The 57,671-nt window shown below is 59.5% G+C and carries 48 protein-coding genes and 1 pseudogene (1 of these 49 running past the window's edge); 25 read left to right on the top strand and 24 right to left on the bottom strand.

Features of this window, described 5'->3' with window-relative positions; genetic code table 11:
- Both BLO49_RS17005 and BLO49_RS17010 read left to right on the top strand, forming a co-directional pair.
- The coding region (locus BLO49_RS17005) for an RHS repeat-associated core domain-containing protein (protein WP_170828386.1) at positions 1 to 1,117 on the top strand (1,117 nt) is incomplete at its 5' end.
- On the top strand, positions 1,114 to 1,491 hold the full coding sequence (locus tag BLO49_RS17010; RefSeq protein ID WP_139159727.1) for an Imm8 family immunity protein: 378 nt from the start codon (positions 1,114 to 1,116) through the stop codon (positions 1,489 to 1,491). The genes BLO49_RS17005 and BLO49_RS17010, both read left to right, overlap by 4 nt.
- 446 nt (positions 1,492 to 1,937) lie before the next feature.
- Here BLO49_RS17010 and BLO49_RS17015 read toward each other — a convergent pair.
- A pseudogene (locus BLO49_RS17015) lies at positions 1,938 to 2,237 on the bottom strand (HEPN domain-containing protein); the annotation flags it as partial.
- Between the two features lie 752 nt (positions 2,238 to 2,989).
- On the opposite strand from BLO49_RS17015, the gene BLO49_RS17020 reads away from it, so the two are divergent.
- From BLO49_RS17020 to BLO49_RS17045, 6 genes are all read left to right on the top strand, one after another.
- A complete protein-coding gene (locus tag BLO49_RS17020; RefSeq protein WP_245679083.1) occupies positions 2,990 to 5,845 on the top strand; it encodes a TonB-dependent receptor in 2,856 nt (951 codons plus the stop codon).
- Positions 5,846 to 5,911: 66 nt separating this feature from the next.
- Positions 5,912 to 6,550 carry a sulfotransferase family 2 domain-containing protein gene (locus BLO49_RS17025; RefSeq protein ID WP_090650703.1) on the top strand — a complete coding sequence of 213 codons (639 nt, stop codon included), beginning with the start codon at positions 5,912 to 5,914 and terminating at the stop codon, positions 6,548 to 6,550.
- Positions 6,547 to 7,179, top strand: coding sequence for an aspartyl/asparaginyl beta-hydroxylase domain-containing protein (locus tag BLO49_RS17030; RefSeq protein ID WP_090650704.1), 633 nt, complete (start codon positions 6,547 to 6,549; stop codon positions 7,177 to 7,179). Before BLO49_RS17025 ends, BLO49_RS17030 begins: the two co-directional genes overlap by 4 nt.
- A complete protein-coding gene (locus BLO49_RS17035; RefSeq protein ID WP_090650706.1) occupies positions 7,176 to 9,104 on the top strand; it encodes a tetratricopeptide repeat-containing sulfotransferase family protein in 1,929 nt (642 codons plus the stop codon). The genes BLO49_RS17030 and BLO49_RS17035 overlap by 4 nt, the downstream gene beginning before the upstream one ends.
- 1 nt (position 9,105) lies before the next feature.
- Positions 9,106 to 10,047: an aspartyl/asparaginyl beta-hydroxylase domain-containing protein gene (locus BLO49_RS17040; RefSeq protein ID WP_090650708.1), complete on the top strand. Its 942-nt coding sequence runs from the start codon at positions 9,106 to 9,108 to the stop codon at positions 10,045 to 10,047.
- Positions 10,048 to 10,173: 126 nt separating this feature from the next.
- On the top strand, positions 10,174 to 11,100 hold the full coding sequence (locus BLO49_RS17045) for a purple acid phosphatase family protein (protein WP_090650709.1): 927 nt from the start codon (positions 10,174 to 10,176) through the stop codon (positions 11,098 to 11,100).
- Between the two features lie 288 nt (positions 11,101 to 11,388).
- Here BLO49_RS17045 and BLO49_RS17050 read toward each other — a convergent pair whose 3' ends face one another.
- Positions 11,389 to 14,001 (bottom strand): glycoside hydrolase family 2 protein, encoded by a 2,613-nt coding sequence (locus BLO49_RS17050; RefSeq protein WP_090650711.1) that lies wholly within the window; start codon positions 13,999 to 14,001, stop codon positions 11,389 to 11,391.
- Between the two features lie 487 nt (positions 14,002 to 14,488).
- Between BLO49_RS17050 and BLO49_RS17055 the strand changes: the two genes are divergently transcribed.
- Positions 14,489 to 15,439, top strand: a complete 951-nt coding sequence (locus tag BLO49_RS17055) for a LysR family transcriptional regulator (RefSeq protein WP_090650713.1) — start codon at positions 14,489 to 14,491, stop codon at positions 15,437 to 15,439.
- Here the strand turns inward: BLO49_RS17055 and BLO49_RS17060 are convergent.
- The 7 genes from BLO49_RS17060 to BLO49_RS17090 form a co-directional block, all read right to left on the bottom strand.
- Entirely contained in the window at positions 15,436 to 16,932 is a 1,497-nt protein-coding gene (locus tag BLO49_RS17060) for a DUF6351 family protein (protein WP_090650714.1), read from the bottom strand. The two genes, BLO49_RS17055 and BLO49_RS17060, sit on opposite strands and share 4 nt — an antisense overlap.
- Positions 16,929 to 18,935: an alpha/beta hydrolase domain-containing protein gene (locus BLO49_RS17065; RefSeq protein WP_139159728.1), complete on the bottom strand. Its 2,007-nt coding sequence runs from the start codon at positions 18,933 to 18,935 to the stop codon at positions 16,929 to 16,931. Before BLO49_RS17065 ends, BLO49_RS17060 begins: the two co-directional genes overlap by 4 nt.
- A gap of 2 nt (positions 18,936 to 18,937) precedes the next feature.
- Positions 18,938 to 19,249, bottom strand: a complete 312-nt coding sequence (locus BLO49_RS17070; protein WP_090650717.1) for an AtuA-related protein — start codon at positions 19,247 to 19,249, stop codon at positions 18,938 to 18,940.
- A complete protein-coding gene (locus BLO49_RS17075; protein WP_090650719.1) occupies positions 19,250 to 20,578 on the bottom strand; it encodes an acyclic terpene utilization AtuA family protein in 1,329 nt (442 codons plus the stop codon).
- A complete protein-coding gene (locus BLO49_RS17080; protein ID WP_090650720.1) occupies positions 20,575 to 21,870 on the bottom strand; it encodes a CitMHS family transporter in 1,296 nt (431 codons plus the stop codon). Before BLO49_RS17080 ends, BLO49_RS17075 begins: the two co-directional genes overlap by 4 nt.
- Positions 21,871 to 22,032: 162 nt before the next feature.
- Complete coding sequence (locus tag BLO49_RS17085; protein ID WP_090650722.1) at positions 22,033 to 23,052, bottom strand: LacI family DNA-binding transcriptional regulator; 1,020 nt, start codon at positions 23,050 to 23,052, stop codon at positions 22,033 to 22,035.
- Between the two features lie 74 nt (positions 23,053 to 23,126).
- Complete coding sequence (locus BLO49_RS17090; RefSeq protein WP_090650723.1) at positions 23,127 to 25,346, bottom strand: beta-glucosidase; 2,220 nt, start codon at positions 25,344 to 25,346, stop codon at positions 23,127 to 23,129.
- Positions 25,347 to 26,105: 759 nt separating this feature from the next.
- Here BLO49_RS17090 and BLO49_RS17095 point away from each other — a divergent pair.
- The 3 genes from BLO49_RS17095 to BLO49_RS17105 all read left to right on the top strand — a co-directional run bounded on the left by BLO49_RS17095 (position 26,106) and on the right by BLO49_RS17105 (position 33,441).
- Positions 26,106 to 29,006 (top strand): TonB-dependent receptor domain-containing protein, encoded by a 2,901-nt coding sequence (locus BLO49_RS17095; RefSeq protein ID WP_170828387.1) that lies wholly within the window; start codon positions 26,106 to 26,108, stop codon positions 29,004 to 29,006.
- 96 nt (positions 29,007 to 29,102) lie between these two features.
- Positions 29,103 to 30,968, top strand: a complete 1,866-nt coding sequence (locus BLO49_RS17100) for a carboxylesterase/lipase family protein (protein WP_090650726.1) — start codon at positions 29,103 to 29,105, stop codon at positions 30,966 to 30,968.
- 172 nt (positions 30,969 to 31,140) lie between these two features.
- On the top strand, positions 31,141 to 33,441 hold the full coding sequence (locus tag BLO49_RS17105; protein ID WP_090650728.1) for a beta-glucosidase: 2,301 nt from the start codon (positions 31,141 to 31,143) through the stop codon (positions 33,439 to 33,441).
- Between the two features lie 99 nt (positions 33,442 to 33,540).
- Here BLO49_RS17105 and BLO49_RS17110 read toward each other — a convergent pair whose 3' ends face one another.
- Complete coding sequence (locus tag BLO49_RS17110; RefSeq protein WP_090650789.1) at positions 33,541 to 34,278, bottom strand: creatininase family protein; 738 nt, start codon at positions 34,276 to 34,278, stop codon at positions 33,541 to 33,543.
- 205 nt (positions 34,279 to 34,483) lie between these two features.
- Here BLO49_RS17110 and acs point away from each other — a divergent pair, with 205 nt between their 5' ends.
- From acs to BLO49_RS17125, 3 genes are all read left to right on the top strand, one after another.
- Positions 34,484 to 36,430, top strand: coding sequence for an acetate--CoA ligase (acs, locus tag BLO49_RS17115; RefSeq protein ID WP_090650729.1), 1,947 nt, complete (start codon positions 34,484 to 34,486; stop codon positions 36,428 to 36,430).
- 12 nt (positions 36,431 to 36,442) lie between these two features.
- Positions 36,443 to 38,023 (top strand): ArnT family glycosyltransferase, encoded by a 1,581-nt coding sequence (locus BLO49_RS17120; protein WP_139159730.1) that lies wholly within the window; start codon positions 36,443 to 36,445, stop codon positions 38,021 to 38,023.
- 218 nt (positions 38,024 to 38,241) lie between these two features.
- On the top strand, positions 38,242 to 38,460 hold the full coding sequence (locus BLO49_RS17125) for a hypothetical protein (RefSeq protein ID WP_090650731.1): 219 nt from the start codon (positions 38,242 to 38,244) through the stop codon (positions 38,458 to 38,460).
- Here BLO49_RS17125 and BLO49_RS17130 read toward each other — a convergent pair.
- The 5 genes from BLO49_RS17130 to rlmN form a co-directional block, all read right to left on the bottom strand.
- Complete coding sequence (locus tag BLO49_RS17130; RefSeq protein ID WP_090650732.1) at positions 38,457 to 38,855, bottom strand: YidB family protein; 399 nt, start codon at positions 38,853 to 38,855, stop codon at positions 38,457 to 38,459. The two genes, BLO49_RS17125 and BLO49_RS17130, sit on opposite strands and share 4 nt — an antisense overlap.
- Before the next feature lie 75 nt (positions 38,856 to 38,930).
- Entirely contained in the window at positions 38,931 to 39,566 is a 636-nt protein-coding gene (locus BLO49_RS17135; protein ID WP_090650734.1) for a DNA-3-methyladenine glycosylase family protein, read from the bottom strand.
- A 40-nt stretch (positions 39,567 to 39,606) separates the two neighbouring features.
- On the bottom strand, positions 39,607 to 40,428 hold the full coding sequence (locus BLO49_RS17140) for a peptidase (RefSeq protein WP_090650735.1): 822 nt from the start codon (positions 40,426 to 40,428) through the stop codon (positions 39,607 to 39,609).
- A gap of 12 nt (positions 40,429 to 40,440) precedes the next feature.
- Positions 40,441 to 40,899, bottom strand: a complete 459-nt coding sequence (locus BLO49_RS17145) for a DUF350 domain-containing protein (RefSeq protein ID WP_090650737.1) — start codon at positions 40,897 to 40,899, stop codon at positions 40,441 to 40,443.
- A gap of 164 nt (positions 40,900 to 41,063) precedes the next feature.
- Complete coding sequence (rlmN, locus tag BLO49_RS17150; RefSeq protein WP_090650738.1) at positions 41,064 to 42,287, bottom strand: dual-specificity RNA methyltransferase RlmN; 1,224 nt, start codon at positions 42,285 to 42,287, stop codon at positions 41,064 to 41,066.
- Positions 42,288 to 42,416: 129 nt separating this feature from the next.
- Between rlmN and BLO49_RS17155 the strand changes: the two genes are divergently transcribed.
- The gene (locus BLO49_RS17155; protein ID WP_090650739.1) at positions 42,417 to 42,887 is read left to right on the top strand and encodes a hypothetical protein; all 471 of its coding nucleotides are present in this window, start codon (positions 42,417 to 42,419) and stop codon (positions 42,885 to 42,887) included.
- 67 nt (positions 42,888 to 42,954) lie between these two features.
- Positions 42,955 to 43,416, top strand: a complete 462-nt coding sequence (locus BLO49_RS17160; RefSeq protein WP_139159731.1) for a hypothetical protein — start codon at positions 42,955 to 42,957, stop codon at positions 43,414 to 43,416.
- Between the two features lie 6 nt (positions 43,417 to 43,422).
- Here BLO49_RS17160 and BLO49_RS17165 read toward each other — a convergent pair whose 3' ends face one another.
- Positions 43,423 to 44,073, bottom strand: coding sequence for a YitT family protein (locus BLO49_RS17165; protein ID WP_090650742.1), 651 nt, complete (start codon positions 44,071 to 44,073; stop codon positions 43,423 to 43,425).
- Between the two features lie 39 nt (positions 44,074 to 44,112).
- A complete protein-coding gene (locus BLO49_RS17170; protein ID WP_090650743.1) occupies positions 44,113 to 44,859 on the bottom strand; it encodes a HesA/MoeB/ThiF family protein in 747 nt (248 codons plus the stop codon).
- An 84-nt stretch (positions 44,860 to 44,943) separates the two neighbouring features.
- Here BLO49_RS17170 and BLO49_RS17175 point away from each other — a divergent pair, with 84 nt between their 5' ends.
- The 5 genes from BLO49_RS17175 to hslU are packed head-to-tail and all read left to right on the top strand — an operon-like array spanning position 44,944 to position 48,191.
- Positions 44,944 to 45,663 (top strand): YoaK family protein, encoded by a 720-nt coding sequence (locus BLO49_RS17175; RefSeq protein ID WP_090650744.1) that lies wholly within the window; start codon positions 44,944 to 44,946, stop codon positions 45,661 to 45,663.
- Positions 45,664 to 45,695: 32 nt separating this feature from the next.
- On the top strand, positions 45,696 to 46,247 hold the full coding sequence (gene hslV, locus BLO49_RS17180; RefSeq protein WP_090650746.1) for an ATP-dependent protease subunit HslV: 552 nt from the start codon (positions 45,696 to 45,698) through the stop codon (positions 46,245 to 46,247).
- Positions 46,244 to 46,414: an Imm27 family immunity protein gene (locus BLO49_RS17185; RefSeq protein WP_090650748.1), complete on the top strand. Its 171-nt coding sequence runs from the start codon at positions 46,244 to 46,246 to the stop codon at positions 46,412 to 46,414. Before hslV ends, BLO49_RS17185 begins: the two co-directional genes overlap by 4 nt.
- Before the next feature lie 8 nt (positions 46,415 to 46,422).
- Positions 46,423 to 46,893 carry a GNAT family N-acetyltransferase gene (locus BLO49_RS17190; protein WP_090650750.1) on the top strand — a complete coding sequence of 157 codons (471 nt, stop codon included), beginning with the start codon at positions 46,423 to 46,425 and terminating at the stop codon, positions 46,891 to 46,893.
- A 2-nt stretch (positions 46,894 to 46,895) separates the two neighbouring features.
- Positions 46,896 to 48,191 carry an ATP-dependent protease ATPase subunit HslU gene (gene hslU, locus BLO49_RS17195; protein ID WP_090650752.1) on the top strand — a complete coding sequence of 432 codons (1,296 nt, stop codon included), beginning with the start codon at positions 46,896 to 46,898 and terminating at the stop codon, positions 48,189 to 48,191.
- On the opposite strand, the gene BLO49_RS17200 is transcribed toward hslU, so the two are convergent.
- Complete coding sequence (locus BLO49_RS17200; protein ID WP_090650753.1) at positions 48,192 to 48,485, bottom strand: DUF3144 domain-containing protein; 294 nt, start codon at positions 48,483 to 48,485, stop codon at positions 48,192 to 48,194.
- 30 nt (positions 48,486 to 48,515) lie between these two features.
- Positions 48,516 to 48,980 (bottom strand): low molecular weight protein-tyrosine-phosphatase, encoded by a 465-nt coding sequence (locus BLO49_RS17205; RefSeq protein WP_090650755.1) that lies wholly within the window; start codon positions 48,978 to 48,980, stop codon positions 48,516 to 48,518.
- A gap of 58 nt (positions 48,981 to 49,038) precedes the next feature.
- On the opposite strand from BLO49_RS17205, the gene nth reads away from it, so the two are divergent.
- Positions 49,039 to 49,728: an endonuclease III gene (gene nth, locus BLO49_RS17210; protein WP_090650756.1), complete on the top strand. Its 690-nt coding sequence runs from the start codon at positions 49,039 to 49,041 to the stop codon at positions 49,726 to 49,728.
- 165 nt (positions 49,729 to 49,893) lie between these two features.
- Here nth and BLO49_RS17215 read toward each other — a convergent pair whose 3' ends face one another.
- Together BLO49_RS17215 and BLO49_RS17220 are read right to left on the bottom strand one after the other, a co-directional pair.
- A complete protein-coding gene (locus BLO49_RS17215; protein WP_090650757.1) occupies positions 49,894 to 50,409 on the bottom strand; it encodes a GNAT family N-acetyltransferase in 516 nt (171 codons plus the stop codon).
- A complete protein-coding gene (locus BLO49_RS17220) occupies positions 50,399 to 51,331 on the bottom strand; it encodes an ATP-grasp domain-containing protein (RefSeq protein ID WP_245679084.1) in 933 nt (310 codons plus the stop codon). The genes BLO49_RS17215 and BLO49_RS17220 overlap by 11 nt, the downstream gene beginning before the upstream one ends.
- A gap of 58 nt (positions 51,332 to 51,389) precedes the next feature.
- Between BLO49_RS17220 and BLO49_RS17225 the strand changes: the two genes are divergently transcribed.
- Positions 51,390 to 52,385, top strand: a complete 996-nt coding sequence (locus BLO49_RS17225; protein ID WP_090650760.1) for an adenosine kinase — start codon at positions 51,390 to 51,392, stop codon at positions 52,383 to 52,385.
- Positions 52,386 to 52,440: 55 nt separating this feature from the next.
- Entirely contained in the window at positions 52,441 to 53,304 is an 864-nt protein-coding gene (locus tag BLO49_RS17230) for a hypothetical protein (protein WP_090650762.1), read from the top strand.
- Here the strand turns inward: BLO49_RS17230 and BLO49_RS17235 are convergent.
- The 3 genes from BLO49_RS17235 to BLO49_RS17245 all read right to left on the bottom strand — a co-directional run.
- Positions 53,301 to 53,873, bottom strand: coding sequence for a Smr/MutS family protein (locus BLO49_RS17235; protein WP_090650764.1), 573 nt, complete (start codon positions 53,871 to 53,873; stop codon positions 53,301 to 53,303). The two genes, BLO49_RS17230 and BLO49_RS17235, sit on opposite strands and share 4 nt — an antisense overlap.
- Before the next feature lie 201 nt (positions 53,874 to 54,074).
- Positions 54,075 to 56,699: a PAS domain-containing protein gene (locus BLO49_RS17240; protein ID WP_090650765.1), complete on the bottom strand. Its 2,625-nt coding sequence runs from the start codon at positions 56,697 to 56,699 to the stop codon at positions 54,075 to 54,077.
- 192 nt (positions 56,700 to 56,891) lie between these two features.
- On the bottom strand, positions 56,892 to 57,671 hold the 3' portion of the coding sequence (locus BLO49_RS17245; protein WP_090650791.1) for a calcium:cation antiporter. Its footprint extends 297 nt past the window's final position; only the last 780 of its 1,077 coding nucleotides appear in the window; its start codon lies beyond the right edge, outside the window; its stop codon occupies positions 56,892 to 56,894.

Below are 57,671 nucleotides of genomic sequence, written 5' to 3' on the forward strand. Positions count from 1 at the left end.
CCGCCTGCTGACGGGCTCAGGCACCTTGGCCGGTCTGAATATGGAATACGACCCTGAGGGCCGTCTCTACCGGTACACCTACAATGGCTCGCAAAGGACTTTCCTCTACGACGGCACCAATCTGATCGGAGAATATGATTCCGCCGGCAATATGCTAAGGCGTTATATGCACACCCTAGGCACGGATCAGCCGTGGGTGCAGTTCGCGGGTGCGTCGACAGATGCAAGCAATGCCCTCTATCTCTATGCCAACTACCAGGGCAGCATCATCGCACAGGCTGACAGCACCGGCACTGTGGCTCGGCTTTACAAGTACGGGCCTTATGGCGAGCCGCGAAACGATACGAATGTAGAAGACTGGAGCGGCAATCGTTTCCGTTACACGGGGCAGATGATTTTGCCCGATGCTAAACTCTATTACTACAAAGCGCGCGTCTATGACCCTAACTTCGGACGGTTCCTCCAAACGGATCCAGTGGGGAGCACGGCAGATCTGGATTTGTATGCTTATGTCGGCGGCGATCCAATCAATCGAAGTGATTCCACAGGTATGGTGCCTGGGTCCAATTTTTGTGGTGAAGGGGTTGGATGTACCAGTGATTTTGGTTGGGACAATGACCACCCCAAAATCGCCGCACCTGGCAATAGCACACAGGCCAATCCTGGCAGCTCACCTGGTATCGGCCACAATGGTGGTCCACCACTTGACGAAGAACCCGCGCGTCCTCTGCCTCCAACAACAATTTGGGGTGCAATCGGTGCAGCCTTAGTGTCGATTCCGGGCGATGCGCATGTGCCAACCCGAGAGGAAGTTGATACCCAAAATATGGGTATCATTCGCGAAGCACTTTCTGGCAAGCTTACAGGCAACACTGGTCTCCCGGGAGCTTATTCAATAGAGTACGCGAACCATCTCGGCATGAGTTTTGTAGGTCCCAATGCGACCGAAATTGCCGGAGGGAAAGGCTTCGTAAGCGCTGATGGTCTACGCGTCTATCGTTTGCCTGTGCAAAAAACTTACGCGGGTCCTCATGGTAGAGTAGGAAATTTAGAAGCGCGTCCAACTGCCAGCGGACCATACACCGTTAATGTTCATATTGATGTTTGGGTGCCATGATTAACCCGGTTATTAAAGATATCTCCTCCACCGACTGGAACGGCAGAAACTTCTCAAGGTCGCTACCAGAGTGTATCTGGTTCCATGTTGAGATAGGGGAACAAGGAAAGGATGGCGCAGATCTTTTCCAAATCGGGGTGTGCAATCTGCCTTGGGCGCAATCAAAATACCCCAACAGGGATTATGTTCTTACCGACCAATCAATAGTTTTTGCTGAAAAATATGTCTTAGTGTTAGATCAGTTAAATGCGGAAAATTTAACGAACACGCTGGCGCGTTTAATTGGAATGAGCGGCCCCTATTCTACGTGGCAAAACTTCGGAAAGGCCATGTCCGATTATATGATGTGGGAATACGAAGAAACCGGACAGTAGGCATCGTCACAGATCGCATATATCACGAGATCACGAGATCAAAGTGAGAACGCAGTGAAGGCAAGATAAACGTCAACTCTCGTTTGCCGTAAGTGTTTGTCTGCACATCGTTTTTTAGGAGTTAGCGCAAAAATCGGGAGTTAATAGGATGTAACTTGTTGATTTTGTTTGCCTAATTACCCGGATGGTGCGGCTCCGAAAATTGCCTGAAATACGTGCCAAAACCCTCTCAATCTTGCTGGGCAGGATGGGCTATTTTAGCCCAATGTCGGACATGCGGAGGGGCGGAATCCTGCCTTGGGAGCGAGGCAGGATAAAAGGGCGAGAGGTGCTGGGGTGTTTTTAGGTTCTGTAACCCTTACGGAATAAGGGTTTGCGCACTTGAAACGAGAGTTGCGCGGCGCAGATGTTGAGGTGCGAAACCGTTATCTCTTTGTATTTAAATGCTAATCCGAGAGGTGCGCCGAATTTAGGCGGTCCTGGCAGACGGCGGCGACGATCTCTTGCAGTAGCTTTACCCGTTCGGTGAGCCAGGCCAGTTCCTCGTCGCTGACGGTGTACTCGGCGGAGTATCTGGCCTCGACATAGGCGCGGCGTAGGCGGTCGAAGGCTTGGCGGTGCAGTTTGCTGTCGCTGGGCCAGATCGGCTTAAGGCGGTCGTCCAGGGCCTCGGCCTGTGAGCGCAGCATGGTGATACGGTGGCTCTTGGGGCTGTACAGGGCCAGCACCAGCAGGAAGCAGTGGTATCATCCCACGCCATACTGATGCGCTCGCAGATGTGGGTCAAAAAATACCGCAATTTTGAAATTAGTAGGGCATTAGTAGGGCGTTTAGTTCAAACGCGGTCTAACGACCTCCAATGCCTTCAAATTGTAACTCATTGATTGCAATTGTTTATTCTATCATTTTCAAAGACAATGAAACTCATTAAAAGTCATACTTTTAAAATTCGTAATGAGGGGGTCAGGTGTTCGAGTCACCTAAGCGGCACCAGAAACTTTTCCTTTTAAAATAAAAGACTTGACGATGCTGAACTGGCGTTGTCACACGGTTTTCGCCGTGTGCGACCGTCACGCCATCAGTGACTTGGACAACTTGTGGTCATAACCGAGGCGTCCTGAAAATTATTCTAAATATTCAATGGGAAATATTGCGTCAATCAAAATTATGAAGAGCGCAGATTTATCTTTATACATATATTTTGTGACATATTTATGTATTTATTTCAATATTTAAATAAAATTATTACAGTCTTATAAAACTGGTTTACTCCAGATTTATTTTGAGACATCTAGTTATGGCTTCGCATTAACAATTATGGTCTGGGCGAGACTTGCTTCCGAAACTTCCGACCTGTGTCGGAGGACGCGATCTTTTGCGTCTTCATGGCATGGGCAAGAGCTGGCAAGCTGCGTCCGCGTGACGGGGGCGACCTGTCATGAAACTGCGAAAGGAAGCATCGCATTTCAGGCCTATTGGACACGATTGGAGATATCGCATGCTTTCCCAACTGTCGTTGCCCTCCCGGCGCGCCACTGATTTCCGTAACCGCATTCTCATGAGCGTTGGTCTCAGCGCGCTCTGCGCCCTGGTTCCCGCGCTGGCCTGCGCCCAAGACGTCGTTGCGACCGAGGCGTCCGCGGTGGACGCACCGACCGAAGTCGTCGTCACGGGCTTCCGCAAGTCGCTGGGGGCGGCGCGTGATCTGAAGAAAAAGTCGGATATCCAGAAGGACGTGATTGTCGCCGAAGACATGGCGAAATTTCCGGAACTGAACCTGGCCGAATCCCTGCAGCGCCTGCCGGGCGTGCAGATTACCCGTGAAGCCGGCGAAGGCCGCCGCATATCTTTGCGCGGCCTCGGTCCCGATTTCAGCCGCGTGCAGCTCAACGGCATGGAAGTGCTGGGCAATGTCGACTCCGCCCAGGACAGCCGTGGCCAGCGCACCCGCGACCGGGCGTTCGATTTCAACATTTTTGCCTCGGAACTCTTCTCCAAGGTCGAGGTGGAAAAGACCTTCCAGGCGTCCCAGAACGAAGGCGGCATGGCCGGCACGGTCGGCCTGTTCACGGGTAAGCCTTTCGACTATGGCCCCGGCCCCAAGGCCGCGATCGTGGCGAAGTTGGGGACAAATCAATATACCAAGGATGCGCAGCCGCGCGTCGCCGGCCTGTTCAGCTATAACTGGGACAACAAGTTCGGCGCTTTGATCTCGGTTGCCTATACCAAGCGTGAGACCACCGAACAGGGCCACAATACCTATAATTACAGCCATCTGGGTGCAACAACCCTGGATGGGAATGGCAATCCTCAAGGCGATGCCTACAATCTGATTGCCAAAGGTCTGGACATCTCCCATCTGAGCGCCGCGCAGCAGACCCGCTTTCTGGCGGGCGACCTCTATTTCGCCGATGGTAACCGCATTTCCTCTTGGGATGCCAAGCTGGAGCGTCTGGGCGTGACGGCGGCCTTCCAGTGGAAGCCGACCGACAATATGGAGCTGACGCTTGACATGCTGCATGGCGAGGTCACGACCCACCGTGATGAACTGCACCTCGCCACGCGACCGCTGAACGGCTTCGGCTCCACCACCCTCGATGGCGCCAAGGGGGCGCCCTGGCCGGCGCAATTCCAGAATGGTTCGGTGCTGAACGATTTCAGGGTCGACAACAGCGGTTATGTCACTATGACCGATGTCAGCAATGTCACCTTCGGCAGCGAACATCGCCGCGAACTGAACGAAAACCGCTTCAATCAGGCAGCCCTGACCCTGAAGTGGGATGTCTCCGATCGCCTGCTGATTGACGGTCACGTCGGTTACGAGAAGTCGACCTACGAAACGCCCTATGATGATAAGCTGTATATGCGCGCCAAGGGCAATCTGATCGCCGATTATGGCATCGACGGCAAATCGGCCTCGTTCTCTTATCCGAACTTTGATGCGACCGATCCCGCCAACTACGCGATGGATAACTTCTACTACCGCGCTTTCCACAATCAGTCGGAGTTGAAAGACGGCGTACTGAACGCGCGTTACACGCTGAATGACGTCTGGACCCTGCGGGGGGGCGTGGCTTACCACAAGTTCACGCAAGGCGGCGCCGACTATTTCTATGACGGTGGCGTTAACGGTACTACCGGGGAGATGCGTGGCGATTCCGTTGCCGACATCACCTCGGTATTCACCAATGAATTCGGTTCGTGGCTGATCGGCGACTATGATAAGGCGTTCAAGAAGTACGACGAATACCATCGCCTGGAAGCGAAGCCCGACGGTACGGGTGGGGTCATTCAGGACATTGAGAACGTCTATGAAACCTCGGAAGAAACCGTTTCCGGCTACGTGCAGGCGGACTGGGACAGCGAGCTTATGGGCAAGCGCTTCCGTGGTAATATCGGCCTGCGCAGCTATGAAACCAAGACCCACTCGACCGGTTGGATTCAGGGTGACAGTTACGCCTATCTGGGTACGACGGACGTGAAGGGCAGCTATTCCGGTATCCTGCCGGCTCTGAATACGGTTCTGGAACTGACGCCGGAAGTGCTTTTGCGCTTCTCCGCCACGCAAAACCTGAATCGTCCGGGACTGGGTTCGATGGCCGCCAAGGGCAGTGCTTTCAAAGACGAGGATAGCGGTAAGATCAGCGCATCTCGCGGCAATCCCGACCTCAAGCCCTATAAGGACAACACCCTCGACCTGGCGGTGGAATATTATTTCGGCAAGGTGGGATTGTTGTCTGCAGGTGTGTTCCAGAAAAACATCACCAATTTCATCAGTTCGGCTGACTATACCGTCGAAGATGGTAATGCGCTCACCTTCGCGCAGGCGGGTATCCCGGCAGGCACGGTTCCGGGCGCAACGGCCGACACCCTCATTGATGAGTTCTCGATGCCGATCAACGTATCCGGCACCAAGAAGATTACCGGTGTGGAACTTGCGGCGCAAAGCCAGCTATCCTTCCTGCCGGCCCCGTTCGATAACTTCGGCGTGGTGGCAAACTACACCTATGTCGATACGCCGCCTGAGATCACCGGCATATCGCAGACCAGCTATAACGCCACGCTCTATTATGAAACCAAGACCTGGGGCGCGCGCGCATCCATGAGCCACCGCAGCAAGTGGTTCAGCGGACGCAACGCTTCGGTGATGAGCGCCGACACGCGGGGCTTCCAGGACTCGACCTACATAGATGCCGCGGCCTTCTGGAACGTCAACACCAACCTCCAACTCACCCTGGATGCGGTTAATCTGACCAATCAGAAGGATACGCAGTTCTGGGGGCAAAACGAGTACCTCTATAATCAGAACCAAAGCGGCACGACCTACATGGTCGGGCTCAGCTATAAATTCTGATAATCTGACCTGAAGGCTGCGCGCTCCTACCGTCTTTTCGGTAGGAGCGCTTTTCCCGTAAAAGACATGATCGTTTCTCATCGCCATCGCTTTATCTTCGCCGCTGTCCCGAAAACCGGTACACATGCTGTACGTCAGGCGTTGCGGGAGCACATGAGCGACGAGGATGTCGAGCAGGTGGGGCTGTTCGTGAACAAGCGCTTCCCGTGGCAAGAGCTGGCGGCGATCCAGCATGGCCATCTGTCGCTCCAGCAGGTGCGGCCCTATATCGGCGAAGGTGCCTTCAATGGCTATTTCAAATTCGCCTTCGTGCGTAACCCCTTCGATCGCTTCGTCTCGTATTGCGCCTTCATGCTGCGCGGTGGTGACGATTTCCAGAACTGGCCGCGCGAGGCCATGCATCATTTTCTGTTCCGCGATCCTCCGGAAAGGCACATCCTGTTCCAGCCGCAGGCGTCACTATTGGTAAGCGAGGATGGTCAGACCCTGCTGACGGACAGCATCGGCCGTGTCGAAGACATGCAAGGCTCGTACGATTCCCTCTGTGCGCGGATCGGCATTCCGTCGCGCCCGCTGGACCGTGTCAACGGCACAAAGCGCGATGATTATCGCCGCTACTACGACCAGGCCCTGATTGACGGCGTGGCCGCGCGCTATGCCCAGGATATTGACCTGTTTGGCTACAGCTTCGAGGGCTTGCGATGACCGCCAGGCCCGCTGCCAATCCGCGCAAGACCGGTGGTGTCCGCCCCCTCGGTCCCGTTGATATCTCCACCCTGAAAGCGGCCGTACTGGCCATTCCGGAAGATGTCTGGGAGGTGGAAAATGCCGCCAAGCCGAACCGGTTCGACGTTCTGGATACGACGCGTCATATCGTCTTTCGTTTTATCGATGACACCCGTGACTGGCGCGGATCACACGATCTGCCGGCCTGGGCGCAGTGGCGCAACCTGTTGGAGCCAGTGCTTGCACAGGCGGTTAGTAATTATGGCTATGCGCGTGGCGTATTTCCGCGGGTAATGCTGGCCAGAATGTCGGCCGGTGGAATAATCCATCCGCATATCGACGCCGGTCCGGCGGCGAAGTGGCCGCACAAGATACACGTTCCCCTGACGACAAACCCCGGCGTGGTGTCCTTTTTCGGCGGCGCCGAACGCAGGTTACCGGCAGGCGAGGCGGTGGAGGTCGATAATCTCGGCCCGCACTGGGTGCGCAATGGCGGCGATAGCGACCGCATTCACCTGATCTTCGAATATTACGACGCCGACCAGCCGGAGCCGGATTGGCTGGAGCCATTCCTGCTGTCCTGTTCTTTGGCAGGAGTGGCGCGATGACCATTACGGATATCGACGCCGATTTAAAAGACCGCGACGCCTTGTTGCAGCAGGCTCGTCACCTGCGCGTCAGCGGGCGCCTGCCCGCGGCCCTGGCCGTTCTGGCGCGGCTGGAGGCGGCATATCCCCGTTTCAGTCGCCTTTACCAGGAGCGTGCACATTGCCATATCGGGCTTGGAGATGCGCCTGCGGCCTTGGCCGCGCTGCACGCGGCGGTACGCCTGAATCCGACCCTGCCGGCAAGCTGGGACATGCTGGAACAGCTCAGCAGACGTGCAGGCGATACCGCCCAGGCGACCATGGCGGCACGACATCTCAGCACTCTGAAGCAGTTGCCCAGGGAAGTGGTGATGGCCAACAGCCTGCTGGCCGATGGCGACCTTGGCCCGGCGGAGCGGGTCATCCGTGACTACCTGCGCCGGGCGGGCGGAAATGTCGGTGCGCTGCACCTGCTGGCGCGAATCCGCCAGGAAAGCGGCGCGACGGAAGAGGCCGAGACTCTGCTGGAAGCGGTGCTCGCCAACGCGCCGGATTATCATGAGGCGCGGCTGGATTACGCCATGGTGCTGTTGCAGCAACAGAAGCACCTGCCTGCGCGGCAACAGGCCGGGCACCTGCTCGCCTACGATCCGGACAACCGCGATTATCTCAAGCAATATGCCGCCGCCTGTATCGGCCTTGGCGACTACGAACCTTTGATCGCCATCTATGACCGGCTGCTGGCCGGGGAGGCGCTATCCGCCGCCGAAATCGCCGATTTGCGGCTGTGGCGGGCGGCCGCCCTGAAGATCACCGGCAACCAGGCGGAGGCCATCGCCGACTATCGCGCCGCGCTGGAGGCCCTGCCCAGCCACGGCGCCGCCTGGTTTGGACTTGCCAATCTGAAAACCTGGCGCTTCAGCGACGACGACATCGTACGCATGAGGGCGGCGGAATCCGCGACCACTCTTCAGGACATGGATCGCGTCTACCTATGTTTCGCCCTGGGCAAGGCGCTGGAGGACCGGGCCGAATTTGCGGGCTCGTGGGCCTATTATGCCAAGGGCAATGCGGTGCGTCGTCAAACCGCCCGCTATCGCCCGGAAGTGGCGGAGGCCGCTCTCGCCCGGCTTAAATCCGTCTTCACCGCTGAATTTTTCGCCGAACGCGCCGGCTGGGGGCTGGCAGATCCGGCCCCGATCTTCGTCCTCGGGTTGCCGCGTTCCGGCTCTACCCTGATCGAACAGATCCTGGCCTCCCATTCGCAGGTCGAGGGCACGCAGGAACTGACCCTGATCGGACGCTATGCCGCCGAGCTGTGCGGCCAGGACCCGGAATGCGGCCTGCCGCTGGATATCGAGGCCCTGCGGCACCTGTCCCCGGACGCGGCGCGCGCGCTGGGCGAGCGTTTCCTTGCCGAGACCCGCACCTTCCGGCGGCTGAGCAGGCCGTTCTTCATCGACAAGATGCCTAACAATTTCTGGCACATCGGCCTGATCCATCTGATCCTGCCACACGCCACCATCATCGATATCCGGCGCGAACCCATGGGCTGCGGTTTTAGCAATCTCAAGCAATTGTTCGGAACCATAAACCAGGAATTTTCCTACGATCCTCTCCATATGGGCCGCCACTATCGCGCCTATCTCGACCTGATGCGCCATTGGGACAAGGTGCTGCCGGGCCGGGTGTTGCGCGTGCATTATGAGGATGTGGTTGGTGATATCGAAGGCAGCGTGCAGCGAATGATGAGGCATTGCGGCCTGCCTTTCGAACCGGCTTGCCTGGCCTTCCACGAGACACGGCGCAGCGTGCGCACCCCCAGTTCCGAGCAGGTGCGCCGGCCAATCAACCGTGAGGGACTCGATCAATGGCAAAACTTCGCGCCGTGGCTGGAGCCCCTGAAAGAGGCTCTGGGGGGCGCTCTGAACACCTACAGGCTTTGATATGAAGTTGTCGCAACCCTTCTTTCACCTTCCAGTGCTTTTCGACGTGACGCGCCTGCAGGCCGAGGTCGCCGCCTTGCCAACCGAGGCCTGGGTTTCGCATCCAGACAGCCTGCCTGGCAACAGTGCAGCACGCCTGATCAGCGCCAAAGGGGCCGAGACGGATTCCGTCCACGGCCAAATGTTGCCTACGCCATGGTTGAAGGCTATGCCCTATGTCCGTCAAGTCCTGGCCGGCTTCGGCGTGGTATGGAGCCGATCACGCCTGATGCGCCTGGCCCCAGGCGCAGGTGTGCCCGAGCACGCAGACACCAATTATCACTGGCACACGCGGGTGCGGGTGCATATTCCTGTTTTTACGAATGAAGCCGTACGTTTCCATTGTGATGGACAAGCGGTGCATATGGCGGCCGGGGAAGCCTGGATATTCGACAACTGGCGCCGGCATCATGTCGAAAACGGATCCGGCGAGGCGCGCATTCATTTGGTTGCCGATACCACCGGAACAGCGGCTTTCTGGCAATTTGCGACCGGTCCAATACCGCCGCGTAACCAGTGGCGCACCCTGGCCTTTAATCCTTTGGCCAATTCGCAATTGCTGACCGAAACCAATGAACGCGCACCTGTCATGCCCGCGGCCGAGGTGCAGTGGCTGGTCGACGATCTGCGAGCAGAACTGACAGTTGCGATCGATACACCTGAAGCCAGAACACGCGCCCAGCGGTTCAGCCTCTTGCTGGAGAGTTTCGTTCAGGACTGGCGCCAGCTTTGTGCTTTGCATGGTACGAGCGGGCAGGGGCGGGCCGAGTTCCTGCGCCTGATTGGTGCCGTGCACGAAGCCTCACTACCACTGGCCAATGGCCTTGTCATGCGCGCCAACGATATCGGGGCGCTGAACGTGCTGGAAAGGCGTGTGCTGCAACACTTGCTTGCCGATAGCTGAACCGGCGCTCTGTCATGAAATCTATGTTTCTAAGGGCTATTCATAATTCTTCGAGTCGCCACTGCTTGCTGGCGGGAATAAACCTCTCTGGTTTTCAGCGGCAGTAAATCATTCGGAGTTCTTAGCATGACGCATAACCGCAGGCAGGTGATAGCTGGCGCTTCGGTGATGGCCATGGGCAGGACGCTCGAAGCCTATGCCGGCCCGGCATCCTCTCGATCTATTATCATTGTGGGTGATTGGGGCCGCGACAGCGCGCCCTACCAGCGCGATGTCGCGCGCCAGATGGACAGTGTTGCCGGGAAAATGGACTGCGCGGGCGTTATATCTGTAGGCGACAACTTCTACGAGGATGGCGTCCAGTCGGTCGATGACGTCAAATGGCGGACGTCGTTCGAAGACATCTATTGCGGCCCGAACCTCAAATCGCTGCCGTGGTTTGTCGCACTCGGCAATCATGATTATGGCGGCGTGCCGCAGGCTCAGGTCGATTACACGCAGCATAGCGACCGCTGGTGCATGCCGGCGCGCTATTTCAAGATCGGCTCCAGCCAGCTTGGCGTACCGGATACTGATCTGTTCGTCATAGACACCAATGCGCTGATCGCCGAAAACTTCGAGGGGAATGGCCGGATGGCGGTCAATCTGCGCAGCCAGGACGCCAGCGCGCAACTGGCCTGGCTTGAACGCGAGCTGGCCAGCTCCGGTGCGCGGCACAAGCTTGTGGCGGGACACCATCCGATCTTTTCGGGCGGAAGCCTGCACGGGGACACGCCGGACCTGATCAGAACCCTGCTGCCGATGTTCAAAGAGCATGGCGTTTCGGCCTATCTGGCGGGGCACGATCATGACCTGCAACATATCATATCTGACGGACTGCACTGCATATGCGCGGGCGCAGGCTGCGAGGCGCGCCCTGTCCGTATGGTGAACGGGACGCAATTTTGTGCTTCGAGTCCGGGCTTTGGCATTCTGACAAAGGCTTCGGACCGCCTTGAGCTTCAGTTTAGGGATGACCTTGGCAAGATACTTTATCGGTCTTTGCTGTCCTAGATAGACGGTCGTGCGAAAGACGGGCCTGCCTTTGTAGAGGATATGAGTTTTAGTGACCTTATCAATTTGGTCGGCTTTCAACCTTATTCGTCTTCATTCCATGTCCGCAATGAGAAGATTCTGGTTGTCCTTAAGTGTTGCGATTGTGGTGAGCGACTGCGCTTCAACGATGCCCTGGTTTCAATAGCTCACGTTCTGCAATCTCGAAGATGAGAGTCTTCCCGGCGCCAGCTCTCATCCCACTGAAAAAGGCGATTTTGGTCAAGGCGTCCTATCCAAGGAGCACCATCAATTAGTGCGCAATTCGCCCCTTATCTGAAGCTCCGCCAGTCCGGCTGGATAGCCTGGTGGCACTCGCAGTTGAACACGAATCAGACGGCCTTCGTGCACCTCAGTCTCAACGGTGCGAACAGCGGACGTATCCTGACCCTGAATCTGCTCCACCAGCTTTTCCCAGTTACCCTGCATATCCTGGATTTCGGCGACGAAACCGTACGGACCAGCCTTGGGAAAGGTCAAGGTCAGGGCATGGACGTCGACCACGCGCTCCATGTCGAGAGTTACGCTCATCTGCGTGTCATCGGAGGCCGGAGCCCACCAGGTGCCCGGACTCCCGTCATTGACCAGCCGCGAACTGTGGCCAGGCGCACTTGAGCTCGCGAAGGTCGGGTTGCTCAGACCGAAAACGCTGTCGCCCGGCCGCGCGTGGACTGGAGGTGCGTAAGGCGTGTAGGGCCGATCCGCCGCGAGCGGCGTCACACCGGGGATAAAGGGCGGCCCGTTCAGGGTGCGGACCGTGGCCACGCCGTCCTTCAAGCCGGGTGAGGTGGCGCGCAGCCGCGTGATTCCGGCCTGCCAACTGCGCATGGTGATCGCCGCTTCGCCATCGCGGATCAGAATATCCGAGTCAGGCGTAAAGTCGATGCTGCGTCCGGTCGGCAGTTCGCCAGGTCCCGACTCGATGGCCAGTCGGACGGCGGGGCTGTTGCTGAGGCGGCGTCCCTGAGCGTCGACCACGCTGACAATGACCTGCACATCGTCCGTGCCATCAGCCCTGCGGATCACTGGCGAACTGGTCGTGATGCGCAGGGCCGCTGGTGTCCCTTCGACCGGCCAGACGGGCGGCGGTATGTGCGCATAGGCGTTGCGATACCAGTAGTATTGCCGTTTGGGCAGGCGGAAATAATCGATCAGCCCCATGCCGCCAAACTTCTTTCCGGCGATGGAGCCATGATCGAACCCTGCCCAGATCACCTCACCCGAGCGCCACGGCAGCCGCCACGAACCTTCCTTTGTCTTGTCCGCGCCCGGCGTATTGGGCAGGTCATCCCAGCCGGGCTCATAGACCCCCGGGCGTTCCGTCATCATCGATCCGTACTCGGCGACGAAGTTCGGAATGCCGGGGTCGGGAAACAGGCTGGCGCCGTCGCCATTATAACCGGCGATATCGCCAAGCTTGTCGATATCGCCGCGCTGCGCCCCGTCGATCGAGGCGGGCCGCGTCGGGTCAAGTTCGTGCGTCAGAGCGACCATCTCCTTCAACAGCCGCCGGGCTTGCGGAAGCGTGTCTTTAGCGGTGAAGAACACCTCATTGTCCATGCCCCAGGCAATGATCGAAGGATGGTTGCGATTTATGCGGATCATCTCGGTCAACTGCTGTTTGACATTGGTGTCGAAGGCTGCGAATTCGGCAGGATCGGTCGGATAGGCCGAAGCACCCCAGGGATTGCTGAACCCTGCCGTGCCCCAGAAAGGCGCTTCCGATAAGAAGAGCATGCCGAGCTTGTCTGTACTCTCGGCAAAATGCGGATCGTGGGGGTAATGCGAACCGCGGATGAAGTCGAACCCCGCATCTTTCAATATCTGGACGTCGCGTTCAATGGCCCCATTGGTCACGGCGTCGCCCCAGCCCGCCTGGTCCTGATGGGCGTTCGCGCCGCGGAAATAGAGGTGTTCGCCGTTCAGGAAGAAGCCCTGTTCCGCCGTCCATTTGAACCAGCGAAAGCCGAACTCGGTTTCAAACCTGTCGCGCTCCCTGCCCTTGACGCTCAGGAGCGTCACGGCATGATAAAGGACAGGCGTGTCGGGGGACCAAAGGCGCGGCCTTTTGACAGGCGCCGACATCTGACTGACGATCTTCGTCTCGCCCGGGGCCAGACGCACATGAGCTTCGGGCATGACCGCGACCACAGAGCCCTTATCATCCACAATGCGCGTCTTAATGTCGACATAGGCTGAAGCCGCGTCGCTGTTGCTGACTTCGGTCTCGACCTTGACCTTGCCGGCGGCGGCTGAAAGGTCCGGTGTTGTCACGCGCGTGCCGGTCCAGGGCACATGTACCGCATCTGTCGAGACCAGCCAGACATCGCGGTAAAGGCCGCCACTGAAGACATGCTCGCCTGCACGCGGCGCCAGGGTTGCGCTCCAGTCGTTATTGACCTTAACCGCGACGATATTGCGCCCCGGCCGCACCGCCGGGGTGATATCGACGGGAAAACCGGTGTAACCGCCACGGTGATGCGCCAGTTCCACGCCATTGACATAAACGCGCGCATCCTGAAACGCGCCTTCAAATTCAAGCGAGTAGCGTCGGCCGGTTGGCCCAGACGGCAGGGTGAAGGTCTTTCGGTACCAGCCGTCGCCTGTGTAGAAGCTTGGCGCCCGGAAATAAGGGATGCTGAAACTGTGTGGGAGGCCGACGCTTTCCCACGAAGAATCGTCGAAGTCGGCGCGCTCGGCGCCATCGACCTTGCCGAGTTCGAAACGCCAGCCTTCATTGAAATTGGCGCGTGTCCGGAGGGTCTGTCCCGCCGGTGTGGCTTTAGCCGATGGCGTCCACGCCAAGGCGCCCAAGGTCAAAAGGGCTGCGGCCGCAACCGCAAAAAGGGTGGGCAGGCGCATCACGTTGTTCCTCCGAGCCCCGTAGTCTTTATATCTCGGTAAGCCGTAGACCATAATTATCATGTATGAAATTACATTCTATATGTAATACATCCAAGACCGCTTTGATTTAAGTGTATCAACACTCAAATCATTGCCAAATTTGTAGCGTCTTTGCGGCCAAAGTGGACATTGGTGCGTCGCGCCATGGCCAGCTAACGTATTAAAATAGGCAATGTCATGGTTCTCAACCTGGCTGCGGTGTGCGTGTCCAGTCTGTGCTGCCTGCTCTGGTGAGGGTTTCGACCTTGAGCCGATAGACCACTGCGAGCCAGGAAGATACCGGCCGGAACATCCACATCGACGACCAGACGATTTTGCAGATCGGTCTTTCGAACCTTGATCCTTTCATTGCTTTTTCGGACCTGACTGTGAAAAAACATGATAGGCTCGCGCGGAAAGGAAGATTACGACTGTTCGTAATCCTTCGGGTCCGGGATAATGGTGCATGATGGATGTCAACCTGCGGCAAATCAGGGCGTTTCTTGCCGTAGTCGGCGCCGGCAGCTTTACTCGTGCCGCCGAATTGATCTCGCTCTCACAGCCCGCCCTGACCGTCCGGGTGCGTCAACTTGAGGAGCAGGTCGGCGTCCGGCTAATCGATCGGGGCGCACGCGTCCTCCAACTGACCCGTGAAGGCCGCGAACTCTATCCCGTCTTCCAGCGCATGATCCGCGACTTCGACGCCGCAATCGCCGATGTCACCGAATTTACTGACGCCGAACAGGGCATTGTCCGTATTGCCGCTTTGCCGAGCTTTTGTACCGGCCCTCTTGCGTCGCTGTTTGTGGACTTCAAGACCGTCAATCCGGGATTATCCTTCATTCTGCGCGATGCGGTAGGCAAGAAAATCGCAGGCATGGTCCGCGCCGAAGAAGTTGATTTCGGTATCGGCGTGGAAGGCGAACGTGAGGGCGATCTCGAATATATCGATCTCTGTCAGGATCGGCTGATGCTGGTGATGCCGACGGGCCACCCGCTGGCTTTGCAAGACACGGTGACCCTTGCGGATGTCGCCGCTCATCCCTTGGTCATGATGGATCGTGAGACAAGCGTGCGTCGCATGGTGGACGAGGCCTTTGCCGCCAGTGGCCTGTCGCTCAAACCGGCCTGTGAAGCGACCTATATGGCGACAGCCGTCAGCATGGTTCGCGCCGGCCTGGGGGTTACCCTGCTGCCGTCCTCGGCGGCAGAGATCAATATCTATCCGGACGTCCTTGCCCGCGCCGTGACCGGCGAGGGTATGACCCGTAAGATCGTCATTATTAAGCGCCCTGGCGTGCGTCTGCGCACCACGGCAGATGCCCTGTATATGGCCTTGCTGGGTGCGGCTCTACCAAAGGCATTCAATTCCGAAGAAGAACTTGGCTATAGCGCCCTTCCAAAAAAGATCGCTTAATCGTTCGGTTTCGGCACCCGGCAAGTAAAGCTTGCGGCTGTCGAAGGATCGCCCTTGCCGTCATAAACCGCTGTGGCCGGATATGCACATACGGGTCGCGTGAAGGAGATGCCGTCGGCGCGGTTCATCGATCTGAAACGGACGCCTGGAAGGCTGACCGGCGCTGCCCCGTTCTCCACCCATTGCTCCAGGGCATCCTGTGCAGCGACAGACGTCAGACCTGGACCGCCCTGGCAGTGTCCAAGGCCCGGCACCATGAATAGCCTGAAGAAAGCAGAAGGATCACCGGCTCGTGTTTTTATCTGGTTATAATAACCGGTCGATTCATCAGGGGGAACAACCGGATCGGCGAGCCCGTGAAATTGAATCAGCTTGCCGCCGGCAGCGGCGAAGGCGGATAAATCCGGATCAATGGCGTCTATCGGACCTCTCGACTGGTCCATACGCACGATATCTCGATCGAAATCAAATCGGTCAGCGGTCCAGGTAGGATCGTTGAAAACCCAGTACCGCCAGAAGTTCAGTCGAGCGGGCTCGCTTGGCTTGACGGGGTTGGCCCAATAGACCGGCCAGCCCCATTCGCTCCCTTTTACCCAGCCATAATAAAGTTGAGCACCGGTACGCGGATGTCTCGCACCCCTGTAAATCTGTTCAGCAACCCGGACTTCGGCCTTAGTGAGGCAGTGGCTTTCGTCCGAAACACCGCGTTTGCACTGGATTTGCTTCGGCTTGAAACCGCACTGGGCCGGTGCGGTGAGGAAGCGGTCGCCTGGCAGGCCGCCGTCCTTGCCTGCACAGGCATCTAAAACGGCTTTATTGAGCATTGGAAGTTTTGACGGCGGAAAGATCAGACTGCCATCGGCACGGTGGCTCACGCGATAAAGCCACAAAAACCCCAGGTTTAGGCGGGTGCGGTTGCTGCCCGGATCGCCCGCGATAATCCCATCGAAGTCGCCGGGGTAGCGTTGGGCCTCCATCAAGGCCTGCTGGCCTCCGGTGGAACAGCCCGAGAAATAGCTGTGGCGAGGCGCCTGTCCGTAATAGCGGGCGATAAGCGCCTTTGCGGCCATCGCCGTCTCGTGGACGGCGCGATGCCCCCAGTCGGCCAGCGCCTCGGGATGGCCGACCACAAAATCGGGATCATCCCCCGTATGTCCGGTGTCCGTTGCGGCAACGGCGTAGCCGTTATTGATCAGCGTCGTCATGGCACGCGTATCCAGTGCCGAACTGTAGCCCCCATTGCCCACCATCTGGAACTTGCCGTTCCAGCCGCTTAGCGGCAGCCACAGTTCAAACCCGATCCGAGACCCTTGGACGGGCGAAATCTGCCCCTGTAGCCGACAGACAGGCGGTGACGCCGGTAAGGTGGCTTCACTGGCGGTGATCGTCATCCCCGCGGGCGGCCTTGCCGTCAGATCCGCGCAAGGCGTCGCATGGGCCTTGTGGGTGAGGGCCGCCATCCCGATCGCAAATGCGCCCAGAAGGATCTTCACTTCAGCACCTCGCTGGTTTCTGCCGCTATCACAATGGCCTGCGCGTCAGTGGGGAGCAAGCGGCGCTGACCGACAAGATCTGCGGCGGCAGACCTGACCTGGTCGACAAAAGCGGCATGTGTACCATAACGTTCCTCTAGTGACGCACGCGGGTCGTTACTGGCGATGCGCTCCGCCTTCGTGCGGGCGAAAGGAATAAAGCCGCCCAGGAACAGGCAGTACTTGCCCTTGTCATAACCCGAGGCATGGGCATTCCAGCCCGTATAGGTGCCAAGCGGAACCCGCATCTGAACGCTTCGGATGCCTGAGATTTCATTGCCGTCGTCATCCACGCGCGGCACCAGGGTGGGCAGGATCGCGACCTGCCTGGGCGGCAAGCGAGAGGGAACGCCGCTAAGGTCAGCCGCAATGAAACCCCTGCCGGCATCCTGCTGCACGAACCGGTTCACAAGGCCATCCGGCTTCACGCCGCCCGGCAGTTCGGGCATGCCCATGGCGGTGGCTGTTGGTGCGACCAGATCGCCCTGCGCCAGAGTCGGGTAGGCGCTTGGCGGAGGTTCGACGCCATCTTTCACCCAGTCGACGAGATTGGCTACCGCTGCCCGCCACAGTGGTAATGACGGGTTGGGGTTATCGACCAGGGTACAGGCGATAACGGGATTATGCTGGGCTGCCGTTATGAACCCGGCGTTTTGACTTTCCGGTGCGCCGCCATGAGTGACGCCGGGAAAGTAATAACGCCTGACCGTATCGGGCAAGGGGATGTCCGCCTTCGCATCCGTGCCGACCAGATCGGGCGACATCCGCAGGTTCCATATTTCGGCCGCGCCAAAGGTCTCGATGATCTTGGGACAGGTATGGCTCTCAGTACAGCGGTCCAGTAAGCTGGCAGCTTTTAAATTTCGGGCTTTATCCGCGTAACGCCCCCACCACAGCACGCCTTCGCTGCCCAGTTCATAGAGGTTGGCCGCGCCGCCCGGAACGGCGAACCGGAAATTCAGGGGCGCCAGGCGCGCGGCGATATTCGGATTGGCGCCGTCGAACACGATCCGCCCCTCTTCGTCGGCGTTGAAGCCAAGATGAATGAACGAGCGGACATAGTTTCCGGATTGTGAGGTGCCCGTGGTAATGGCCCACCTGATCTGGCCCGCCAACGGATTGTCCGCGCTTTTGTCATAGCGCAGGAAGCTGGCAAAATCCCGCGTGGTGGCAAAACCGATGCCTAGAACCAGCGGGTCTTTACCCGTATAGGTGAGGCCGTAACTCAGCCGGCTGTCGAATCCGTGCCTGAGGCATATTTTCGTCGGATCAGGCACCCCCGGAAAAGGGGTCCTGGCGCAATCCGCGAACGCCCAGTCCGAGGATGGGATGTTGATTTGGGGGCTTGTATCCGAGGCCTGCGAAAACAGCCGCGCCGCGCGCGTCTTCAGCGAAAGCGGCAAAGGACGGGATACGCCAACCCCGAGACCACCCATGAGCGGAAGGGTGTCAATGTTCGCCTTCATATCGACAAATCGCACGAACACCGGCCCCGTCAACGGCGCGCCACCGGCTCGCCGGGCCACAGGAACCTGGGCCGTATAAAGGCCGGGCCTTGGCGCGATATCGCCCTGCCATCCCACAATCACATGCACATGCCCGAAAGGGTCCGGCACAAGGGCTTCGCCATTTCCGCGGTTGGGGACCATGTCGTAAAGAACGCCGGTTGAACGCGACATGTCGACGGGTTTGATCAGTGTGAAATTGGCGCCGTACACCACATTGCCCTGATCATCACGCGGGGCGTACGACAGGTCCGTAATGATCCGGTTATGCAGGTCATCCGGTCTCAGGGCGCCCTCGAAATGACCGTTCAGGATCTCGTAGTCAATATCATGGTTTGGTCCACCCTTGGCGTCGAGTGGTGTCCGGCTGTCAATGACCACGCGCGTGACATGCGCATGTGTGGTGCTTGCGAAAAGCAACAATCCCAAGGCGGCGGTGGTACGTAAGTATCTTTTCACAGTCAGCCCTCCTCTGGCACGTCAAGGTCCAGCAGCAGGGCGCCAAGTGTTTTGCCATGCGGGTCGAGGGCCAGAGACCGCGTGACCCCGCCCTTCAAGGCGCCCTCCAGCGTAAATATGAATGCGCCAAGCGCTGGCAGCTCATGTCGCTCGACATGCCGGCACGGCAGGCCCGAATAGAAGGCGCGGACCCGGTCGGTCGTGAGGTGGGTCTGAAGCACGCCGTAATATTCTGGCAGATAGGCAATAACCGATATCTGTGAGGTATCGCCCTTGTCCCCGGTACGAATGTGGGCCATGTCACGCAACTTCATCTACGAAACCTTCAAATGTACGGCGGAGATGACCCGTTGGCGATTAATCAGGGTTGAGGCAACGGCCATGACCGGTTTAACGGAGGACACGGCGCCTCCGCCACCGGATGGCCCATTCGTATAAAGGGCCTCTACCTCACGGCCGATCCGGGCCGCCTGATCCGCCTCGGCGTGTCGGCCGGCTACCCGGATGCGAACCTCGAAAGGGTCTGATGCCGGGGCAGGCCGGGCGGCGACCCTTGTGGCATCCACGCCGATAAGGTCGAACTGGAGATCGTCGTACCGGTCGCCAAGACGATGGCGCAGAATATTTAAAGCCAGTCGTCCGCGCGCCACGGCGCCGGGGCCGGCATATGACATCTGGCCTTCGCCGATAAAACCGTCGAGATAACCCAAAGTCACCTTAAGGCTGTCCGGGCGTGGGCGCCCGCGGGCACCGGTCACCTGGATACGGTTTGGCGCGAGCGGCTCAAACGCCACGTTGCGGATGTCCGTGATGGCATCGGCCTGAAGATAGGCGGCCGGGTCCAGAATTTCGTAGAGCAACTGCTCCTTGCAGGTTGCGGTCGTTATGAGCCCGCCGGAGTTGGCCACCTTCGTGATTATGGCCGAACCGTCAGACTCGATCTCCGCAATGGGAAAGCCCAGCCGCGCCAGATCCGGCACATCCTTGACGCCGGGATCAGCAAAATAGCCGCCCGTAATTTGTCCGGCGCATTCCAGAAGATGACCGATGACGGTCCCGTGGGCCAGGCGGTCCCAATCATCTGCGGCCCAGCCAAAATGGTGGATCATCGGGGCCACGAATAGTGCCGGATCGCCAACCCGGCCCGTCAGAACAACATCTGCGCCGGCCGCCAGCGCTGCGACAATTCCGTCCGACCCCATATAAGCATTGGCTGAAACAAGTGATGCGCGCAGATCGCGAACCTGACCAGGCTGATCGAGCAGGGCGGCGTCTAAGTCCAACTGTTCGAGGACGTCGTCACCGGTGACGGCGGCGACCTTCAGGCCCTTGATGCCCAGGCGGCGGGCAACCTCTATCACCGCATCGGCAGCAGTCAGCGGATTGGCAGCGCCCATATTCGAGATGATGCGAACGCCACGCTCGCTGCACGGGGTCAGAACAGCTTCCATCCGTTCGACAAGATATGGGTCAAAACCGGCCTTGGGATCATTGCGGCGCGCGATTTGTGCCAGCGCGATGGTACGCTCGGCCAGGCATTCAAACACGAGATAGTCAAGATCGCCGTGTTCCGCCAGTTCAATGGCCGGATCTATGCGATCGCCGGAGAAGCCGGCGCCACTGCCAATACGCAGGGAACTCATATCGGGAATAATCCAAAAAGCACGGCCGCGAACGTCATCAGCAGAGATGCGGCGAACAGCCAGGGAATGGTGAAACGTTGATGAGCGCCCAGGTCAATGCCGCTGAGACCAGCGACCAGGAAGGTGGCCGGGGTCAGCGGGCTTACCGGGAAACCGGTTGTCATTTGCCCAAGCAGGGCCGCCTGAGCGACCTGGATTGGCTGAACACCGAACGGTTTTGCAACCTCGGCGACAACCGGCAGAATCCCGAAATAAAACGAATCCGGATCGAACATCAGACTGAGAGGCATCGATACGAGGCCAAGCCCAAACGGGATGTGCGATCCCGCGCCAGTTGGCACCAGCGCGACAGCTTCCGTCGCCAGCGCTTTGATCACCCCGGTGCCAGTCATGACGCCCGTAAAGGCGCCGGCGGCGAACAGGACGCCCGCCATCAGCAATGCGGCGCGCGCATGTGCCTCAATCCGTACCCGTTGATCGTTGGCGTTGGGATAATTGATCAGGAGCGCAAGCACCACACCGGCCATGAAAACGACGACAGGTTCAACCAGGCCGCTGATCATCACGGCCATAACAATCAAGGTCAGGGTCAGGTTGACCCAAAAGAGATGCGGGCGGCGGACAAGCGGGTCGCCAGGCGGCAATTGCGGGGCAAAGGCCATGTCAGCCTCTGCCATATTCAGTCCAAGCCGATGCGCCTCACGCTTGCCGAGCCACCAGGCTGTGGCGAAAACAAAAACCAGCCCCACGACCTGAACACCGATCATGGGCGTGAAGATGTCGTGGACCGGAAGCCCCAGTGCCGCTGAAGCCCGTATGGTGGGGCCGGTCCAGGGCAGAAAGTTCACTCCCGCCGCGAGTGAGGCGCAGCACGCCAGCACGCGCCGGTCCATCCGCAAGGCGTCATAGAGTGGCAGCATGGTCGGGATGGTTATGAGGAAGCAGACCGCGCCCGAGCCGTCGAGATGAATAAGCAGGGCGAGGGCGGCAGTGCCGATCGTGATGCGCGTTGGCTTATTGCCCGCGATGCCAATGACTCGACGGATGAGCGGGTCCAGCAGGCCCGCATCACTCATAATGCCGAAGAAGAGGATGGCAAAAATAAACATGCCCGCGACAGGAGCGATCTTCTCTATGCCAGCCAGTATCAGCTTGCCGCTCCCAAGGCCATGGCCGCAGGCCAGCGCGACGCCTATCGCTATGATGACCAGCGCTGCGAGGGATGACACGCGTTGCGTCATCACCATGAGGAGGAGCGCCACAATAGCGGCGAGACCAACGACGGCCAACATGTGGTTTACAATCCCTGTTCTGCTTTTGCCAGGGACTTAATAATCAAATTGATTTTGTGTCAACAAAATATGCTGATTTAATATTGCGAATACTTTGTTTTATACTTATAAATGTTTTTTATCGGCCTATTATAATAATAAATAAAGGCGCGGCGGCGAAGTTTATTTGAGTGCGGCCGTCGTTCCGCGAATAACAAGGCTGAAGTCCAGCCTCTGGACTTCCTTGGTCTTGACGGCCAGGTCGCCGCCGAGTCCTTTGACTACCAAGTCCGTTGCGCTCTCCCCCATATCCGTGATCGGTTGGCGAATGGTGGTGAGCGGCGGCCAGACCGTTTCCGCACCGGGACTGTCGTCGAAGCCAACAATTGAGATGTCGCCGGGTATGGTGAGGCCGTACTTGGCGGCTGCGGTCATCATACCGAAGGCGATCATGTCGTTCCCGGCAAAGATGGCGGTTGGTCTGGACCTGGCTGACATGATGGCCTCCCCGGTGGCGATCGCGCCTTTGGCGCTGGCGATCGCCACCTCCATCAAGGGGTAGGGCGGGACCAGACTCTTGTCACGGAAATACCGTGTATAGCCCTCGTATCGGTCTTCGCTCGCACCGGTTTCACGGAAACCGACATAGAGGATATCCCGATGGCCCAGTTGCCAGAGATGATCGATGGCTTCATACGCGGCCTGGCTGTCGTTCATGAATACATAGGACGATCTCTCCAATTGCGTCCGGGGGGCAATCCGGACGTACGGAATGGTGAGTTCGTCCAGCATGTCCAGAATAGCCGGATCATCGCACATCGGCGGTGGCACGATCATCGCGTCGAATCGCGAGGTACTGAGGCGCTTGAGAACGGCAGGCCGATCCTCCTGCTCGTATCCGCGCATCGGTTCCATGATCATGTGGTAGCCGTGCCGGCGCGCGGCACGCATTACACCGGTTTGCAGGGCGCTGTAATAATAGTGGATTTCGTCATTGTAGATCATTAGCCCGACCAGATAGCTCCGGGAGCCGGGCAAGGAGCGCGCGGCCGCGTTCGGCTTGAAGCCGCGCGCATCGATGATGGCCTGAACACGGGCGCGCGTCGCGGGACTCACGCCATATTCGTGATTGAGGACGCGCGAAACGCTTTTGATGGACACTTCCGCTTCGCGCGCGATATCAACGATGGTCAGGTTTTTCATAGGCCTAGGAGGGGGTTCGGAAGTCACCCCCGAGACTTAATACGTTCGTATTCAGAGTAAATGGTTTTCATTGGCTAAGGTTTGCGAATGCCCGCGACGAGCGTGGCGGAACCTGTCACGCCAGCATCTTCAGCGTCATGCGCCACCGATACATTATACTGCCCGCCGGCCTGAAGCCACTGGCCGGTTTTCTCATCGAACCGGGACAGCAGGCGCTGGTCGGCGGTAACCGTTACAGTCGTGCTTTCGCCAGGGGCGAGGCTCACCTTAGAGAAGCCGATCAAGCGCTTGACTGCACCGCCCGGGGCCTGATCCAGATACACCTGCGGCGCATCCTTGCCCGCGACCGCGCCCGTGTTGGTAACCTTAAAACTGACCGACAAGGTCTTGCCGCCAGTCACCTTCACATCCGAATAGGCGAATTGGGTATAGGAAAGGCCATGGCCGAAGGGAAACAGGGCTTTCTGGTTCAACTTGGCGAACCGGCGATAACCGATGTCCGAGCCTTCATCGTAGTGGACATCGAACACCTGGCCGTCCGGCAGACCGAGGCCCGGCATCGTGGCGCGGGGATATTGATCAATCGACTGCGGGAATGTGACCGGCAGGTGGCCGGAAGGGTTTACTGCGCCGGTCAGCACATCGGCGATGGCTTCGCCGCCCTTTTGACCGGAATACCAAGCCTCGATGACCGCCGGTGTTTTGCCAAGCCAGGGCATCGTGACGGCGCCACCGGTTTGCAGGACCACGATGGTGTGTGGATTGGCCTCGGCCAGCGTGGCGATCAGCGCGTCCTGGCCATCTGGCAGGCTCAGGTCGGCGGCATCGTCGCCTTCCGCCATCCACTGGTTGCCGAAGACGATGACTAGGTCGGCCTCCTTGGCCTTGCGAGCGGCTTCAGCAGGGTAGCGTCCGGTGTCGAAGCGGATATTGGCGTTCGGCAGGCGGTCCTTCAAAGCCTTCACAGGCGATGAAGTGTGAAAGTTCATGCGATTGAAGGCCGCCATCATGCCTTCGCCGCCCACGGGGATAGCGACCTGATTGACGTCAGAAGTTACCTGGGAAGAGCCGCCACCGGACAGGACGCCCGCATCGGCGTGACCCCCGACAATCAGAATGTTTTTCGCTGTGGCGGCCAGAGGCAGCAGGTTGCCTTCGTTCTTTAGCAGCACAATGCCCTCGGCCGCCGCCTGACGCGACACCTCGGCGTTTGCAGCCCGGTCGACGGTCACCGGCGCAGGCGAATCGAAAAGACCCGCGGCGAACATAGAGCGCAGAATGCGGCGGGACATATCCGACAGTCGGGCGGCGGGGATCGAGCCATTATCTATGGCGGCCTTCAGGGGGGCGCCGAACCAGACCTGCTTGTCCAGTTGTTCGCCAGACTGCTGGTCGAGGCCCTTGACCGCGAAGTCGGTCGATTTCACGGCGCCCCAGTCGGACATCACATACCCCTTATAGCCCCAGTCGCCCTTCAGGACCGTATTCAATAGGTGATCGTTGCCACAGGCATAGGCGCCGTTGACCAGATTGTACGAGCACATGACCGAGCCCGGCTGGCCGGTTTCAAGGGCGATCTGGAAGGCCAGTAGGTCCGATTCACGCATGGCCGATTCGGAAATAATACTGTTGGCAAAGTTACGTCCGGTTTCCTGGTCGTTGATGGCGAAGTGCTTCATTGTCGAGATGACATGCTGACTCTCTATGCCCTTGATCGCCGCCCCGGCAATGGTGCCGGCCAGCAAGGGGTCTTCACCGGCGTATTCGAAATTCCGTCCGCCGCGGGGATCGCGGGCCAGATTGACGCCACCAGCGAGTTGCACATTGATGCCGCGCGAGCGGGCTTCCTGGCCGACAACCACGCCACCTTTGAAGGCAAGATCGGGATTGAAGGTTGCCGCCAGCAGGAGGCTTGACGGCAGGGCAGTGGCGGTATCGCCCGGACGCACATTGCCCGGATTGGTCACGCCCAGGGAGGCATCGCTCTCCTGTTGCGCGGGAATACCTAAACGCGGAATGCCCGGAATGAAGCCAGCCGAGCCGATCGCGCCCTTGGGCAACTTCATGCCGGGGAAAAAGATCATGGCCATTGGGCCGTGAACGAGGCTGAGGCGCTCATCCGGTGTCAATGCCTTTTCCAGGAGTGCCGCGCGCTGATCGGCGCTCAGGGACGTGTTTTGCCAGGGCTGCGTGTCGGTGGCGGCAGCCGCGACAGGCAGGGCCAGGGCCACTATGAGTGCGGTGACCGAAGTGGCTCTCGCCAGTCTGGCGGCGATGGAAGGGGTCGGTTTCATTGTATATCCCTGAGAGTCATGCCGTTCGACAGTCAGCCCGCGCGCCGGCATTGATGTTTTTAAAAAAGCGCGCCCCGGAGTGAGAGGCGCAAATATCCGAAACCGAAAGCGTTTATCAGTTGCGGAGGGTCGCTATCCGGAATCGAGAAAAAAATTAAGGCGTACGATTAGACAACGTTGTCGAAATATTGGCTATTTTTGCCGGGTGTCAAGGCTAAATTGCACTCGGGTCGGGAGTGGCAGGGCGAGTCGCCATTTGTCAGGGAGTGACAATAGGCGGCAAGCAAAAATGTTGCGTCAACGCAACAGGTCATTTTCGAAATTAGTAAATTTTTCAAAATTTTTCATCGTCGCATTATTTGCATTTTTTATGGGCTGATTTGAAAAAAGTATAATTTTACAATGGTTTTTGATAGTAAAATGTCCTGTTTGCATATTGATTATATTGAATAACTTTAAGGTGTTTCGCTCTTTGTCCGCAAAAAACAAAGATTTTTTGTGAGCGTTAACATTCCGATTTTTGACTCGTTTTGGAAATTTCCAGGCGGTCTGTACCAAAAGTTTCGTCCTGTTTGGCGCGTTGACAACGTTTTCCTAATTCGTCAGGCTAAGTTGGCAAACCGGGCCCCTAAGTCCGGCTGGCAAATAAAAAAGAGCCATTGAGGCTTCCGGGGAAGGGCATTGGGTGAATGGCGAAACGCCACCCAGGCTTTCAAAAAAATGAAACGACAAATGGCTCAAGGCCATGGGAAGGAAAACATGTACGCCAACAGAATTGCGACTCGTATTGCATCGTCCAGGCGCCTTATGCTGGGGGCGGCGGCTTTACCGCTGATCATGACAGCGGCGCTGATCAGTTTCACGCCAGCGCATGCACAGGATATTCCGGTCACCCAGGAAAATACGGCGGCGGCCCCGGTTGTCGACTCCAAGAGCACTGACAAGGATACGACCGTTGTCGTCGTTACCGGCACCAATATTAAGGGTGTCAAGCCGGTTGGGTCTGAGACCACAACGATGAAACGCGAGGAGATCCTTGCCACCGGCCTGACGAACGTCACAGACGTGCTGCGGACCCTGCCGCAGGTTCAGAACACGGGCGATCCGAACGGCGCCACCATGCGTGAGGGCGGCACGGCCGGTTACGGCGGCAACTCGACCCAGGGCACCACGATCAATCTGCGCGGCATTGGTTCCTCCGCGACCCTGACCCTTGTGGATGGTCACCGTCTGGCGCCATCGGGCGCCGCGCTCACTTTTACTGAAGCGACGCAGGTGCCGATCGCTGCGGTAGAGCGTATCGAAATCGTTTCGGATGGCGCATCCGCCATCTACGGTTCGGACGCGGTTTCGGGCGTCATCAACTTTGTTCTGCGTAAGCGCTATAACGGCGCGGAAGTAACGGGCCGTTATTCCGTCAACAAGGGCGCGGATGAAAAGGGCGTCTCTGCAACCGCCGGCCACTCCTGGAATAATGTTGGCAAGTTCGGTGAAGGCAATGCCATCTTCAGCATGGACTTTACCGATCGCTCGGCCTTTGCCCGCAACAAGAGCCCTTACCTGATGCAGGATCTGACCCGGTTCGGGGGGCTGGATAACCGTATAAACGGCGCGACCGCCACGCCGGGAACGCCCGGCAATATCGTGGTTACGACGACGACCTATTTCCCTGTGTATGGTACGACCTACAACACTTATGGTCTGCCAAATGGCACCAACGAACACCTCACAGGCGCTGACCTTCTGGCTACGCCGAACTTGGTCGATTCAGCCGACTACGCCGACTACATAGGTGCGTTGAAGCGTCAGCAGTACGTGTTCATTCTGAATCAGTCGATTACGCCCTGGCTCGATTTCAGCTACGAAGGCTTCTATACCCATCGTGAAACCATCAGCCGCGCCCTCTATACGAACAGTGCCATCAAGCTGACCGCGGCCAGTCCGTTCTACATTCAGGGCGTGCCAGGTATCGCGCCCGGCGCGGACGAAACGGTCCAATATAACTTCTACAAGGATATCGGCGCACAGACGACCTATAATCCGGACACGACCTGGACCCAGACGGCAAGCCTTAAGGCCAGGCTGCCCAAAAGCTGGAGCGCCGACGGTTATGCGACTTTCGGCCGCGATGCGACCTGCGGCATCTGCAACATCAACAACAATGTCGACGTGGACGCGTTCAACTATCAGATCGCCCAGGGAAACATCAATCCGCTTTCCAGCACTCCCCTCACGGAGGAGCAAAAGGCTACATTCATCGGAACCAACATTCAGGCCAGTACGAACAAGATGGCCGATTTTGGCCTGAAGTTCACCGGCCCGCTTTTCAGCCTGCCGGCCGGACCGGTTCGCCTGGCCGTTGGCGCTGAACATCAGTATAATGAACAACATCTCTCCAACGGCGCCAACCGTGGTACGGATAACCACTTCCAGTGGGACAATATCACCACTTCCAACCGCACCGTGGACTCCGCTTACCTCGAAGTCTTCATCCCTGTCATTTCACGGGACATGAACATTCCGCTGGTTCAGGACATCAATCTCGATCTCGCCGGCCGTTACGACAAGTACTCCGACTTCGGCGATACCTCGAACCCGAAGATCGGTATTACCTGGGACGTCAATGACGAGCTGTCTTTCCGTGGATCATGGGGCACGTCATTCCGGGCGCCGAGTTTGACGGACACGAATGCAAACGTTTTCTCATATGCCGGTATTTTCCCATTCCCGAACAATTCGGGCGACCCGAACATTGCCCAAGCCTTCCCTGGCTACAGCTACGCTCTGATGTTCATTGGCGCCAACCCGGACCTTCGGCCGGAAGAAGCGACGACCTGGTCGGCTGGTTTCGACTACAAACCCGCCTGGGTCGACGGCCTGAGCGTTGGCTCGACCTACTATGATATTGCCTATGACAATCAGATTGTCTTCCAGCCCACTGTTAATCTGTTCCTGTCGAGTCCGGAAAATCGAGCGGTCTATTCCAAATACATCCATCCGGTTGACAACACCGGTTGCGTCGAGGGCGATTCTTCCACCTATGATCCGGAGCTGGCCAAATACGTGGCCCTGCCGAATCTTTACGGTTCGACGGTTGGTCAGGTCTGCCAGGTTCAGGTTGTCCTCGATGCCCGCGAAACCAACATGGCGGCGACCCACCAATACGGTGTCGACCTGCATGCCACCTATGTCCGTAACACCTCCTATGGCTTCCTCAATTTTGGTGGTTCTGTCACCAAGATCCTCAGCAGCAAACAGACGATTGTTGAGGGCACCGACGCAATCAGCGCGATTGACCACTACAGCTATCCGGTGTCTCTGCGCGGCCGCTTCAATGCGGGCTGGGCGAAAAATGGCTGGAACGTCAATCTGTTCGCCAACTATGTAGGCGGCTACCTGAATGACCAGACCCTGTCGGACAATGGCGTCCAGCGTCCGTTCCAGAAGGTGAAGGCCAACACGACCTACGATTTTGGCGTCGGTTATATGGTGCCGCAGGACTCGACCAGTTTCGCCAGGGGCGTACGTGTCTCCCTCAACATCCAAAACGTTTTGAACCAGGCGCCGCAAATCGTCCTGACCAACAACTCGGCCTATGACCCGGCCAATTCGAGTATTCTTGGCCGTGTGTTCAGTCTACAGTTGACCAAAGCGTTCTAATCTAAAACGATCGGCGAAGCCTTGGGTTTTCGCCGATCGCCCATTGTTTAACGAAGCATAATAAACGCCCCATTTGGGGCTCAGGAAAGGAATAAAATGCGTAACGCGTCGTTTATGTCCGCCAGCCGAACGGCTCTGGCGGTTTTTGTCGCCTCTGGACTGGCTATGGCGGCCTTGCCCAGTTGCGCGGGCGCCCCCAACACGGTGCAGACAGTGTCTGGCGCCGTGCAGGGCGTAACCGTCGAAGGCGTTGAATCCTTCAAGGGCATTCCATTTGCGGCACCTCCCCTCGGTGACCTGCGTTGGCGCGCCCCGCAACCGGCCGCCAAATGGACCGGCGTGAAGGTGGCGGATACCTTCGGCCACGACTGTATGCAGACGCCGTTCGGTGGCGACGCGGCGCCGCTTGGCGCGACGCCCGGTGAAGACTGCCTGGTTCTGAACGTCTGGCGCCCGGCGGGCGTGCCGAAGGACGCTAAGCTGCCGGTCATCTTCTGGATCTATGGCGGCGGCTTCGTCAACGGCGGCTCGTCGCCCCCCGTCTATGACGGTTCGTCCTTCGCCAAAAAGGGCGTCATCATGGTCAGCGCCAATTACCGCCTGGGCCGTTTCGGCTTCTTCGGCTTCCCGGAACTGACGAAGGAAAACAAGGACAATGGTTTGCTGGGCAACTACGGTTACATGGACCAGATTGCGGCGCTGAAGTGGGTCCAGGCCAATATCGCGGCCTTTGGTGGTGATCCCGCCAATGTGACGATCTTCGGCGAATCGGCCGGCGGCGGCTCGGTCAATACGCTCATGACCTCGACCCAATCCAAAGGGCTGTTCGCCAAGGCCATCGTCCAGTCGGGCGGGGGACGCGGCAACCTGATGGGTAACCGAGAGCTGTCGAAGGACAAGCCGGGAATGCCGTCGTCAGAAACGCTCGGTGTCAATCTGGCCAGGAAATATGGCATCGAAGGCACGGGCGCCGAGGCTCTCGCGGCACTGCGGAAGCTGTCCGCCGAGCAGATCAATGATGGCCTCGGCATGATGACCATGGGCCAGGCCGGTCAAACCTACGGCGGCCCGATGGTCGACGGCGTGATCGTCGCCGAAGCGCCGCAGGCAGTCTATGAGGCTGGCCGCCAGGCCAAGGTGCCGTTCATGATTGGTGCCGATACGGCCGACATCGGCTTCGGCTTTGCCCCTACCAAGGAAGCCGCTTTCGCCGCGTTCGGCCCATACGCCGACCAGGCCAAGGCCGCCTACGATCCTGACGGCACCAAGACCGTTCAACAGATCAACGCGGAAATTGGCATGGACAAGGCCATGGTCGAACCGTCCCGCTTCGTGGCCTCGACGATATCCAAGCAAGGCATTCCCGCCTACGAGTTCCGTTTTGGCTATGTGGCCGATTCCATGAAGGCCGAATGGAAGACCGGTACGCCGCACGCCACGGAAATTCCGTATGTTATGAATACGGTCAAGGAGAAGTACGGTGACAAGTTGACGCCGGCGGATGCCAAGATCGCTGACCAGACCAACAGCTACTGGGCCAATTTCGCCAAGACGGGCAACCCGAACGGTGAGGGGCTTCCCCACTGGCCGAAGTATGACTCCGCCAAGGACGAACTGATGGTGTTCACACCTGAGGGTGTGCCGGTGGCGCAGGCCGATCCGTGGAAGGCGCGTATGGACGTAACGGCCGCCGCCGCCGACCTGCCGCCGCCGCCGCCGCTGGCCACGAAGACGGCGGACGGCCATTTCGCCACCAAGCTCTCCCCGCTGGGCGAGATGCTCAACGATCCGGCCGCCAAGGCCGTGCTCAACAAGCACATCCCTGACGTGGTGGGTAATCCGCAGATCGGCATGGCGAGCAACATGACCCTGCTGGCCCTGCGCCAGTATATCCCAACGCTCACGGATGACGTGCTGGCCGGGATCGACGCCGATCTCGCCGCACTGCCGGCCAAGAAGTAAGACCGTAAGCTCCCCGGCATGCCTGTGCCGGGGAGTCATTCCCTGATCCACTTGCCCAGGTAACGCACCTGGTTCGCTTCGGCGGCGCGTGTACCTGGGACTATGAATATATCCGGAAGCCCGCCTCGCTAAATTTCAATAAAATTCATTCTAAAACTGACAGGGAAATGCAATGTCATTTTTGAAACGCTCACTGATCGCCACGGCCGCTCTCGGCGCCGTCCTCTTCGTCTCCAATCCGGCCGCCGCGCAGTTCGGACCGCCCCCACCGCCGCCGCCGCCGAAAGAGACCCCGTGGAAAAACACCAGCCTGGACGCCGCCACGCGGGCCGATCTACTGCTGAAGGAAATGCTGCCGAACGAAAAATTGACCCTGCTGATGGGGCATTTCGGGACTGACGCCCAGTGGATGAATTTCCGCGGCGATATTCCTGGATTGGCCTGGAAGATGCCGGCGGAAGCCCGGCCCCAATCGGCCGGTTTCGTCTTCGGCGTGCCCCGTTTGGGTATCCCCAACCAATGGCAGGCGGACGCCGGCATCGGCGTTGCCTCGCAGGCGGGGCCCAATCCGCGCCTGCGCACTGCCCTGCCTTCGGGTATGGCCACAGCCTCGACCTGGGATCGTGATATGGCCTTTGCCGGCGGGGCCATGATTGGCCGTGAGGCACGTCTTTCGGGGTTCAACGTGCAACTGGCGGGAGGCGTCAATCTGGCGCGCGAACCGCGCAACGGCCGCAATTTCGAATATGCCGGCGAAGATCCGCTGCTGGCTGGCGTAATGGTCGGCGAGCAGATTCGCGGCATTCAGTCGAACCACATCATCTCGACCGTCAAGCACTACGCCTTCAACGACCAGGAGACCCACCGCAACTCGGCGTCAGCGAACATTTCTGACAAGAATGGCCGCGAATCTGACCTGCTTGCGTTTCAGTTCGCAATCGAGGTGGGGAAACCCGGCGCGGCCATGTGCAGTTATAACCGCGTCAACAGCGTCTATGCCTGCGAAAACCCTTATCTGCTGACCGACGTTCTGAAAACGGATTTTGGCTTCAAAGGCTTTGTCATGTCCGATTGGGGCGCGACCCACTCGACGATTCCCGCCGCCAATGCCGGGCTCGACCAGCAGTCAGGCTATCCGTTCGACAAGGCACCATATTTCGCCGGCGCCCTCGGCGATGCCGTCGCTTCAGGTCAGGTGTCGGAAGCCCGTCTCGATGATATGGTCCGTCGCGTCCTGTGGGCCATGTTCTCAACCGGTGCCTTCGATAATGCCGTCGAGGTCCAGGACGATAAGATCGATTTCACCGCGAACGGCAAGGTCTCCCAGGCCGACGCGGAAGCCGGGATGGTGCTCTTGAAGAACGAGGGGGCCTTGCCACTCGTCGCCAGTGCAAAAAAGATTGTTATCCTCGGTGGTCACGCAGATCGCGGGGTTATTTCCGGCGGCGGTTCGTCTCAGGTCTATGGACGCGGGGGTAACCCTGTGGCCGATCTGGATTTGGGGCCCAAATTCTTCCCGGGGCCGGTGAGCTACTATCCGGATTCGCCTGTGGCGGCCCTTAAGCGGTTGACCAAGGCGGAGATCGTCTATGATGACGGCAAGAACCCCCAAGCTGCGGCCGAACTGGCCAAATCGGCCGATGTCGTCATCGTCTTCGGCACCCAATGGACGGCTGAAGGTGTGGATGCGTCCCTGTCGCTCGATCAGAACGGCGATGCCCTGATCGAGGCTGTCGCCTCGGCCAACAAGAATACGGTGGTGGTTGTAGAAACCGGCGGCCCGGTCCTGATGCCATGGCTCTCCAAGACCCGCGCCGTGCTGGAAGCCTGGTATCCGGGTAGCAATGGCGGCACCGCCATTGCCCGTATCCTGACGGGTGCCGTTTCACCTTCTGGTCGTCTGCCTGTGACTTTCCCTGCTTCGCTCGACCAGTTGCCGCGACCGGTCCTGGATGGCCTGGGTAAGCCCGATAGGCCGGTGACCCAGATCAATTATGACATCGAGGGTGCCGCTGTCGGTTACAAGTGGTTCGACAAGCAGAAACTTCAGCCTTTATTCGCCTTTGGCCATGGCCTCACCTATTCGAGCTTCACCTATAAGAATCTCAAGGCCGACATGCGAGACGGCAATCTTTCGGTAAGCCTCGCTGTTTCCAACACGGGCAAGCGCGAGGCGGCTGACGTCCCGCAAATCTACATCTCCTCGCCAGACAGTGCTGGTTGGGAAGCCCCCAAGCGACTCGCCGGATGGGACAAGGTGGCGCTGAAGCCAGGGCAATCGAAAGCAGTGACCTTATCTGTCGATCCGCGCACCCTGTCCACTTTCGATCCAGCGACCAAGACGTGGCGATTGAAGGCTGGGACCTACAGTGTGGCCGTCGGGACATCGGCAGACAGCCTCGGTAAGGCTATTGAAGTGGCGCTTCCCGAGACCATCTTCGATATCCGGGGCCAAAAGGTGAAGGTCAACTAAGGCGGGCAGGTAGTACCTGGCCGTCATCCGTGACCAGGTACTGCCTGACGCATTATTTCCTTATGTCCAATCGGTCGTCTGCGGGGTAGCTGAAATAGCTTATTCCGCCTGGAACTTGGCCACGTCGTCGAGCAGGCCTTTTACGGCCGCAGCGATGATCTGTTCGCCATCCGAAACTGTGGCCAGTGAGGAGTCCGAACCGATACGTCCATCGGGGAAGCGGTCGCGGTAATCGAGCGCGTCGCGGATCGGACCATTTGGCGCGATCCGCGGTTCCATGGCGGCGGATTTCACGAAGTCCGGATAGGCGGCGAAGGTGACGGCGATCTCCGATGGTGTGGCGTGGCTGCCGTGGCCTTGCGGATAGAGCCGGGCGCACAGGCTGGCAATGCCCGGCAGATCCCACCAGTTGCGCAGTTTCATAATGAATGGGCAGGGCTCCGCGGCATAGGAATAGTGCGAATAGATCTGTGAGAAGGTGGCTTCGATGGTGGCGATATTGCCGCCGTGGCCATTGAGGAAATAGATGCGGTCGAAGCCGTGCCGCGCCAGCGAATCTACCCAGTCCTCGATCGCCGCCATGAAGGTGGTGGGGCGCAAGGATATGGTGCCAGAAAAGCCCAGGTGATGCTGGGCCATGCCGATATTGAAGGTGGGCGCGATCAGAAGATCGCCCTCCTTTTCAGCGGCGTGAGAGATGATTTCGGGGCACAGCCAGTCGGTGCCGAGCAGGCCCATAGGTCCGTGCTGCTCGTTGGAGCCGATGGGAATGATGACGGTGCGCGAGGATTTCAGACGCTCGTCGATCTCTTTCCAGGTGGACATATGCAGCAGCATGGCAAACTCCGTCGTCTTATTGGGAATGACCATACGCGCCGCGCGGGACGCGAGGCAAGCTTTGCTGTCGCATTATGCATCGCTTGAGGGACAAAACCCGTCCTCGGCGGGTTTTTTCGCATTGGTCTTATGGACTCCGCAAACCGCGCGGCATAAGTTCGCCGCAACGAAAAAATACTCCGCAGATACCCCAGGAAATACCCAGATGAGTGACGAGACACTGTTCCGCGTGCCGGCCGATTTCATTCGCCCGAAGACCCTGACGGCTGAAGGGCTGGCGGCGCAGCACAAGCTGTTCGAGACCGATCCGGAGGCGCACTGGCGCACCCTCGGCGATGCCCTCTCCTGGATGCAGCCCTATACCCAGGTCAAGGACGTGTCGTTCAACCGCGAGGACTTCCGTATCCGCTGGTTTTACGATGGCGTGCTTAATGTTTCGGTGAACTGCATCGATCGTCATCTGGCAACCCGCGGCGAGCAGGTGGCGCTGATCTTCGAAGGCGACGACCCTTCCGTGTCCTACAACGTCACCTATAATCAGTTGGCGAAGGAAGTGAACAAGCGCGCCAACCTGCTGAAAAAGTATGGCGTCAAGAAGGGCGATCGCGTCACGCTCTACCTGCCGATGGTGCCGGAAGCCGCTTACTTCATGCTGGCCTGTACGCGCATCGGCGCCGTGCACAATATCGTCTTCGGCGGCTTCTCGCCGGACAGCATCGCCAGCCGTATCCAGGACTGCCGCTCGGATGTCGTCGTCACCGCTAATGAAGGCCTGCGCGGCGGCAAGATTATTCCGCTGAAGGCCAATGTCGACTTGGCCCTGCTGCAATGCCCGAATGTCCAGACGGTGCTGGTGGTTGAACACACAAAAGCCCATTACCTGAAGCATGGCGGCCGCGATATCAGCGTGCCGGAAGCGCTGGAAGGCATTTCCGACGAGTGCGCGCCGGAGCCGATGAATGCCGAAGATCCGTTGTTCATCCTCTATACCTCCGGCTCAACCGGCAAGCCCAAGGGTGTGCTGCATACCACCGGCGGCTATCTCGCCTGGGCGGCCTATACTCACAAGACCGCCTTCGATTACCAGGATGGCGACATCTACTGGTGCACCGCCGATATCGGCTGGGTGACCGGCCATTCCTATGTCGTCTATGGCCCGCTGGCCAATGGCGCCACCTCGCTGATGTTCGAGGGCGTGCCCAACTATCCGGATAATTCGCGCTTCTGGAACGTGGTCGACAAGCACAAGGTCAATATCTTCTACACGGCCCCGACCGCCATCCGCGCCCTGATGCGTTTCGGTGACGAGCCGGTGACGAGCACCTCGCGCGCGTCCTTGCGCGTGCTCGGCACGGTCGGTGAGCCGATCAATCCGGAAGCCTGGCTGTGGTATCACCGCGTGGTCGGCAACGGCAATTGCCCGATCGTCGATACCTGGTGGCAGACCGAGACCGGCGGACACCTGATCACGCCGGTGCCGGGCGCCACGCCGCTGAAACCTGGTTCGGCCACCAAGCCATTGCCGGGTATTGTGGCTTGCCTGGTCGATGCCGAAGGTAAGGTGCTGGAAGGTGCGGTCGAGGGCAATCTGTGCCTCAGCGATTCCTGGCCCGGCCAGATGCGCAGCGTCTATGGCGATCACCAGCGCTTCCTCGATACCTATTTCTCGACCTATCCCGGCAAGTACTTCACCGGCGACGGCTGCCGGCGCGATGAGGACGGTTATTACTGGATCACCGGCCGCGTTGATGACGTGCTGAACGTGTCCGGCCACCGCCTGGGGACGGCCGAAATCGAAAGCGCCCTGGTGTCGCATAGTGCCGTGGCCGAAGCCGCAGTGGTCGGCTTCCCGCACGATATCAAGGGGCAGGGCATCTGGTGCTATGTTACGCTGACGGCCGGGACCGAGCCGAGCGAAGCACTGAAGAAGGCGTTGCGCGATCATGTGCGCCAGGAAATCGGGCCGCTGGCCTCGCCGGATGTCATCCAGTGGGCGCCGGGCCTGCCCAAGACGCGATCGGGCAAGATCATGCGCCGCATCCTGCGCAAGATCGCCGAAGGCCAGCCTGATCAACTGGGCGATATCTCGACCCTGGCCGATCCGTCGGTGGTGGCGGACCTGATCGAGGGCGCGAAGGGGCTTAAAGTCTGACGCATATGATCGGTGACCAGATCCGAAAACCGCGATAGGGTCAGTTTTTCGGAGGGCGGCGTCATGGTGAAAGAGCAGGTCAAATGGTCGGCGGACTATGTCGCCCTGGGGCTGGCCGCGCTGGCCTTTGTGCTGCACGCGGCCTGCGCTGGCCGCTATGATGTGTTCCGCGACGAGCTTTATTTCATCGTTTGCGGGCGCCAACCTGCCTTTGGCTATGTCGATCAGCCGCCACTGATCCCGCTGCTTTCCGCCGGCTTCTATGCCCTGGGGCACAATGCCTGGATGTTGCGGCTGCCGGCGACCCTGGCCGCCGGCGCCCTGGTCTGGCTGGCCGTCCGGTTTGCCCGATTGCTCGGTGGCGGCACCTTCGCGGCCATAGGCGCCGGGGTATGTGTCACGATTGCCCCGATGCTGATGGGGATTGTGGCCGTCTTCAACACGACCGTATTTGATCCGCTGGCCTGGACGTTAATCGCTTATCTGCTGGTGAAGGCCACCCGTGACGGCGACCGCCCGGCGCTCCTGTGGTGCGGTGTTGTGGCGGGGATAGATTTCGAGGCCAAATACGCGCTTTACGTTTGGGCAATCGCCTTGGTCGTCGGCCTTTTGGCGACGCCGGAACGCCGGATTTTTCGCGATCGGATGCTGTGGCTGGGGGCGGCCATTGCCATTGTGATCGGCCTGCCGTCGATCCTCTGGCAGGCGACGCATGGCTGGCCCTTCCTGGAACTGGCCGCCGCCGCGCGCGCCAAGAATACCGACATTCCGCCCCTGAACTTTATCATCAATCAGGTTCTGGTGATGAATCCCTTGCTGGCGCCCGTCTGGATCGCCGGGGTGGTCGCGCCCTTTGTCATCGCTTCGCTGAAACCTGTCCGCTTTTTGGCTATCGCCTTCCTGGCCAGTTTCGCCCTGACACTCATCACCCACGGCAAGGACTACTATATCGCCTCCACCTATCCCACGGTCTTTATACTGGGGGCCGTCGCCTGGGCGCATTGGTTCCGGAAGGCCCGCGCCCGGATCGGTCTGGCCGTCTGGGGCGGGCTGGCCGTTGCCTTGTCGGCGGCGATATCGCCCATGGCCTTGCCGGTTCTATCGGTCGAGGGCTTACGAGCCTATATCGCGCACTCGCCTTTCAAGCCGCAGCAGCAGGAGAAAAGCTTCAAGGGCACGCTGTTGCCGCAGGTATTTGCCGACCAGTTGGGCTGGCACGACTATACGGATCAGGTCGGCGCCGCGTGGCGGAAAATCCCGGCAGATGTGCGCGCCCGCACCGGTATCAAGGTCGAGAACTATGGCGAAGCGGCCGCGCTCGATATCTATGGTCCGAAATATGACCTGCCGCCGGCGCTCAGCGGCCATAACCAGTATTACCAGTGGGGGCTGCGCGGCCAGAAGCCGGTCAACCTGCTGGTCGTGCAGAACAATCCCGACCGTCTGGAGCCCTATTGCCAGAAAACCGTTATCCTGGGCGAAACCTATTCGCGGGATGCCATGGCCTATGAAAACGGCAAGACCATAGCCCTGTGCCAGGGTTTGAAAGTCGATATTGTAAAACTTTGGCCGGAACTGAAGAACTTTAGTTAGAGCGCTTTCCGAAAAGTGTGACGTACTTTTGGCTTCGCCGAACTACGTTTCGGATTAAAAAGTGCGTCAAAGCAAAGAGCTAGAGTGCCGATCTGACGCAATCAGATCGGCACTCTAGCTAGCTTACGCGGCCTTTATGATCGTCACATAAAGCAATAACGCGGTTCTTATGGAGTCGGGCATAGACTGGTCTTCTTATAAATATAAGGAGACGTGTCATGACGACCGATGTCAGGGACAAGACCCAGAAGCCCGAAGACGACCGCTTTGGCAAAAAGGTCTTTTCGCCCAACGAACTGAACCAGGCCGGCGAGGACAAGGAATATTTCCATCCTGATGGCGGCCATAAGTTTCATGCGCCCAAGGATGCCAATCAGCACGCCATTAAGCCCGATGTCGAGGTGACGCCGGACAATAAGGTCAGGCCCGTTCGTTAGGCTTTCAGAAGGCCGCCGAGTATATCTCCGAATCCGCCCTTGCCCATGGTCTGCCCCAGAATGTCGCCAATGCCGCCTTGCGGCAGTTGCCCGCCGGGCGTCAGGTGATCGATCAGGCCGGGCAGGGCGTGGGCCAGTTGTGAACTGTCGATGCCCAGGGCATGTGTCAAGCTCTGCACCTGCTCGGACCCAAGGACGGCTGTGATCTGCTCGGAAGAAATCGGCAGGTTGCCGCCGGTGCCGATCCAGGACTGGACGATTTCGGTCATGCCGCCCTGCTGGAATTTGGCGACGATGCCTTCCAGTCCACCATTGCCAAGATGGCTGGCGAGTTGATCCAGGTCGAGGCCACCGGGAGCGGAGGCGCCGCCCAGCATATCGTTCAGCAAGCTCATGGCAGTTTCCTTTTGCGGGTTTCGGACAGGAATGAATAGGCGCCTGATTTTGCACAGCGTCAATTCACGACGATTTTACCGTTTCATTTCCCCTCGTTTGACCGCGCCATACCAGGCCCAGAGCAGGTGCGCGGCGATGGTGCGGTAGGGCGCCCAGTCGAGCGCGCGTTCGGCGCAATAGGCTTCATTGGGGCGTTCCTGCAGGTTGTCCAGCCAGCCCACCGCTTCGCGCAGGGCGACATCGCCGACGGGAAACAGGTCGAGCCGGCCTTCCGAAAACATCAGATAGACCTCGGCGGTCCAGCGGCCGATGCCTTTCAGCGCCACCAGCCTTGCGGCGGCGTCTTCTATGGTCAGCGGCTCCAGCGAATCCGTATCGAAACCGCCGGTGTGGAAGGCTTCGGCCAGGGCACGGGCATAGGCGATCTTGGGCCGCGACAGGCCGTAACCGCGCAGGGCATCTTCGTCATGCGCCAGCAGGGCCTGCGGGGTGATCTCGCCCAGGCCGTCGCGCACGCGGCCGAAGATGGTGTCCGCCGCCTTGACCGATAGCTGCTGTTCGACGATCAGGCCAAGCAGGGCGGGGAAGCCGCCGGGGCGCCGGCGGTGCTGGATATGGGCGAACTGTTCAGTTAGTGGTTTCAGGCGCGGATCGCGGTTGGCCAGGTGGGAGAGGTGGACAGGATTAAGAGGATTGGCAATATCGGTCATGCCGGACCTTTAACAGATATTGCGCTCGAATCCGGCAGGATTACGCAATAATACACCCGACCTGGGCCACGCGGTATTCGCGGCGCAGGGTATCCGACACGATGCCATAGTTGCCCTTGGTGATGGTGGCCTCGGAGTCGTAATCCGGCTTTCGGTCGGCCAGGCTGGCAATAGCGGTCACAGTTTCCGGCACCGAGGTATAGATGCGGCCGCGGCGCGGATTTTCCTTCAGGGTAATGCCCATGACATGCGAGTTGTCATTGAGCGCGGGGCCGCCGACCAACTGGTTGAGGTCACTTTTCAACTCATAGGTCTGGCCGGCCTTGGCCCAGGCCAGGACCGGTTCACTGCCTTCGAAGCGCTTGGAATGTTTCATCATGGTGCGGCCGATCAGGCGCGCGGTGGCTTCCCCCACCGTGCCGCCGGGATAACCGGGCATGAAGGCGCGTACCCCCGGCTTGATATTGGCCGGGTCGGCCATGGTGAGCGGGCGCCCGCCGCCATCGGTCATGGCGATCAGGTAGCCTTCATGGCCGGGAATGGGCCGCGTCTTGAAGGGAACGGCCAGGTTGCCGCCGATATTGAGGAAGGGATGGGTGCATTTGCCGACACTCTTTTCGGCCACGATCCACTCGCCGGTTTTCGAGATCGAGAAGGCGGTGCCGGTCATGATCTTGCGGTCATCGACCGGCAGGTTGATGATCGAGGAGGCCGTGAAGGGCGTATAGGTGGCAAAGAGGGACATTTCGCCAATGCCCGGTGGCGGCGGCGCGGGCGGGGCATCGGAGACCTCGTGCCAGCTTCCGGTCACCGTCACGAGGACGGTGAGGGCAGCGGCGTAGAGGAGCCAGTCGAGTTTCATGGCCCGCGCCCTTTATGCGGCGACAGCGGCGGCGAGGACGAGAGCGGCGGCCAGCTTGGCGGAAACCAGCAGCACGGCGGCGGAAACCTCGCCTTCATTGATGCGGGTGGGCAGGCCGGCCAGCAGGAAATCGACCAGGCGGAAGACAAACAGTTGCAACACGATGGTCGCGCCGCCCCACAGCACGATATCGCGCACGCTCGTCGAGGCGGCCATGGAGGCAGCCAGCGGAATGGCCAAGCCGATAATGACGCCGCCATAGGCCACGGCCGCGGCGGAATTGCCTTCGCGGATCTGGTGGATTTCCTTGTAGGGGGTGAGCAGCGAATAGATGGTGGCGCCGATCAGCAGCATCAAAAGCGTGACGCCGGCGTGCAGCAGGGTGATGGGAAAGCCCGACGCGAAGGCCTGAATTTCCGGCCGCAAAACGTCTGGCGACAGGAAGTTGAGATTGAAATTTTCAGGCGTCATTCTGGTCCCCTACACGCTGGTCTCTGCGCGCCCGTTACATCTGAAGTTACCCATGTAACGGCCCGCCGCACTCTAGGGGTAAGTTCCCTGCAAGATCAAGGCCCAGTGTTACGCCTGTGGATAAATTTTATATGACGCCGCGGATAGCCATATCGCGCAAAGGCTTAGTCGATCATGCCACCGGCCAGGGCCGCGAAGGGAAGGCTTTCGCCTGCGGGCAGGCTGTCCTGAATTGAGGCAGCTTCCTCGCGCTGTTCACGGCGGACCACCGATGCACGCTTTTTCTCGGACTCGGATTTAAGCTGACCGCAGGCCGCCAGTATATCACGGCCGCGCGGGGTGCGGATCGGCGAGGCGTAACCGGCCTTGTTGAGGATGGCGGCGAAAGCCTCGATCGCGCTCCAGCTTGAGCACTGGTAGTCGGTGCCAGGCCAGGGGTTGAAGGGGATCAGGTTGATCTTGGCCGGAATGCCCTTCAGCAGGCGCAGCAGCGCGCGCGCTTCATCGGGTGAGTCATTGATGCCCTTGAGCATGACATATTCGAAGGTCACGCGGCGGGCATTGGAAAGCCCCGGATAGGCGCGGATGGCGGCCATCAGTTCGGCGATATTGTACTTCTTGTTGAGCGGCACCAGCACGTCGCGCAAGGGGTCATTGGTGGCGTGCAGCGAAATGGCCAGCATGGCCTGGGTGCGGTTGCCGAGCGCTTCCAGTTCCGGCACCACGCCGGAGGTCGAGACGGTGATGCGGCGGCGCGAAATGGCGATACCTTCACCGTCGGAAATGATGTCGATGGCGGCGGCGACATTGTCGAGATTGTAGAGCGGCTCGCCCATCCCCATGAAGACGATGTTGGAGAGCTGGCGGTCTTCCTTGGGCGAGGGCCATTCGCCGAGGTCATCGCGCGCCACCTGGACCTGGGCCACGATCTCGGCCGTGGTCAGGTTGCGCACCAGCTTCTGCGTGCCGGTATGACAGAAGGAGCAGTTGAGCGTACAGCCGACCTGCGAGGAAACGCAGAGCGCGCCGGCGCGGCCGACCGAAGGGATGTAGACGCTCTCGACCTCGATACCCGGCGCCATGCGGATCAGGTACTTGCGCGTGCCGTCATTGCTGATCTGGCGCTCGACGATTTCCGGACGGGCCAGCGAGAACTTTTCCTTGAGCCCGGCGCGCTGGTCCTTGGCGATATCGGTCATCAGGTCGAAATCGGTGAAGCCGTAGTGATGCACCCAGCGCCAGATCTGCTGCATCCGCATCTTCGCCTTGCGGGCCTCGACCACGCCGGAGTCCACCAGGGCCTGCATCAGGCCATCACGGGTCAGGCCGGTGATGTTCACCAGCGGTGAAGAGGTGGATTTGACGGACAGGTCGAGTGTATGGGCCAAGATATGCGGCTTTCGATGAAGACATATTTGCGGGATTGGCGGACCCTATACAGGAAAGCCCGCGAAATGTCTAATTGCGCTGATAGGCTGCGCATCGTAAGTTGCCACCAACACATAATCGAGGATCGCATGGCCTTCTCTTTCCGGACGCTCGGCGTCGCACTCGTTGCCATTCTTGGCTTGTCCGTTTCCTCGCAGGCCCTGGCCAGCCCGGAAACCGATGCGTTGTCGGCCTGCCTGATCCGCTCATCGACGCCGCAGGACAAGCTCGTCCTGACCCGCTGGGCATTTGCCGCCATCTCGAAGCACGAGGGCGTGTCCGACCTGGCCTCGCTCTCCGATGCGCAGATGACCCAGGTCGACAAGGCCGGCGGCGCGCTGTTTTCCCGCCTGCTGATCGAAAACTGCCCAACCGAGACCACGGCGGCCATCCGGACCGATGGTGTCAAGGCGATCGAAACCGCGCTGAGCGATCTCGGCCAGTCAGCCATGCAGGATCTCGCGGGCGATCCCGGCGTTCAAGGGGCTCTGGTCGGCATGGTGGGCTACATGGACCAGGCACGGCTCCTGAAAATGCTGAGCGATGCGGCCTCGAAGTAAGATTTGACTTTGGCTGGATGGCCGCATTAGGGTGAGCCTGTTTTTAGGGGGGGGTAATATGATAGCTGTGTCCAAATCTGTTCTGGCGGCTGCCGCATTGTCGGCTGGGCTTTGCTTTGCAACCTCATCCCAGGCCGGACCGGCTCAGGACGCGCTGTCCGCCTGCCTGGTGAAATCCACGACGCCGGCTGACAATGTGATCCTGGCCGACTGGATTTTTGCCGTGATTTCGCTGCATTCGAGCGTATCGAGCATGGCCTCGATCAGCGACAGCCAGCGTGAAACCCTGAACCGGAACGCGGGTGTGCTGTTTACGCGCCTGGTGAGTGAGGACTGCGGCCCTGAGCTCAAGGCGGCCGTGGAAAAAGAAGGCACGGATGCGGTCGGGGAAGCCTTCGGCAAGCTGGGCGAAATGGCGATGACCGACCTGATGTCTGACCCGAAAGTGCAGGCCGGAACCGAAGCCATGTCGGCCTATATCGATCAGGACAAGATCACGGCCGCCGTTATGGGCAAGTCCGCGAAATAGCGGCTTTTAACGTCCCAGATAACGTTCCGGTTTGTGGAAGCCGACCATAACCCCGCTCATGGCGGCGGCCGAGATCACCGAAAACAGCAACTGGTGCGGATTGAGGATCAGGATTGACGCCGCCATGATCAGGGCGTCACAGGCCAGTTGCGTCTTGCCCGCATTGATATTCTTCGTCTTTTGCAGGTAAAGCGCCAATACCCCGGTGCCGCCGGCACCGGCGCCATGCCGGGCGAGCGCCAGAATGCCCATGCCGATGATGGTGCCGCCGAAAAGCGCCGCGAACAAAGGGTTCAGGCTTTCCAGCCGGAAAGCGAGGTGCGCGTAATTGGCCATGCCCATGATGGCGAGGTTGACGATCACGGTCTTGATCATGAAGCGCTTGCCCATGGCGGGCCAGGCGAAGAGGAAGAACGGGATATTGATCAGGATGAACAGCAGGCCGACCGGCAGGGGCGCGACATAGGAGACGAGCAGGGCGATCCCGGCCACACCGCCGGTGGTCAGGCCGGCGGTATGCAGCATGACTATGCCCAGGGCAATGAACGAACAACCGATGGCGAAGGCATAGGCGTCTTCCAGCACCGTGTGTTTCACGGTGGGGTAGAGGGCGTCCTTGCCGTCCTTGTCGATCAGTTGGCCGGTTGTCGTCGTCATCAGGCGGCATCCATTTAAAGCGGTTGGCCTGTGCGTTTCTTACTTAACGCCGCATACCGGACAGGTGGGATCGGCGGCCAGTTTGACGATGCGCGAGGTCATGTCGAGGCCATCGAAGATCAGCAGTTTCCCGCGCAAGGTCTCGCCCGCGCCGGTAATGACCTTGATTGTCTCCAGCGCCGCCAGCGACCCCATGATCCCCGCCAGGGCACCGACCACGCCGACCCGCTCACAGGTCTCGGCATCGGGCGGAATTTCCGGCACCAGGCATTGATAGCAGGGCGAACCGTCAAACGTGGCCAGTTGGCCGCTGAAGCGCCCCAGAGCCGCCGAGACCAGCGGCTTTTTCAGCGCATGACAGACGCGATTGACCAGCAGGCGGGTCTCGAAATTATCGCAGCCGTCGAGCACCACATCATAGCCGCCAAGCACCTCCGCCGCATTGTCTGCCGTCAGGCGCAGGCGATGAATGCGGCACTGGCAATGCGGATTGAGATTATCAAGGTGGACCGCCGCTGCCTCGGCCTTGGGGGCGCCGATATCTTTCGATCCGAACAGGACCTGCCTTTGCAGATTGCTTAATGACACCTCATCATCGTCGATCAGGCCCAGCGTGCCGACACCGGCCGCCGCCAGATAGAGCGCTGCCGGTGAACCGATGCCGCCCATACCGACCAGCGCCACCTTGGCGGCCTTGAGCTTCATCTGGCCCTGGCCGCCGATTTCCTTCAGCACGAGATGGCGGGCATAGCGGTCGATTTCATCGTCTGTCAGCATGACTTCCATATAGGCGCTGACGGCTTGCGGAGCCACATCAAATTATTTACCGATGGGGCAGATACTTTCCCCATTGTTTGCAGGGTTATTCTCATGGTTCCGGCATTGCGCCAGATGAGCGGCAGGCACCGCACGGAAACGGGCGATGAAAGGCTGGGCACGCTCCTGGCCTTCGTGGCCGGCGCGATCAATGCCGGCGGCTTCCTGGCCGTCGGCTACTATACGTCGCATATGAGCGGCATCGTCTCGTCCATCGCCGATTTTCTTGTCCTGCACCGGTGGACAGCGGCGCTGATATCGGTGCTGTCGGTCTTCTCCTTCTTTTCCGGCGCCGTGACCTCCAGCCTGCTGATCAACTGGGCGCGCCGCCGGGGGCTGCACAGCGAATTTGCATTGACCCTGATGCTGGAGGCGGTCCTGCTGCTTTTGTTCGGCTTGCTGGCGCGGGATGTTCAGGTGACGGTGGCGCTGCTTTGCTTCACAATGGGGCTGCAAAACAGCCTGATCACCAAGATTTCGCACGCCGAGATCCGCACCACGCACGTAACCGGCATTGTCACCGATCTTGGTATCGAATGCGGGCGTTTCCTCTTTGAACGCACCACCCACACCGAAGCGCGGTTTCACCTGAAAAAGGTCATCCTGCTCAGCCGCCTGCTGGCCGGCTTCCTGGCGGGCGGGCTTGTCGGGGCCACGGTGTTCAACTGGGCCGGATTTGTCACCGTCCTGCCGTTTGCCTTTCTGCTGGCGGTCATCGCGGCCGGCCCGGTCTGGGATGACGTGTCGCAGAGGTTTCGCGGTAAAAGCTCTTGAACCGCGGCCGCAAAGCGCCCAAGTAACGCGGCATGACAGACTCAAACTTTCCGAATTGGCACGGCACCACCATCGTAGCCGTGCGCAAGAATAACAAGACGGTCATCGCCGGCGACGGCCAGGTCTCGATGGGGGCGACTATCGTCAAGGGCGGGGCGCGCAAGGTGCGCACGCTCCAGGGCGGCAAGGTCATTGCTGGTTTCGCCGGCGCCACGGCCGACGCCTTCACCCTGCTGGAACGGCTGGAAGCCAAGCTGGAAATGTATCCGGACCAACTGGCGCGCGCCTGCGTCGATCTCGCCAAGGACTGGCGCACGGACCGTTACCTGCGCCGACTGGAAGCCATGCTGCTGGTGGCCGACAAGCATACCGTCCTGACCATTACGGGTGTCGGCGATGTGCTGGAGCCGGAAGACGGCGTGGCCGCCATCGGTTCGGGCGGCGTTTATGCGCTTTCCGCCGCGCGGGCCTTGCTGGATTATGAGCCCGATGCCGAGGTCATCGCCCGCAAGGCCATGAAGATTGCGTCGAGCATCTGCGTTTACACCAACGACCACCTGACGCTGGAAATGCTTGAAGCATGAAGTTGATTGCCAATGATCAAAATGGTTGGGAGCAACTCTACTACGATGAGGCGGCCGAAGCGTATTTCGAAAAAACCTATCCAGATGGTGAAATGCAAGGAGGTGGCGAACCATATTGGCGGCCGATTTCCAAGGAAGAAGCTTTCACCAAATATGTCATCGAATAAAATACATCATGATCACCTTTCGTCCGCTCGCTGAAAAAGACGCCGGTCTTCTGCTGATCTGGATGTCGTCGCCGCATGTCCAGCCGTTCTGGACGGAAGACGGTTCGACACCTGAGGACGAGGTCGAGGAGGCGCTGGACCTGGTGTGGTCGGATGAAGGGGCGCCCTTCATCATCGAACTGAACAGGCGCCCGATCGGCTATATTCAGTATTACGCTTACGGCCCGGATCAACCGGAGGGCACGCTTGGTATCGACCTGTTTATCGGCGATGTGTCCCTGACCGGTGAGGGCCTTGGCCCGCAAATCCTGCGCCAGTTCGGCGACGACCTGCTGGCGAAAGGCGCGACCCGTCTGATGATGGATCCGGCCAGTTCGAATGACCGCGCCATATCGGCCTTCCGTAAGGCCGGCTTTGAGATTTATGAAACACGGGACGGCGTCACGCTGATGTCCCGATCCCCGAAACTGAGTGCCTGACAATGACCACTTTTTCCCCCCGCGAGATCGTTTCCGAACTCGACCGCCACATCATCGGTCACCACGACGCCAAGAAGGCCGTCGCCGTTGCCTTGCGCAACCGCTGGCGCCGCAAGGCGACCGATGAGTCGATCCGTGACGAGATCACGCCGAAAAACATCCTGATGATCGGGCCAACGGGCGTCGGCAAGACCGAGATCGCCCGCCGCCTGGCAAAGCTGGCCCAGGCCCCCTTCATCAAGGTGGAAGCGACCAAGTTCACCGAGGTCGGCTATGTCGGACGCGATGTCGATCAGATCGTGCGCGACCTGGTGGAAGCCGCCATGATCATGGTCAAAGACAAGAACCGCGCCGGCGTTCGCGCCAGGGCCGAACACAATGCCGAGGAACGTTTGATTGACGCGCTGGTGGGCGAAAGCGCTGCCGCGGCGACCCGCGACTCATTCCGCAAGAAGCTGCGCAATAACGAGCTGGACGACAGGGAGATCGAGATTTCCCTGGCCGACAGCGCGCCGGTCGGGATCATGGAAATCCCCGGCCAGCAGGCCGGCGCCTTCAATCTCGGTGATATGCTCTCTAAAGCGATGGGCGGCCGCAAGAAGACGGTTAAGACCACGGTGAAAGCCGCCATGGCGCCGCTGATCGCCGAGGAATCCGACAAGTTGCTCGATCAGGAATCAGTGGCCAACGAAGCGCTGAAACTGGCGGAAAACGAAGGCATCGTCTTCCTGGACGAGATCGATAAGGTGGCCTCGCGCTCCGATCGCGGCGGCGCCGATGTCAGCCGCGAAGGCGTGCAGCGCGACCTGTTGCCGCTGATCGAGGGCACGACGGTTTCGACCAAGTATGGCCCGGTGAAGACCGACCATATCCTCTTTATCGCTTCGGGCGCGTTTCATGTGTCGAAGCCGTCGGACCTGCTGCCCGAATTGCAGGGGCGCCTGCCGATACGCGTCGAGCTGAAGGCCCTGACCCAGGTAGATTTCCGCCGCATTTTGAGCGAGCCGGAAGCCAATCTGATCAGGCAAAACCAGGCCCTGATGGCGACAGAAGGCGTGACTCTGGTGTTCGATGACAGCGCCATCGCCGTGATGGCCGAGGCCGCCGCCACCGTGAATGCCAAGGTTGAGAACATTGGCGCGCGGCGTTTGCAGACCGTGATCGAGAGGGTGATGGAGGATATTTCGTTTACCGCCTCGGACATGCATGGCCAGACCGTGACCATCGATGCCGATTATGTCCGGAAGCGCCTGGGCGATATCGCCACAGACGCTGATCTGAGCCGCTACATCCTATAGTCAGGCCTGGTCGGGGCGATAGCGCTCGAAATTGTTGGCGAAGTCGTCGAAGCTTTCCTCAAACATGCGGCGAAATTCATCCGTAAAGATGCGCACGGCTTCCTCGCGGCGCGCCTTCATGCGTTCGCCGGAGCCATCGCTATTGGCGCACATCCAGGCGGTAAACCGGGCCGCAGCGAAAGTGCCGGACATGGCGACGCGCGCGCCATTAGCGCCTTTAATGTGTTCATTGGAAAGAGCGATATGGTCGTCGACCCGTTTTAGAAAATCGGGGTCTGTTGTCTGTTGGGTCATGCTTTCCTCGAAATTATAGGTTTGTTCTATTCAGGCATTTGCAAGCCGGTTTAGCAAGCCCGTGCTGGCTTTTTCGCACATTTGGTAAACCGCTTCGAAATCCGCCGTCCCGCCATAATAGGGATCGGGCACGTTTTTAGTCAGGCCCAGCGCCTCTTCGAGATAAAGCGCCACCTCGGCCTGCGAACCCTGCGGCTGCATGGTGCTGAGGTGGCGGACATTGTCGCGGTCGAGGCCCAGGATCAGGTCGAAACGGTCGAAATCATCGACATGAATCTGCCGGGCGCGCTGTTCTGAAATATCGATGCCGTGGGCCTGCGCCACCGCGATCGAGCGTCTATCGGGCAATTCGCCGCTGTGCCAGCCGCCGCAGCCGGCGGAATCGATGGTGAAACGGTCCGTCATGCGCGCCAACTCCACCTGATGGCGGAAGATGCCTTCGGCCAGGGGCGAGCGGCAGATATTGCCAAGGCAGACGAACAGGATGGCGGTCATTTCAGGCTTTCCGGAGAATCGGGCATAAGAGGTTTACATCTACTGTTGAAGCGCGCTGATGAAAACCACCAAGCCTAAAACCACCAAACGCCGCAAGGTCGATCCGGAACTGATCCGCCAGTTGTTCGAGCGTTTCGAGCAGGACAAGCCGGAGCCGAAGACCGAGCTGAATTACAGCAACGCCTTTACCCTGGTGACAGCCGTGGCGCTTTCCGCGCAGGCGACTGATGTGTCGGTCAACAAGGCAACCGGCCCCCTGTTCGCCATTGCCGACAATCCGGCCGACATGTTGGCGCTCGGAGAAGACAAGCTGATGCAGATGATCAGCTCGATTGGTCTCTACCGCAACAAGGCAAAGAACGTCATGGCCATGTGCCGCATCCTGATCGATCAGTACGGCGGGCAGGTGCCGATGAACCGCGAGGCGCTGGTCAGCCTGCCTGGCGTGGGAAATAAAACCGCCAGCGTGGTGCTCAATGAAATGGATATCGAACCGGCGATTGCCGTCGATACCCATGTCTATCGCGTGTCGCACCGGCTGGGTCTCGTTGATACCTCGGCCAATACGCCGGACAAGGTTGAAAAGCAGCTCATGCAGGTTATTCCGAAGCACTGGCTGACCCGTGCGCACCACTGGCTGATCCTGCACGGCCGCTATGTGTGCGTGGCGCGCAAGCCGAAATGCGATATCTGCATCGTGCGCGACCTTTGCCCCAAGATCGGCGTCGATTTCACACTGCTGGTTTGAAGCACGAAACCCCACCACCACGTCCATGAAGAATGGACGCGGTCCCCCTCCCCACCAGAGGTGGGGAGGTACAAAGAAGAGTAAACCTTATACCTCCCCGGCTGTGCCGGGGAGGGGGACCGCACGACGCGCGTCAGCGCTAGGTGCGGTGGTGGGGTTTCTTACTTATATCGCTCTCAGACGTTCCAGGATAAAGGTCGGCTGGCCGTGGAACAGACATTCGCGCAGGGGCTTGTAGCCGTGTTTCAGCGCCAGGTTCAGAGATGCCTCGTTCTCCGGTGCAACGGCGCACTGGGTTTTCGGCAGGTTTAGAGTATCGTCGGCATATGCCAGCGCCGCCTTGAGTGCCTCAGACGCATAGCCCTGGCCATGATAGGCGCTGTCGAACACCCAGCCGGTCTCAAAAGCATCGAGTGGCGGATCGATGGTGCGCTTGTAGTCGAAAATACCCATCACGCCGATATGCTTGTCCGTGTCCTTCAGCCGCACCGACCAGGTGCCGAAGCCGAAGACCTGCCAGTGGCCGATATCGCGCAGCAGCCGCAGCCAGACCGTTTCGCGGTCCATCGGCTTGCCGGTGATATGGCGGTAAACCGGTTCCTGCGACCACAGGGCGTGCTGGGCATCGAGATCGCTGGCTGCCAGCGGTTTCAGCATCAGCCGTTCGGTTTCAATGAACATGGTCGGAACTGCCACAGCCGCAAACCCGCATCGCCGCCTCTACCGCATCCTTGAAACGCATGGAGGCTTCCGGATCGTAGGTCAGGTAGAGATCGGGTTCGATCAGTTCCAGTTCCATCAGGCTGAAGCCGCCATCTGCCGCTCTTACCATGTCGACGCGGGCATAGAGCAGGCGGTCGCGGCCGATGAAATCGATGGCCGATTGCGCCAGTTGCAAGGCTTCCGGTGGTGGCGTCAGTACGCGCAGATGGGCGTTGTAATCGGGCTGCGAGCGGAAGTCGCCGGATTTCGGCGTCTTGAGTACGGCGTGCGAGAATTGACCGACGAAGTAGAGCAGGGACCACTCGCCTTCCGACTGGATGGCCGGCATGAAGGGCTGGATCATCGCCGGACCGATCGGCGGTGTGGCCTTGCGATCCTCGACATCCGCGGCGCCTTCGGTGACATCGGCCAGGCGATCACCTTCCCAGATCAGGGTGTTCTTGGCACCGGCTGAAATCGCCGGCTTGAGCACCAGCGCGATCTGGCCGAAATCGGCGCGGGCGCGCGCCACGTCTTCGTCGGTGACGCCTTCAGTAAATAGCGTCGGGATGATGCGCACGCCGGCTTCGGCGAGATCACGCAGATAGCGCTTGTCGACATTCCAGCTCACGATTTCCGGCGGATTGAAGACGCGACGCTCGGCCGCGGCCATCGCCGTCATGGCGCCGATAAAGCTGTTGGGCGCATTATGATAGCCCCACGCCACCAGCGGTAGGATCAGGTCATAGTCCTCCGCGATCGGCTCGGACCACGGCTGATCGAAGATTTCGGCATCGATGCCGGCCAGGGCCTCGCGGTAGACATCGAGCACATAGGGCCAGCGGCCATGGTGCGACGGATGGTCTGGATTGGGGGTCAGGATCAGAATACGCTTGCTCATGGACTCTTTATTGATCATTAGGTTACGCCATATCAACTGAAATTTGAGGCCCCTGCCCATGACCGTCGAATATGACATCACCGCCGTTGGACATGCCATTGTCGATGTGCTTGCCCCCTCCGATGATGCCTTTTTGGCCAAGCATGATTTGCACAAGGGCTCGATGACCCTGATCGACAGCCACCGCGCGCTCAGCCTTTCCGAAGTGATGAATGACAGCGAAATGGCCTCGGGCGGATCGGCTGGCAACACCATTTCCGGCGCGGCCTCCTTTGGCGCCACATGCGCCTATGTCGGCAAGGTGGCGCATGACGCCATGGGGGAGTTTTTTGCGCACGACCTGCGCAAGATGGGGGTCGAATTCCGCACGCCGGTGCTGCATGACGATCCGACCCCGACCGGCCGCTGCCTGATCAATGTCACGCCCGATGGCCAGCGCACCATGGCGACCTTCCTCGGCGCCGCCGCCCTGGTCAGCCCGCAGGATCTCGATGAGGACATTATCCGCGCGTCTCAGATCACCTATCTGGAAGGCTATCTGTTTGATACGCCCTCCGGCCGCGAAACCTTCGCCAAGGCGTCCCAGGTGGCGCGCGCCGCCGGCCGCAAGACGGCGATCACCCTGTCGGACGGCTTCGTGGTCAATCGCTGGCGTGAAGACCTGCTGGCCTTTATCGACCGCCATATCGATATTGTCTTCGCCAATGAAAACGAACTGCTGTCTTTGTTCCAGACTGATGATTTCTTCAAGGCCCTGCGTTACCTGCGCAGCAAGACCGACCTGGCTTTTGTCACTCGCTCGGAAGAAGGGTCTGTGGTTGCCAAGCTGGATGATACCCACGTCATCAAGGCCGCGCCGTGCGACAAGGTGGTCGATACCACCGGCGCGGGGGATTCTTACGCGGCCGGCGTGCTGTTCGGCCTGACACAGGGATTGCATGTCACCACCTGCGCCGAACTGGGCTCGCTGGCGGCATCGGAAGTGATCGGTCATTATGGCCCGCGCGCACAGGTCTCGCTTAAGGCTCTGGCGACTGAGAAGGGGCTGATCTGACTTTCGCAAACCACACAGCTATGTTAACCTCGCCCCATAATTGGGGGAGGGGAATATGTGGCGTTTGATCGGCAAGGGCGTGGCCGCGCTTTTCTGTCTGGCCATTCTGGCAGCGGCGGTTGGACCATTGGTCTCGACGCCTGACTATTACGATATCGACGGTCAGGAAGATGCGGCTGTCAAGGCATTGACGTCGCCGGATATTTACCAACGCGCCGAAGCCTATGCAGACCTTATGCAGAGGCAGGATGTTCAGGGCCTGAAACCCCTGACGTCGCCCGCTATTCTGGATGACGCCTTTTATCGTGCCCTGCCGACGATTGCCCACTACGGTTCGCTGGAAAAGCCAAAGGCCACGCGCGTCCTCGGTTTTCATACCAACACGACGTTGATGGCAGGAAATGGCGGTAACTGGACCGACAGCAATATCGTTATCGGTCACTATTATCCCGACAAGGTCATTTTCACGATCACCAATTTCCGTAAGCAAAACGGAGATATAAAGATAACAAGTTTCACCCTGCGCCGAATGACCAATGCCGACATTGCGGCAGTCCAATTCAGCCTGCTTAACAAGTCTCCAGTGCATTATGCTGTTCTGGCACTTGCCGCGGTCATTCTGGGTTTTAGCCTTGTGACGCTGTATGTAAGCCTGACCCGGCCGCGTGTGAAATGGCGCTGGCCGTGGGTGCTATTTGTCCTATTGGGTTTTGGGTATCTGACCTTTAACTGGGGCACAGGCGAATTTGGTCTCAGGCTTCTTAACTTCCGCACGCCTCAAGCCGTTGTTGATATGGAATTGCTCCAGTATCCAGTGCTCCTGATGTGCCTGCCACTGGGCGCCATACTCTTCTGGCTTCTGGCTCGCCAGAAGCCGCTGCCAAAGGCGGAAGCGCAACCGGCAGTTTTTGAAGATTAGCCAGCGCGCCGTTTCAGCGCCACATAGAGCGCGCCGGTCCCGCCATGGCGGGCATGAGCCTGGCTGATGCCGGCGACGATATGGCCAAGCGCCGGATCGGCCAGCCATTCCGGTGCATGGCGTTTCAAAATGCCGTTTTCGGAAATGCCCTTGCCGGTGATGACCAGCACGGCGCGGTAATCATTGGCAAAAGCCTGCTGCACGAAGGCTTTCAGGCGGGCCTCGGCGGCAAAGGCGTTCAGGCCATGAAGGTCGAGCCGTGCCTCGATCGGATCGCGTTCGCGGGTGATGCGGCGCTTGCGTTTCGGCTCGATCGGATCTGGGGCATGGTCGGCGGCGCGGGTGATCTTGAAACCGCTGACGGGCTTGAGCGACTGGCCGATCTTGAAGGGCGTCAGCGGTGCCGGTGCCGGTCTGGCGGCGGTCATTTCGCCGGGCATATCGGCGATCTTGATGGTTTCGGTCTGGGGTTCAGGTTCCGGCTTTTTTGTGGGTTTGTGCGGCCGCACGGTCGCCGTCACCAGTGCCCATAACCGTAAATCCTCCGCCTTGAAACCGAACCGTGCCATGAGCCTGTGCGCGAAAAAGTAAGAAACCCCACCACCTCATCTAGACGCTTCGCGTCGTCGTGCGGTCCCCCTCCCCAACAAGTTGGGGAGGTATAAGTAACCTATACCTCCCCGGTTCACCGGGGAGGGGGACCGCGCCTCCCTTGAGGCGTGGTGGTGGGGCATCTTACTTTACAAAAGCGGCCAGAGGCTACCGATTTATCAGAACTCTTCCGACTGGAAAGCCTGCAACTGGCGGGTCAGGCGTTCGCCGCGCTTGCCGGCGGTGAGTGCCGCTTCCGACAGGCGGCGGATATTTTCCGGGCTTTCCGGCTGACGGGCCATGACTTCCAGCGCGCCATTGATGACGCCCAGCATCTGGGCGAAATCCTGCGCTACGTCGCTGGTCAGGCGGCCGACCGTCTCATAGCGCTGGGCGTGGCCCAAAGCTTCATGAAGTTTGTCAAGTTGAGCCTGCATGTCTGACAGTTGCGCCTGCGCTTTTTCCAGAGCGCTTTGATCGACCATCGGCGCCTGTTCCAGACGGGCCTGGGCGTCATGATAGGCGGCCTGCCACTTGGTGGCCTCGAACTGGGCGGCCTTCACCTTGGCTTCCCATGCCGAGGTATCCGGTTCCGGCGCCGGCTTTTCGAGCAGTGCCTTATGCGCCGCCTGAAGCTCAGCGTGACGGGCGGCGGCCTGATTGAGCGCATTCTTCAGGCCGGTGATGCGCGCTTCATGCATCCGGTAATCCGGTTCCGGCGCGGGCGCATTGGAAAGGACATGATAGCGTTGGGCCAGGTCGTCATGGCGAGCTTGCGCCGTTTTCAGCCGGTCTTCCAGAGCGGCAATGCGCGCCTCGTGTTCGCTGTAATCGGGTTCTGGCGCGGGCGTTTCAGCCAGTTCGCGCAACCGCCGGTCCAGATCAGCCTTTTCCGCTTCGGCGGTTTCCAGTTCCGCCTGCAAGGTCCGGATGCGCGCGTCATGGGCGCTGTAATCGGGCTCGACGACAGGTGCATTGCGCAACGCGTCCAGTTCGGTTTCCAGCGCCGCCTGAACGGCACGGGCCATGGATAGTTCGGCGCTCATTTCGGCGATGCGGCCCTCTTCGGCCGGCTTGACGGCCAAAAGCGCATCAATTTGTGCCTGAAGCGCTTCATGGCGCTTTTCGGCCTCTGCCAGTTGCGCCTTCAGGCGCTCGTTTTCTGCCACAACCAGCGGATCGGGTTCGTGGACGATAACCGGATCGGGCAGGGGCGTGACAGTTGGGGTATGCCAGTCATAGGGCGACTGCATGTCCGATAAGGCCTCTTCGCGGGCCACGGCCGCGGCTTCGGTAATGGCGCTCTCGCGTTCCAGCGCGGCCTCGATGCGGACGGCTTCCAATTCGGCTTCATGAGCGGTGCGGGCTTCGGCCAGTGCGCTTTCACGCGCCGTTTCGCGGGCCTTGGATACGGCGTCTTCCAACTCGGCTTCGCTGATGCCGGTTGTCTGAATGACCGGCTCTGGAGCGGCCTGCTGGCCTTTCCAGGCCGTGCAGTCGAAGGCGACACCGTAGATGTGTCGCTGGCCGTCAATGGTCTTCGCCTGGCCTTCAAGCGCGATCCAGCGTTCGCTGCCATCCGGGCGCGTGACCTTGATGTCAAGCGCCAGATGGTCGCTTTCGCCGCTCATCAGTTGCCCGAAGGAGGTATCGGCCACGGCCTGGTCGGCGTCGGAAATCAGGGTTGGGCCGCCGGGATAATCACGGCCGATCAGGGCCATCATGCCGGCATCTTCGACAATGGTATCGGCCTCAGCGTCATACTGCCAGGTGCCGACGCCGAGCGCGGCGCGCGCCTGTTCGGCCAGGCGATGATCGGCCAGTTCCTGAGTTGCGAACTCGTACGCTTCCTCTGTGGGCGCGGCAGCGGGCGCCGCGGCGGGCAACAGTCCGGAAGGTAACGCGGTGACGGTCAGGCCGCTTTCGCCGCCTTCGTGGGTGCGCACCACCCAGGCCGTGACGACGCAGGGCTGGCTGTCGCCGTTCGGTGCCTTGAGCGTCAGTTGCATCGATGTCTGGCTATGGGGTGAGGTTTCGTCCAGCCGGTCGCCGAGATAGTCGATGGCCTTCTGGAAATCGGCGTCCGCCACAAAGAACTGCGTCCAGTTCTGCCCGAGCGCCTGTTCGCGCGTCAACTCGAACGCATCGAGCGCGGCGTTGTTGATGTCGATCACCTGGCCCTTGGAATCGAGACCCCAGAAGGGTACGGTGGCGGAGGCGAACCAGTGGCCGCGCCACAGGCCGTTCAGGTCGTCGATACCCTCGCCGGACGAGGTTTCCAGTTCGACCATGGCGGCCGTGGAGCCGATGACCTCGCCGGCGCCATTCATGATCGGCATGGAGGTGACGCTGACCAGTACCTTTTCACGGCTGCCGTGATTGACCAACAGGTGCTGGAAGCCCTTGACCGTCTGGCCGCGCAGGGTGCGGGCGATCGGCAGCAGGTCGGCCGGGATCATGCGGCCGTCAGGGTAGGTGATGCCCCAGGTGGCGGAATGGAAGCGCAGGCCCAGCAGTTCGGAATCCTTGCGCCCAAGAAGCTGGTGCGCCGCCCGGTTGGCGAAGGTGAACTTGCCGGTATTGTCGGTTTCGACCAGGGCCACGGGCACCGCGTTCAGCACATTGAACATACGGCGTTCAAGTGTATCGATCTTGCGTTCAGCCTTGAACAGCAAATCCTGGAACTGGCGAACCTGGAAGGATTTCAGCGAGGCGATGACGCCGCCGACAATGGCCAGGGCAAGCAGGATGAAGGCGGCCACGCCGAGCAGCGCAATCAGATCATGCTCACTTTGCAACAACATACCCGAACCCTATTCAAACCCAGACCGCCGGCTGCGTCATTTTGTGACAGAGTCCGCCCGGTTGCCCCGAAGCCAGCAAAAACCGTACCTGACCTGGATGCAAGTGAAATCATCTTGAATTGCAGGGATTTAACCCGCCGCGCCCCTGGCAGGAGAATGCCGGCAGACGGGCAAGCCAGATGGGCGAATGGCTTATAGCCCCATTACCGCCAGCATGACGAAGGTGGCGAACAGGACGAAATGCGTGGCCCCTTCTATGGCGTTGGTTTCGCCGTCGTGCAGGTTGATGGCGGCCACGATCAGCGTCAGCACGGTCATGACGGTCTGCGGCGCGCTAAGCGCCATCTGCACCGGATGGCCGGTGACCAGCGCCATGATCTCGATCACCGGCACGGTCAGGATGACCGTGGAAAGCGAGGCGCCGAGCGCGATATTGACCACAGGCTGCATCCGGTTGGCCAGCGCCGCGCGCAGGGCGGTGAGGATTTCCGGGCTGGCGGAGATGGCGGCCACCAGTATGGCGGCGACGATCGGCGGCACGCCGGTGCCGGTCAGGCTGCGGTCCATGGTTTTGGCCATGACCTCGGCCAGTATGCCGATCAGAACGACTCCGATGACGAGGGCGGTGACCGAGCCGGCTGTGCTGCCATGATGCTTGTGCTCCGTGTCGCCCGTTTCGGCATATGTATAGCTGAAGAAGTAGCTGTGGCGCGTAGTCTGGAGGCGCAGGAAAATGCCGTAGAGAAGCAACATGCTGCAAATGGTGAAGACCGAAAAGACCTGCCAGTGATGTGAAGGAATGAATTCCGGAACCACCATGGAAATGCCCATGCCGGTCAGGATCATGACGATATAGGTATTGCCGGAATCGACATTATAGGGCTGTTCGCCATGGCGCAGGCCGCCGAGGATCGCCGCCAGGCCCAGTATGCCGTTCATGTCGATCATGACAGCGGAATAGATGGTGTCGCG

Source organism: Asticcacaulis taihuensis, from assembly GCF_900100255.1.
Taxonomy (GTDB): domain Bacteria; phylum Pseudomonadota; class Alphaproteobacteria; order Caulobacterales; family Caulobacteraceae; genus Asticcacaulis; species Asticcacaulis taihuensis.

Excerpts from the sequence above, each read along its gene's own strand:
- BLO49_RS17010 (WP_139159727.1), top strand. The coding sequence starts at position 1,114 with ATGATTAACCCGGTTATTAAAGATATCTCCTCCACCGACTGGAACGGC.
- BLO49_RS17020 (WP_245679083.1), top strand. The coding sequence starts at position 2,990 with ATGCTTTCCCAACTGTCGTTGCCCTCCCGGCGCGCCACTGATTTCCGT.
- BLO49_RS17025 (WP_090650703.1), top strand. The coding sequence starts at position 5,912 with ATGATCGTTTCTCATCGCCATCGCTTTATCTTCGCCGCTGTCCCGAAA.
- BLO49_RS17030 (WP_090650704.1), top strand. The coding sequence starts at position 6,547 with ATGACCGCCAGGCCCGCTGCCAATCCGCGCAAGACCGGTGGTGTCCGC.
- BLO49_RS17035 (WP_090650706.1), top strand. The coding sequence starts at position 7,176 with ATGACCATTACGGATATCGACGCCGATTTAAAAGACCGCGACGCCTTG.
- BLO49_RS17040 (WP_090650708.1), top strand. The coding sequence starts at position 9,106 with ATGAAGTTGTCGCAACCCTTCTTTCACCTTCCAGTGCTTTTCGACGTG.
- BLO49_RS17045 (WP_090650709.1), top strand. The coding sequence starts at position 10,174 with ATGACGCATAACCGCAGGCAGGTGATAGCTGGCGCTTCGGTGATGGCC.
- BLO49_RS17050 (WP_090650711.1), bottom strand. The coding sequence starts at position 14,001 with ATGCGCCTGCCCACCCTTTTTGCGGTTGCGGCCGCAGCCCTTTTGACC.
- BLO49_RS17055 (WP_090650713.1), top strand. The coding sequence starts at position 14,489 with ATGATGGATGTCAACCTGCGGCAAATCAGGGCGTTTCTTGCCGTAGTC.
- BLO49_RS17070 (WP_090650717.1), bottom strand. The coding sequence starts at position 19,249 with ATGAAGTTGCGTGACATGGCCCACATTCGTACCGGGGACAAGGGCGAT.
- BLO49_RS17075 (WP_090650719.1), bottom strand. The coding sequence starts at position 20,578 with ATGAGTTCCCTGCGTATTGGCAGTGGCGCCGGCTTCTCCGGCGATCGC.
- BLO49_RS17080 (WP_090650720.1), bottom strand. The coding sequence starts at position 21,870 with ATGTTGGCCGTCGTTGGTCTCGCCGCTATTGTGGCGCTCCTCCTCATG.
- BLO49_RS17085 (WP_090650722.1), bottom strand. The coding sequence starts at position 23,052 with ATGAAAAACCTGACCATCGTTGATATCGCGCGCGAAGCGGAAGTGTCC.
- BLO49_RS17090 (WP_090650723.1), bottom strand. The coding sequence starts at position 25,346 with ATGAAACCGACCCCTTCCATCGCCGCCAGACTGGCGAGAGCCACTTCG.
- BLO49_RS17095 (WP_170828387.1), top strand. The coding sequence starts at position 26,106 with ATGTACGCCAACAGAATTGCGACTCGTATTGCATCGTCCAGGCGCCTT.
- BLO49_RS17100 (WP_090650726.1), top strand. The coding sequence starts at position 29,103 with ATGCGTAACGCGTCGTTTATGTCCGCCAGCCGAACGGCTCTGGCGGTT.
- BLO49_RS17105 (WP_090650728.1), top strand. The coding sequence starts at position 31,141 with ATGTCATTTTTGAAACGCTCACTGATCGCCACGGCCGCTCTCGGCGCC.
- BLO49_RS17110 (WP_090650789.1), bottom strand. The coding sequence starts at position 34,278 with ATGCTGCTGCATATGTCCACCTGGAAAGAGATCGACGAGCGTCTGAAA.
- acs (WP_090650729.1), top strand. The coding sequence starts at position 34,484 with ATGAGTGACGAGACACTGTTCCGCGTGCCGGCCGATTTCATTCGCCCG.
- BLO49_RS17125 (WP_090650731.1), top strand. The coding sequence starts at position 38,242 with ATGACGACCGATGTCAGGGACAAGACCCAGAAGCCCGAAGACGACCGC.
- BLO49_RS17130 (WP_090650732.1), bottom strand. The coding sequence starts at position 38,855 with ATGAGCTTGCTGAACGATATGCTGGGCGGCGCCTCCGCTCCCGGTGGC.
- BLO49_RS17135 (WP_090650734.1), bottom strand. The coding sequence starts at position 39,566 with ATGACCGATATTGCCAATCCTCTTAATCCTGTCCACCTCTCCCACCTG.
- BLO49_RS17140 (WP_090650735.1), bottom strand. The coding sequence starts at position 40,428 with ATGAAACTCGACTGGCTCCTCTACGCCGCTGCCCTCACCGTCCTCGTG.
- BLO49_RS17145 (WP_090650737.1), bottom strand. The coding sequence starts at position 40,899 with ATGACGCCTGAAAATTTCAATCTCAACTTCCTGTCGCCAGACGTTTTG.
- BLO49_RS17155 (WP_090650739.1), top strand. The coding sequence starts at position 42,417 with ATGGCCTTCTCTTTCCGGACGCTCGGCGTCGCACTCGTTGCCATTCTT.
- BLO49_RS17165 (WP_090650742.1), bottom strand. The coding sequence starts at position 44,073 with ATGACGACGACAACCGGCCAACTGATCGACAAGGACGGCAAGGACGCC.
- BLO49_RS17170 (WP_090650743.1), bottom strand. The coding sequence starts at position 44,859 with ATGGAAGTCATGCTGACAGACGATGAAATCGACCGCTATGCCCGCCAT.
- BLO49_RS17175 (WP_090650744.1), top strand. The coding sequence starts at position 44,944 with ATGGTTCCGGCATTGCGCCAGATGAGCGGCAGGCACCGCACGGAAACG.
- hslV (WP_090650746.1), top strand. The coding sequence starts at position 45,696 with ATGACAGACTCAAACTTTCCGAATTGGCACGGCACCACCATCGTAGCC.
- BLO49_RS17185 (WP_090650748.1), top strand. The coding sequence starts at position 46,244 with ATGAAGTTGATTGCCAATGATCAAAATGGTTGGGAGCAACTCTACTAC.
- BLO49_RS17190 (WP_090650750.1), top strand. The coding sequence starts at position 46,423 with ATGATCACCTTTCGTCCGCTCGCTGAAAAAGACGCCGGTCTTCTGCTG.
- hslU (WP_090650752.1), top strand. The coding sequence starts at position 46,896 with ATGACCACTTTTTCCCCCCGCGAGATCGTTTCCGAACTCGACCGCCAC.
- BLO49_RS17200 (WP_090650753.1), bottom strand. The coding sequence starts at position 48,485 with ATGACCCAACAGACAACAGACCCCGATTTTCTAAAACGGGTCGACGAC.
- BLO49_RS17205 (WP_090650755.1), bottom strand. The coding sequence starts at position 48,980 with ATGACCGCCATCCTGTTCGTCTGCCTTGGCAATATCTGCCGCTCGCCC.
- nth (WP_090650756.1), top strand. The coding sequence starts at position 49,039 with ATGAAAACCACCAAGCCTAAAACCACCAAACGCCGCAAGGTCGATCCG.
- BLO49_RS17215 (WP_090650757.1), bottom strand. The coding sequence starts at position 50,409 with ATGTTCATTGAAACCGAACGGCTGATGCTGAAACCGCTGGCAGCCAGC.
- BLO49_RS17220 (WP_245679084.1), bottom strand. The coding sequence starts at position 51,331 with ATGAGCAAGCGTATTCTGATCCTGACCCCCAATCCAGACCATCCGTCG.
- BLO49_RS17225 (WP_090650760.1), top strand. The coding sequence starts at position 51,390 with ATGACCGTCGAATATGACATCACCGCCGTTGGACATGCCATTGTCGAT.
- BLO49_RS17230 (WP_090650762.1), top strand. The coding sequence starts at position 52,441 with ATGTGGCGTTTGATCGGCAAGGGCGTGGCCGCGCTTTTCTGTCTGGCC.
- BLO49_RS17235 (WP_090650764.1), bottom strand. The coding sequence starts at position 53,873 with ATGGCACGGTTCGGTTTCAAGGCGGAGGATTTACGGTTATGGGCACTG.
- BLO49_RS17240 (WP_090650765.1), bottom strand. The coding sequence starts at position 56,699 with ATGTTGTTGCAAAGTGAGCATGATCTGATTGCGCTGCTCGGCGTGGCC.